The sequence below is a fragment of the Acidovorax sp. GW821-FHT10E04 genome (assembly GCF_059415185.1).
Genome location: NZ_JBWKMT010000007.1, coordinates 166,185 through 221,970, shown reverse-complemented (window position 1 = coordinate 221,970; position 55,786 = coordinate 166,185). Strand labels below are relative to the sequence as shown.

The 55,786-nt window shown below is 69.4% G+C and carries 51 protein-coding genes and 1 pseudogene (2 of these 52 only partly in view); 26 read left to right on the top strand and 26 right to left on the bottom strand.

The genetic code is table 11. The features are described from left to right. The 3 genes in view from AC07OC_RS21925 to AC07OC_RS21915 are tightly spaced (at most 17 nt apart) and all read right to left on the bottom strand, a layout consistent with a single transcriptional unit that may run on beyond the window. On the bottom strand, window positions 1-361 hold the 5' portion of the coding sequence (locus AC07OC_RS21925) for a nitroreductase (protein ID WP_218341402.1). 338 nt of this gene lie to the left of the window's left edge; the window shows 361 of its 699 coding nt (coding positions 1-361); the start codon lies at window positions 359-361; its stop codon lies beyond the left edge, outside the window. 17 nt (window positions 362-378) lie between these two features. Further along, window positions 379-786 carry a polyhydroxyalkanoic acid system family protein gene (locus AC07OC_RS21920; RefSeq protein ID WP_218341403.1) on the bottom strand — a complete coding sequence of 136 codons (408 nt, stop codon included), beginning with the start codon at window positions 784-786 and terminating at the stop codon, window positions 379-381. Between the two features lie 11 nt (window positions 787-797). Continuing rightward, window positions 798-1,952, bottom strand: coding sequence for an aminopeptidase (locus AC07OC_RS21915; RefSeq protein ID WP_218341404.1), 1,155 nt, complete (start codon window positions 1,950-1,952; stop codon window positions 798-800). 76 nt (window positions 1,953-2,028) lie between these two features. Here AC07OC_RS21915 and AC07OC_RS21910 point away from each other — a divergent pair, with 76 nt between their 5' ends. After that, complete coding sequence (locus tag AC07OC_RS21910; protein ID WP_370627866.1) at window positions 2,029-2,694, top strand: DNA-3-methyladenine glycosylase I; 666 nt, start codon at window positions 2,029-2,031, stop codon at window positions 2,692-2,694. Here AC07OC_RS21910 and AC07OC_RS21905 read toward each other — a convergent pair whose 3' ends face one another. From AC07OC_RS21905 to phnF, 5 genes are read right to left on the bottom strand one after another with little or no spacing between them, the layout of a single operon-like run. Next, window positions 2,695-3,888: an MFS transporter gene (locus AC07OC_RS21905; RefSeq protein ID WP_218341406.1), complete on the bottom strand. Its 1,194-nt coding sequence runs from the start codon at window positions 3,886-3,888 to the stop codon at window positions 2,695-2,697. Window positions 3,889-3,909: 21 nt separating this feature from the next. Next, window positions 3,910-4,332 (bottom strand): arsenate reductase (glutaredoxin), encoded by a 423-nt coding sequence (arsC, locus tag AC07OC_RS21900; RefSeq protein WP_218297262.1) that lies wholly within the window; start codon window positions 4,330-4,332, stop codon window positions 3,910-3,912. Continuing rightward, the gene (gene phnN, locus AC07OC_RS21895) at window positions 4,329-4,955 is read right to left on the bottom strand and encodes a phosphonate metabolism protein/1,5-bisphosphokinase (PRPP-forming) PhnN (RefSeq protein WP_218297261.1); all 627 of its coding nucleotides are present in this window, start codon (window positions 4,953-4,955) and stop codon (window positions 4,329-4,331) included. Before phnN ends, arsC begins: the two co-directional genes overlap by 4 nt. Then, window positions 4,952-5,686: a DUF1045 domain-containing protein gene (locus AC07OC_RS21890; protein ID WP_218341407.1), complete on the bottom strand. Its 735-nt coding sequence runs from the start codon at window positions 5,684-5,686 to the stop codon at window positions 4,952-4,954. Before AC07OC_RS21890 ends, phnN begins: the two co-directional genes overlap by 4 nt. After that, on the bottom strand, window positions 5,676-6,443 hold the full coding sequence (gene phnF / locus AC07OC_RS21885) for a phosphonate metabolism transcriptional regulator PhnF (protein WP_218341408.1): 768 nt from the start codon (window positions 6,441-6,443) through the stop codon (window positions 5,676-5,678). The genes AC07OC_RS21890 and phnF overlap by 11 nt, the downstream gene beginning before the upstream one ends. A gap of 75 nt (window positions 6,444-6,518) precedes the next feature. Between phnF and phnG the strand changes: the two genes are divergently transcribed. From phnG to AC07OC_RS21825, 12 genes and pseudogenes are all read left to right on the top strand, one after another. Beyond that, window positions 6,519-7,046: a phosphonate C-P lyase system protein PhnG gene (gene phnG / locus AC07OC_RS21880; RefSeq protein WP_218341409.1), complete on the top strand. Its 528-nt coding sequence runs from the start codon at window positions 6,519-6,521 to the stop codon at window positions 7,044-7,046. Next, window positions 7,043-7,684 (top strand): phosphonate C-P lyase system protein PhnH, encoded by a 642-nt coding sequence (gene phnH / locus AC07OC_RS21875; RefSeq protein WP_218341410.1) that lies wholly within the window; start codon window positions 7,043-7,045, stop codon window positions 7,682-7,684. The genes phnG and phnH overlap by 4 nt, the downstream gene beginning before the upstream one ends. A gap of 5 nt (window positions 7,685-7,689) precedes the next feature. Continuing rightward, a complete protein-coding gene (locus AC07OC_RS21870) occupies window positions 7,690-8,802 on the top strand; it encodes a carbon-phosphorus lyase complex subunit (protein WP_218341411.1) in 1,113 nt (370 codons plus the stop codon). After that, entirely contained in the window at window positions 8,799-9,719 is a 921-nt protein-coding gene (locus tag AC07OC_RS21865; RefSeq protein WP_304505102.1) for an alpha-D-ribose 1-methylphosphonate 5-phosphate C-P-lyase PhnJ, read from the top strand. The genes AC07OC_RS21870 and AC07OC_RS21865 overlap by 4 nt, the downstream gene beginning before the upstream one ends. Next, window positions 9,716-10,174 (top strand): GNAT family N-acetyltransferase, encoded by a 459-nt coding sequence (locus AC07OC_RS21860; RefSeq protein ID WP_218341412.1) that lies wholly within the window; start codon window positions 9,716-9,718, stop codon window positions 10,172-10,174. The genes AC07OC_RS21865 and AC07OC_RS21860 overlap by 4 nt, the downstream gene beginning before the upstream one ends. Before the next feature lie 5 nt (window positions 10,175-10,179). Beyond that, window positions 10,180-10,971 carry a phosphonate C-P lyase system protein PhnK gene (gene phnK, locus AC07OC_RS21855; protein WP_145694866.1) on the top strand — a complete coding sequence of 264 codons (792 nt, stop codon included), beginning with the start codon at window positions 10,180-10,182 and terminating at the stop codon, window positions 10,969-10,971. Then, window positions 10,968-11,699 (top strand): phosphonate C-P lyase system protein PhnL, encoded by a 732-nt coding sequence (phnL, locus tag AC07OC_RS21850; RefSeq protein WP_218341413.1) that lies wholly within the window; start codon window positions 10,968-10,970, stop codon window positions 11,697-11,699. Before phnK ends, phnL begins: the two co-directional genes overlap by 4 nt. Further along, window positions 11,696-12,853, top strand: coding sequence for an alpha-D-ribose 1-methylphosphonate 5-triphosphate diphosphatase (locus tag AC07OC_RS21845; protein WP_218341414.1), 1,158 nt, complete (start codon window positions 11,696-11,698; stop codon window positions 12,851-12,853). The genes phnL and AC07OC_RS21845 overlap by 4 nt, the downstream gene beginning before the upstream one ends. 92 nt (window positions 12,854-12,945) lie before the next feature. Then, the gene (gene phnC / locus AC07OC_RS21840; RefSeq protein WP_218341415.1) at window positions 12,946-13,809 is read left to right on the top strand and encodes a phosphonate ABC transporter ATP-binding protein; all 864 of its coding nucleotides are present in this window, start codon (window positions 12,946-12,948) and stop codon (window positions 13,807-13,809) included. Between the two features lie 79 nt (window positions 13,810-13,888). Next, entirely contained in the window at window positions 13,889-14,839 is a 951-nt protein-coding gene (gene phnD, locus AC07OC_RS21835) for a phosphonate ABC transporter substrate-binding protein (RefSeq protein WP_218341416.1), read from the top strand. 37 nt (window positions 14,840-14,876) lie between these two features. Then, window positions 14,877-15,683, top strand: a complete 807-nt coding sequence (gene phnE, locus AC07OC_RS21830) for a phosphonate ABC transporter, permease protein PhnE (protein WP_218341417.1) — start codon at window positions 14,877-14,879, stop codon at window positions 15,681-15,683. Window positions 15,684-15,697: 14 nt separating this feature from the next. Further along, window positions 15,698-16,295, top strand: a pseudogene (locus tag AC07OC_RS21825) (phosphonate degradation HD-domain oxygenase). 30 nt (window positions 16,296-16,325) lie between these two features. Here AC07OC_RS21825 and AC07OC_RS21820 read toward each other — a convergent pair. Further along, window positions 16,326-16,790 (bottom strand): Lrp/AsnC family transcriptional regulator, encoded by a 465-nt coding sequence (locus AC07OC_RS21820; RefSeq protein WP_218341419.1) that lies wholly within the window; start codon window positions 16,788-16,790, stop codon window positions 16,326-16,328. A 97-nt stretch (window positions 16,791-16,887) separates the two neighbouring features. Here AC07OC_RS21820 and AC07OC_RS21815 point away from each other — a divergent pair, with 97 nt between their 5' ends. Beyond that, window positions 16,888-17,835, top strand: coding sequence for an EamA family transporter (locus AC07OC_RS21815; RefSeq protein ID WP_218341420.1), 948 nt, complete (start codon window positions 16,888-16,890; stop codon window positions 17,833-17,835). An 852-nt stretch (window positions 17,836-18,687) separates the two neighbouring features. Here AC07OC_RS21815 and AC07OC_RS21810 read toward each other — a convergent pair. The 6 genes from AC07OC_RS21810 to AC07OC_RS21785 are packed head-to-tail and all read right to left on the bottom strand — an operon-like array spanning window position 18,688 to window position 25,685. Then, window positions 18,688-19,092, bottom strand: a complete 405-nt coding sequence (locus tag AC07OC_RS21810; protein WP_218341421.1) for a RidA family protein — start codon at window positions 19,090-19,092, stop codon at window positions 18,688-18,690. Next, window positions 19,089-20,753 carry an AMP-binding protein gene (locus tag AC07OC_RS21805; RefSeq protein ID WP_494602221.1) on the bottom strand — a complete coding sequence of 555 codons (1,665 nt, stop codon included), beginning with the start codon at window positions 20,751-20,753 and terminating at the stop codon, window positions 19,089-19,091. The genes AC07OC_RS21810 and AC07OC_RS21805 overlap by 4 nt, the downstream gene beginning before the upstream one ends. A 4-nt stretch (window positions 20,754-20,757) precedes the next feature. Beyond that, window positions 20,758-21,975: an acyl-CoA dehydrogenase family protein gene (locus AC07OC_RS21800; RefSeq protein WP_494602219.1), complete on the bottom strand. Its 1,218-nt coding sequence runs from the start codon at window positions 21,973-21,975 to the stop codon at window positions 20,758-20,760. A 4-nt stretch (window positions 21,976-21,979) separates the two neighbouring features. Then, a complete protein-coding gene (locus AC07OC_RS21795; protein WP_218341424.1) occupies window positions 21,980-22,834 on the bottom strand; it encodes an enoyl-CoA hydratase family protein in 855 nt (284 codons plus the stop codon). Beyond that, window positions 22,831-23,322 (bottom strand): MarR family winged helix-turn-helix transcriptional regulator, encoded by a 492-nt coding sequence (locus AC07OC_RS21790; protein WP_218297242.1) that lies wholly within the window; start codon window positions 23,320-23,322, stop codon window positions 22,831-22,833. The genes AC07OC_RS21795 and AC07OC_RS21790 overlap by 4 nt, the downstream gene beginning before the upstream one ends. Window positions 23,323-23,324: 2 nt before the next feature. Next, window positions 23,325-25,685 (bottom strand): bifunctional salicylyl-CoA 5-hydroxylase/oxidoreductase, encoded by a 2,361-nt coding sequence (locus AC07OC_RS21785; protein WP_494602217.1) that lies wholly within the window; start codon window positions 25,683-25,685, stop codon window positions 23,325-23,327. Between the two features lie 107 nt (window positions 25,686-25,792). On the opposite strand from AC07OC_RS21785, the gene AC07OC_RS21780 reads away from it, so the two are divergent. From AC07OC_RS21780 to AC07OC_RS21770, 3 genes are all read left to right on the top strand, one after another. Then, a complete protein-coding gene (locus tag AC07OC_RS21780; RefSeq protein WP_494602215.1) occupies window positions 25,793-27,061 on the top strand; it encodes a class I SAM-dependent methyltransferase in 1,269 nt (422 codons plus the stop codon). 86 nt (window positions 27,062-27,147) lie between these two features. After that, window positions 27,148-27,465, top strand: coding sequence for a DUF1840 domain-containing protein (locus AC07OC_RS21775; protein WP_218297239.1), 318 nt, complete (start codon window positions 27,148-27,150; stop codon window positions 27,463-27,465). Between the two features lie 111 nt (window positions 27,466-27,576). Then, window positions 27,577-27,966, top strand: coding sequence for a nuclear transport factor 2 family protein (locus AC07OC_RS21770; protein ID WP_369641275.1), 390 nt, complete (start codon window positions 27,577-27,579; stop codon window positions 27,964-27,966). A 48-nt stretch (window positions 27,967-28,014) separates the two neighbouring features. Here the strand turns inward: AC07OC_RS21770 and AC07OC_RS21765 are convergent, their stop codons facing one another. The 9 genes from AC07OC_RS21765 to AC07OC_RS21725 all read right to left on the bottom strand — a co-directional run bounded on the left by AC07OC_RS21765 (window position 28,015) and on the right by AC07OC_RS21725 (window position 39,595). Then, complete coding sequence (locus AC07OC_RS21765) at window positions 28,015-29,007, bottom strand: Bug family tripartite tricarboxylate transporter substrate binding protein (RefSeq protein ID WP_218297390.1); 993 nt, start codon at window positions 29,005-29,007, stop codon at window positions 28,015-28,017. Window positions 29,008-29,383: 376 nt separating this feature from the next. Further along, on the bottom strand, window positions 29,384-30,373 hold the full coding sequence (locus tag AC07OC_RS21760; RefSeq protein WP_218297238.1) for a tripartite tricarboxylate transporter substrate-binding protein: 990 nt from the start codon (window positions 30,371-30,373) through the stop codon (window positions 29,384-29,386). A gap of 389 nt (window positions 30,374-30,762) precedes the next feature. Beyond that, complete coding sequence (locus tag AC07OC_RS21755; protein ID WP_218297237.1) at window positions 30,763-32,010, bottom strand: phenylacetate--CoA ligase family protein; 1,248 nt, start codon at window positions 32,008-32,010, stop codon at window positions 30,763-30,765. Between the two features lie 207 nt (window positions 32,011-32,217). After that, entirely contained in the window at window positions 32,218-33,030 is an 813-nt protein-coding gene (locus tag AC07OC_RS21750) for an ABC transporter ATP-binding protein (protein ID WP_218297236.1), read from the bottom strand. A gap of 226 nt (window positions 33,031-33,256) precedes the next feature. Next, a complete protein-coding gene (locus AC07OC_RS21745) occupies window positions 33,257-34,585 on the bottom strand; it encodes an ABC transporter substrate-binding protein (RefSeq protein ID WP_494602213.1) in 1,329 nt (442 codons plus the stop codon). 187 nt (window positions 34,586-34,772) lie between these two features. Beyond that, the gene (locus AC07OC_RS21740; RefSeq protein WP_218297234.1) at window positions 34,773-35,849 is read right to left on the bottom strand and encodes a branched-chain amino acid ABC transporter permease; all 1,077 of its coding nucleotides are present in this window, start codon (window positions 35,847-35,849) and stop codon (window positions 34,773-34,775) included. Window positions 35,850-35,877: 28 nt separating this feature from the next. Further along, entirely contained in the window at window positions 35,878-36,807 is a 930-nt protein-coding gene (locus tag AC07OC_RS21735) for a branched-chain amino acid ABC transporter permease (protein ID WP_218297233.1), read from the bottom strand. Between the two features lie 18 nt (window positions 36,808-36,825). After that, window positions 36,826-37,611, bottom strand: coding sequence for an ABC transporter ATP-binding protein (locus AC07OC_RS21730; RefSeq protein ID WP_055400027.1), 786 nt, complete (start codon window positions 37,609-37,611; stop codon window positions 36,826-36,828). A 37-nt stretch (window positions 37,612-37,648) separates the two neighbouring features. Then, a complete protein-coding gene (locus tag AC07OC_RS21725; RefSeq protein ID WP_218341427.1) occupies window positions 37,649-39,595 on the bottom strand; it encodes an AMP-dependent synthetase/ligase in 1,947 nt (648 codons plus the stop codon). Window positions 39,596-39,832: 237 nt separating this feature from the next. On the opposite strand from AC07OC_RS21725, the gene AC07OC_RS21720 reads away from it, so the two are divergent. From AC07OC_RS21720 to AC07OC_RS21710, 3 genes are all read left to right on the top strand, one after another. Next, window positions 39,833-41,593, top strand: coding sequence for an ExeA family protein (locus AC07OC_RS21720; RefSeq protein ID WP_494602211.1), 1,761 nt, complete (start codon window positions 39,833-39,835; stop codon window positions 41,591-41,593). 2 nt (window positions 41,594-41,595) lie between these two features. Next, entirely contained in the window at window positions 41,596-42,450 is an 855-nt protein-coding gene (locus AC07OC_RS21715) for a general secretion pathway protein GspB (RefSeq protein ID WP_218340591.1), read from the top strand. A gap of 582 nt (window positions 42,451-43,032) precedes the next feature. Beyond that, window positions 43,033-45,438 carry a glycosyl hydrolase family 18 protein gene (locus AC07OC_RS21710; RefSeq protein WP_218340590.1) on the top strand — a complete coding sequence of 802 codons (2,406 nt, stop codon included), beginning with the start codon at window positions 43,033-43,035 and terminating at the stop codon, window positions 45,436-45,438. Window positions 45,439-45,520: 82 nt separating this feature from the next. Here AC07OC_RS21710 and AC07OC_RS21705 read toward each other — a convergent pair whose 3' ends face one another. Further along, a complete protein-coding gene (locus AC07OC_RS21705; protein ID WP_218340589.1) occupies window positions 45,521-46,708 on the bottom strand; it encodes an ABC transporter substrate-binding protein in 1,188 nt (395 codons plus the stop codon). A 172-nt stretch (window positions 46,709-46,880) separates the two neighbouring features. Here AC07OC_RS21705 and AC07OC_RS21700 point away from each other — a divergent pair, with 172 nt between their 5' ends. Then, the gene (locus AC07OC_RS21700) at window positions 46,881-47,606 is read left to right on the top strand and encodes a Crp/Fnr family transcriptional regulator (RefSeq protein WP_255591280.1); all 726 of its coding nucleotides are present in this window, start codon (window positions 46,881-46,883) and stop codon (window positions 47,604-47,606) included. 13 nt (window positions 47,607-47,619) lie between these two features. On the opposite strand, the gene AC07OC_RS21695 is transcribed toward AC07OC_RS21700, so the two are convergent. Continuing rightward, a complete protein-coding gene (locus tag AC07OC_RS21695) occupies window positions 47,620-49,323 on the bottom strand; it encodes a methyl-accepting chemotaxis protein (protein WP_218293062.1) in 1,704 nt (567 codons plus the stop codon). 394 nt (window positions 49,324-49,717) lie between these two features. On the opposite strand from AC07OC_RS21695, the gene AC07OC_RS21690 reads away from it, so the two are divergent. The 5 genes from AC07OC_RS21690 to AC07OC_RS21670 all read left to right on the top strand — a co-directional run. Beyond that, entirely contained in the window at window positions 49,718-50,608 is an 891-nt protein-coding gene (locus AC07OC_RS21690) for a DUF4394 domain-containing protein (RefSeq protein WP_218293063.1), read from the top strand. A 68-nt stretch (window positions 50,609-50,676) separates the two neighbouring features. Next, complete coding sequence (locus tag AC07OC_RS21685) at window positions 50,677-51,255, top strand: methylamine utilization protein (protein ID WP_218340615.1); 579 nt, start codon at window positions 50,677-50,679, stop codon at window positions 51,253-51,255. Beyond that, window positions 51,255-53,600: a putative bifunctional diguanylate cyclase/phosphodiesterase gene (locus tag AC07OC_RS21680; RefSeq protein ID WP_218293064.1), complete on the top strand. Its 2,346-nt coding sequence runs from the start codon at window positions 51,255-51,257 to the stop codon at window positions 53,598-53,600. Before AC07OC_RS21685 ends, AC07OC_RS21680 begins: the two co-directional genes overlap by 1 nt. Before the next feature lie 106 nt (window positions 53,601-53,706). Then, window positions 53,707-54,732, top strand: a complete 1,026-nt coding sequence (locus tag AC07OC_RS21675; RefSeq protein ID WP_494602207.1) for a pseudouridine synthase — start codon at window positions 53,707-53,709, stop codon at window positions 54,730-54,732. 64 nt (window positions 54,733-54,796) lie between these two features. After that, a protein-coding gene (locus tag AC07OC_RS21670) for an esterase/lipase family protein (protein WP_255594462.1) crosses the window boundary here: on the top strand, window positions 54,797-55,786 show its 5' portion. Its footprint extends 300 nt past the window's final position; 990 of the gene's 1,290 nt are visible here — the first part of the coding sequence; it begins with the start codon at window positions 54,797-54,799; its stop codon lies beyond the right edge, outside the window.

Sequence of the window (55,786 nt, the reverse complement as noted above, 5' to 3'; positions counted from 1 at the left end):
CGCGGTCGCCCTTGGCGATGCCCAGGGCCTCGTACAGTCCCCAGCCGCATTCACGCCGCCGCTCCTGGTACACGCCCCGGTATTCGCGGGGCCAGGGCAGGTCGGGCGCAGGGGCTGCCGCGGACATGTGCGACTGCAGTGCGCCGCGCAGGCGCTCGAGCGTGGCGCCGCTGGCAATGGTGAGCTGCCAGGGCTGCGCGTTGCACCACGAGGCCGTGCGTTGCGCGGTGGCCAGGATGGCTTGCATGGTGGTGCGCGGCAGGGGTTCGGGCAGAAAGGCGCGGCAGCTGTAGCGGGTGTGAAGCAGCGCGGACAGGGTGTCGAACGCCGGGCTGTGGGCGGCGGTGGCGGTGGATGTCATGGTCCGGGCCCTGGCGGCTACGCCTTCTTGGCCTTGGCCGCAGGTTTGGCCGCCGCCTTGGTACCCGGCTTGCCGGCGCCCGCCTCTGCCGCGTGTTTCTTCTTGTCGGTGGCGGGCTTCTTGGTGCCGGGGTGGGGCGCATTGAGCAGGGCATCGAGCTGTTCGCCAATTTCGGCCTCGATGCGGTCCTTGAACGCGCCGAACAGAAAACCCAGCTGGGCCTTCATCTCGAACTGCCGCGCGTCCACGAGCAGCGTGCCCTTGACGCCCGAGCGCGTGAAGGTGAGCGTGTCTTCGGTGTCGCCCTCTTCATAGACACATTCCATGTCGAATTTTTCCTCGGCCTTCTCGGCCCAGGAGAAGGCGATCTTGCGGGCCTCTTTCAGGCCCAGGTGGTGTTCGCGATGGATGTGGATGTCAGGCACAGGGTGTCTCCTTAAGAGGATTTTTGTGGGGGCTGCGCGGGCAGCAGGGCACGCAAGGCCTCGCGGCGCTGCGGCTGGGGCTGCTGCGCCAGCTGCCGTACGACATCATAAAACCGGGGCCAGTCGCGGCCCTGCTGTTCGAACAGGGCCTCGAACGCGGGCACGAGTTCGTCGTAGGCCGCCTGGGCGGCAAAGCTCGCGTTGTTGGCCTTGGCCACCCAGCGGTCGTAGCCTGCCACCTGGGCCGTGGTGACCGAAGGCTGGGTGCCCGAAGCCGTGCCCAGCCACTGCGCGCGCAGTTGGGCGTAGCGCCCGCGGAATGCCTGCATTGCTTCATTTTTAATAGCATTCAGCGCTTGATCGTCCAGCGCCAGGGCATCTTTTTGTGCATAGATGGCGGCCAGCTGCTCGCGCGTGGCGCGCGTGAGCGCGCGGAACGCGCCGCGCCGCGCCTCGCTGGTGGCGTAGGCCTCGCGCGCCTGGGGGGTGGAATGGGTGGCCAGCCACCGCGCCACGCCAATGCGTTCGACCGCCGTGGCAAAGGACTCGTTGAACAGCGTGTCCCCTTCGGCATACACCACCTGGTGCGCCAGTTCGTGGAACAGCAGGCGCACGAAGTCGCCCTCGGGCCAGGAGATGAAGGTGGAAAGCAGCGGGTCGCCCCCCGCCCAGTTCATGTAGCCCAGCGTGGAGTACGCGGGCACGCCGTACACCTCCACCTCCAGCCCCTGCGCGGCGAGCTGGTCGGCCTCGGCCTGGGCGTCGGCCTGGGCGAAGTAGCCGCGGTAGCCGATGCAGCCCGTGACCGGAAAGCACCAGGTGTGCAGCGTGAGCGCGTGCGGCGGCGCGGCCACCACGTTCCACACGGCGGCGGGGCGTTTCAGGTCGGCGTAGCGGCGGTAGCTTGCGTTGTCGGGCAGGCCCAGCTCGGCCACGGCGAAGGCCCGGGCGCGCTGCGCCAGCTGCAGGCGCTCGCGCAGCGCGGGCGCGATGTCGGTGCGTGCCACCCAGCGGTCGATGGGCTCGGCCGACTGCATGAGTTCCAGGTGCCCCACCATGGACTGCCAGTAGTAGCCCAGCGAACCGGTCGTGCTGGCACACCCGGACAGTGCAAGGCAAAGCAACGGGGCGGACACGGCCCGCAGGCGGGGGAGAAACTGGCGCATGGGGGCAGTTTATGGGCAGAAGATCGCGCCGGGCGTCCGAATGGTTGTCAGCAGCGTGGCCGGTGCAGTTTCTAGAATGCGGCGCATGACCGCCGAACCCACCCCCGACCTGCCTGCCGGCCTGTTCGCCGACGAGGCCGGTTGCCCGCGCTGCGCCTGGTGCCAGGCCACGCCCTTCTACCGCCACTACCACGACCACGAATGGGGCTTTCCCGTGGCGGACGACCGGCGGCTGTTCGAGAAGATCTGCCTGGAGGGTTTTCAGTCGGGCCTGAGCTGGCTCACCATCCTGAACAAGCGCGAGGGCTTTCGCGCGGCGTTTGCCCACTTCGACGCGGAGCAGGTCGCCGCCTTCGGCCCGGCCGACGTCGAGCGCCTGGTGCAGGACGCGGCCATCGTGCGCCACCGGGGCAAGATCGAGTCCACCATCAACAACGCGCGGCGCGTGCTGGAGCTGCGGCGCGAGTTCGGATCGCTGGCGCACTACGCCTGGCGCTATGAGCCTTCCTCCGCCGACCGGCCCGGGCGCCTCACGCGCGAGGTGGCGCGCACCCTGTCCACTTCGCCCGCGTCCATCGCCCTGTCCAAGGACCTGAAAAAACGCGGCTGGAGTTTCGTGGGCCCCACCACGGTGTACGCCTTCATGCAGGCCATGGGGCTCGTGAACGACCACCTGGAAGGCTGCCATTCGCGCGCCACGGCGCTGCGGGCGCGCGCGGAGTTTGTGCCGCCGCGCGGCTGATCAGGGCCGCGCCACCGGCCGCAGAACCCACAGCGCCGCCAGCGCCGCGAGGCCTAGCAGCGTGGTGGCCCACAGGGCGGCTGCGCCCACGCCATCGAGCAGCATGCCGAACAGCACCGGCGCGAAGGCCTGCGCCACGCGGGCGGGCACCATCATCAGGCCCTGGCGCGCGCCGTAGCCGGCGGGCCCGAACAACACCAGCGGCAGCGTGCCCTTGGCGATGGTCAGGATGCCGTTGCCGGCCCCGTGCAGCACGGTGAACACCAGCGCGGCCGGGCCGCCCACCACCATGAGCAAGGCCGCGCCCACCGGGTGGGCCGCGGCCGCCAGCTGCGCAGACAGCAAGGGGTGCAGGCGGCGCAGGAAGCCGAACTCCAGCAACCGCGCCGCCACCTGGGCCGGGCCGACCAGCGCGGCCAGGGCCACCGCCGCCTGCAGCGAGGTGCCGCTGGCCTGCAGCAGGCGCGGCAGGTGGGCGGCCATGGCCGTGCTGGTGAACCAGGTGACGGCGAAAACGAAGGACAGCAGCACGGTGGTGCGCACAGCGTGGCCTGGCGCAGGCACTGCGGGCGCCACCGGCGTGGCGGCGGGGGCGGCGCCCGCTGGTGCGGCCGGGGCATGCTCGCCGGGCGCGGTGCGGGGCAGCCAGCCATTCAGCGGCACGCCCACCAGCAGGTGCAGCGCGGCCCAGCCCGCGCACGCGCCGCGCCAGCCCCAGTGCACCTCCATCCAGGCCGACAGCGGCCAGCCCACCGTGCTGGCAAAGCCCGCGATCAGCGTGATGCCGGTGATGGCGCCGCGCGCGCCCTGCCCATACAGGCGCACCAGCGTGGCAAAGGCCGCTTCGTACAGGCCCGATCCCATGGCCACGCCCATCAGCACCCAGGCGGCAAACAGGCCCACCGGGCCCTGTGCCAGTGCCATGCCCGCCAGGCTGGTGGCAAACAGCAGGTTGGTGCCCACCAGCACCGGCCGGCCGCCATGGCGGTCGATGGTCCGGCCCGCCAGCGGCCCCAGCAGGGCGGACACGATGAGCGCCAGCGAGAACGCGGCGAACACGGTGGGCGTGGCCACGCCCAGGTCGCGCGCCATGGGCACGGCCAGCATGGCGGGCAGGTAGTAGGACGAGGCCCAGGCCAGGGTCTGGGCCGTGCCCAGGCGCGCCACGGTCCAGCGCTGTGGCGCGGCGCTCATGCCGTGCGAGGCGCCACGGTCTCAGACACGCTGGCCCTGGGCGTTGACGACGACCTCGCCATCTTCCTTGGTGAAGGCGCCTTGCTGGGGCGAGGGCAGGATGTCCAGCACCTTTTCCGAGGGACGGCACAGCCGCGTGCCCAGCGGCGTTGCGACGAGGGGGCGGTTGATGAGGATGGGGTGGGCCAGCATCGCGTCGATGAGCTGGTCATCGGTGACGCCGGGCGCATCCAGTTGCAGTTCGGTAAAAACCGCTTCCTTGGTGCGCACGGCGTTGATCACGGGCTCGCCCGTGGCGGCGATCAGCGCCAGCAGCGTGGCGCGGTCGGGCGGGGTCTTGAGGTATTCGATGACTTCCGGTTCGGCGCCGCTGTTGCGGATCATGGCTAGCGTGTTGCGGGACGTGCCGCATTTTGGGTTGTGATAGATGGTGATGGCGGTCATGGTGGGGCGTGGTGGTTTGCTGACGAAGGGGCGGTGTGAAGACCTGAAAGTTTGCCACCGTGCGCGGGCCAGCCCGGCAACCGCTTCAGCGCGTGCAGCAGTTGCTGGCCGGCGTCGTTCAGCGTTCCGTCGTTGCGCACTTCCAGGCTGGCCGCGCCCGGGGGCGGCATGAACGCCGCCGCACGCTGCACGCGGGCCTCCACCTCCCCGGGGGTCTCGCGGCCGCGCGAAAGCAGCCGCTCGCGCAGTACGTGCGGGCTGGCGGTGATGTGCACGGCCACCAGGTCGGGGAACCGCGCCAGTGCATCGGCCAGGTAGGCGCGCGAACCGTTGAGCAGCACCCATTGGCCGTGGGCCAGTGGCGCGAGCTGCGCGGCCCGGATGCCATAGCCCAGGCCGTTGGCCTCCCAGTGCAGGGCAAACGCCTGCTCACCGCGCAGCGCCGCGAAGGCCTCGGGCGGCACGCTCTCGTGCGCCTCGCCGCCGGGCGCGGCGGGGCGGCTGATGGTGCGCCGTGCCCAGTGCACGGGGCAGGGGGCTGGCAGGTGCGCGTGCAGCCAGCCGAGAAGGCTGTCCTTGCCCGCGCCGGAAGGGCCCATGAAGTACACCAGCCGGGCCGTCATGCGCCCAGCTCCAGGTGGTCCAGCAGCACGAAGTCGGCGCCCGGCGCGGGCTCGGCGAACAGTGCCAGGCTGTTGAAGCGCAGCGGGGGCAGGTCGGCGAAGAACTGCTCGGCCGCATCGAGCACCAGTTCCACGGTGTCTTCGCGCTCGCCCGCGAGGGAGCCGGTCAGTGACAGGTGGAAGCGGAACTCCTCCAGCACGAAGGGGTAGCCCCACTGCTGCAACAGCGCATCCTGCCGGGGCGTGAGCCCGGCCGCGCGGCGGCGCGCCAGGTCGCTGGCGGACAGGGGCGCCGCCAGCGGCTGCAGCTGCGTCACGCAGGTGGCGGCTGCGGCCTGGATCTCGGCGTTGGCCGGGTGCGAGGGCATGGGCACCAGCGCGAGGAAGTCGTCGATGCGCTGGACCTGCAGGGGCGGCATGCTGAAGGGGCGCAGGCTGTCGGCCAGCGTCTGCACGGCATGCTGCAGCGTGAGCCAGTCCACGCCCGGTGCCAGCGCAAACGGCGCCTTGAGCGTGGCATGCCAGCCGTAGCGGCGCGGGGCGGCGGTCAGGCGCTCCAGTTCTTCCTTGGCCACGCCGTGGATGTCCAGTTGTGGCAGGGGCCGCAGCAGCGCCGCGCAGCGGCCCAGCCAGTGGCTGCCGGCCAGCCAGGCCAGGGTGCCGGGGTGGGGAGCGAAGTACACCGCATAGCGGTGGGCCGCCGTGGGGGCCGTGGCGTGGTTATTCGTCATGGGTGATGGTGAGTTTGACGCGGTCGCCCGCGAACCAGGCGCGCGCCCATTCGATGGGCGTGCCGGCCAGGTCCACATTCAGGCTCTCGACCAGCAGCACCGGGCGCGCGGCGGGCTGGCGCAGCTCGGCGGCCACGGCGGCATCGGGCAGCTCGGCGGTGATGCGGCTCTCGCGCCGCGTGTAGTCGGCCACGCCATGCGCGGTGAAGCCGGCGGTGATGGAGCCGGTCTCGCGCACCACGGCCGCCAGGCCCGCGAAGCGGGGCAGGGGAAAGTAGCGCTCGCTCACGTGCAGCGGCTGGCCCTCGGCCTGGCCGATCACGCGCAATTGCAGCAGCGGGCTGCGCGTCGGCACCTGCAGGGCCTTGGCCAGCGCGGCCGTGGCGCGCACCGTCTGTTCCTGCAGCACCACCAGGCTGCCGCGCAGGCCGGCCTGCGCCAGGCCCTGCTGGTGGCGCACGCGCTTGCCCAGCGCCAGGTCCACCGCGAAGTCCTCCACGTAGGTGCCGCTGCCCTGGGTGATGCGCACCAGCCCCTGGCTGCACAGGCTGGCCAGCGAGCGGCGGATGGTGTGGCGGTTCACCCCGAACTGCTCGGCCAGTGCGTGCTCCGAGGGCAGGCGCTGGCCCGGGGGGTAGATGCCGCTGCCGATGGCCTCGGCCAGTTCGGCGGCGATGCGGGTCCAGAAGCTGTCGCGTGCCGGGCGTGCTGCAGGGGCGGGGTGGGCAAGAACTTGTGTGCTGGTGGTGGCTGTCATGAAACCTACATGCGCGCTGTCTAAGCTGGCGCCAGTTGTTCAATTTGTCTATACAACTTAAAGAGTACCACCTCCATGTTTCAAGCCTTTGACAACCCGGGCCCGGGCCGCCCGCTCTCGCGGGCGCACTGGATGGCGCTGCTGGCCCGCGCGCCCATCGACATCCTGGAGCCCGCGCTGCACGACCACGCCGCACTGCCTGCCCGCTGGCTGCGCGCCCCGGAAACGGGTCTGATGATGGTGCAGGGCCGCGCCGGCGGCACCGGCGAGCGCTTCAACCTGGGCGAGGTCACGGTCACCCGCTGCGCACTGCGCGTGGACGTGGACGGCGCCGATGGCGGCGAGCCCACCGTGGGCGTGGCCTACGTGCTCGGCCGCTCGCACCGCCAGGTGCAACTGGCGGCCCTGGCCGATGCGCTGCTGCAGGACCCCGCGCGCCAGGCCGGGCTCGACACCAGCCTGCTCGATCCCATCCGCCGCCACCTGGTGCAGGTGCAGTCCGAGCGCCAGGCCCGGGCGGCCAGCACGCGGGTGGACTTCTTCACCGTGGCGCGCGAGAGCGGCAGCATCAACGACGACGGCAGCGAAGAGGACCAGGAATGAGCACCACCCCTACCACCTCCCTGTCCGCACTGGGTGCGGGCTTTTCCAGCGAGGCCCTGGGCAGCCAGGGCGTGTTCCGCGCGGTGCTGCGGGCCCTGTCGCAGCCGGGCGCCCCGGTCGCCATCGTGCACGATGCCGAAGTGCCCACCACCGGGCACGCGGCCTCTGCGGCCGTGCTGCTGGCTTTGCTCGACAGCGAATGCACGCTGTGGCTGTCCCCCCAACTCGCGGCCAGCCAGGCCGGCGTGTGGCTGCGGTTTCATACCGGCTGCGTGCTGGTCGAGGCGCCCGAGCAGGCGCGCTTCGCCTGGGTGGCTGCGGGCGATGCCATGCCCGCCCTGGCCCGCCTGCAGCGCGGCAGCGACGAATACCCGGACCAGTCCGCCACCTGCGTGATCGACGTGGCGGTGCTGGCACCGGCTGGGGAGGGCGCAGGCGCCTGGCGCCTTGCGGGCCCCGGCATCCGCAGTGCGCAGCACCTGCATGTCGCGGGGTTGCCAGAGGACTTCTGCACGCAGTGGGCCGACAACCACGGTGCCTTCCCGCGCGGGGTGGACGTGGTGCTGGCCACGGCCACGCACATCGCCGGCCTGCCGCGCACCACCCGCATCGAATCACCATCCACCGTGGAGGCCTGAGCCGCATGTACGTTGCCGTCAAGGGCGGGGAAACCGCCATCCTCAACAGCTACCGCCTGCTGGCCGAGCAGCGCCGGGGCGACACGGCCGAGCCGGAACTCTCGGTGGCGCAGATCCGTGCGCAGCTCAAGCTGGCCGTGGACCGCGTGATGACCGAAGGCTCGGTCTACGACCCCGAGCTCGCGGCCCTGGCCATCAAGCAGGCCGCGGGCGACCTGGTGGAAGCCATCTTTTTGCTGCGTGCCTACCGTGCCACGCTGCCGCGCCTGGGCACCACGGTGCCGCTGGACACGGCGCGCATGGCGCTCACCCGGCGCATCTCCGCCACCTTCAAGGACCTGCCTGGCGGCCAGGTGCTCGGCCCCACCTACGACTACACCCAGCGCCTGCTTGACTTCACGCTGCTCGCGCGGGGCGATGCGCCCGCCGCCGCAGTGCCCGCACTGCTGACCGATGCGCCCGCCACCACGCCGCGCGTGGTGGACCTGCTCAACCAGGAAGGGCTGATCGAGACCCGCCCCATCCCTGAAGGCGATCCGGCCCCCGCCGACCTGACGCGCGAGCCGCTGCGCTTTCCGGCCAATCGAGCGACACGCCTGCAGAACCTGGCGCGCGGCGACGAGGGCTTTCTGCTGGCCATGGCGTATTCCACGCAGCGCGGCTACGCGCATTCGCACCCCTTCGTCGGGGAGCTGCGCCTGGGCACGGTGGCGGTGGAAGTCGTGCCCGAGGAACTGGGCTTTGCCATCTCCATCGGCGACATTGAGCTCACCGAGTGCGAGATGGTCAACCAGTTCGCGGGCAGCAAGCAGCAGCCGCCGCAGTTCACGCGCGGCTACGGCCTTGCCTTCGGCCACAGCGAGCGCAAGGCCATGGCCATGAGCCTGGTGGACCGCGCCCTGCGCGCCGACGAGCTGGGCGAGCCGGTGGAGTCGCCCGCGCAGATGCAGGAGTTCGTGCTCTCGCACAGCGACAGCCTGGAAGCCTCGGGCTTCGTGCAGCACCTGAAGCTGCCGCACTACGTGGACTTCCAGTCCGAGCTGGAGCTGGTGCGCCGCATGCGTGCCACCGCGGCCACAGCCCCTGCCGACGACACCCCCGAAGGAGACGACGCATGAACGCGCCCCACGAGCCCGCACTGATGGGCCTGCCGGCCGATGCCGCAGCCACGGACGGCCACTTCAACTTCGCTTACCTGGATGAGCGCACCAAGCGCATGATCCGCCGGGCCATCCTCAAGGCCGTGGCCATTCCGGGCTACCAGGTGCCCTTCGGTTCGCGCGAGATGCCGCTGCCCTATGGCTGGGGCACGGGCGGCATCCAGGTCACGGCGGCCATCATCGGGCCTGACGACTGCCTCAAGGTCATCGACCAGGGCTCGGACGACACGGTCAACGCCGTCAACATCCGCCGCTTCTTCGAGCGCACCACGGGCGTGGCCACCACCACGCGCACCACCGAGGCCACGCTGATCCAGACGCGCCACCGCATCCCCGAGACGCCGCTGACCGAGGGCCAGGTGCTGGTCTACCAGGTGCCGGTGCCCGAACCCATGCAGCGCCTGGAGCCGCGCGAGACCGAGACACGCACCCTGCACGGCCTGGCCGAGTACGGGCTCATGCACGTCAAGCTCTACGAGGACATCGCGCGCTACGGCCACATCGCCACCACCTACGACTACCCGGTGCTGGTCAATGGCCGCTATGTGATGGCGCCGTCGCCCATCCCCAAGTTCGACAACCCCAAGATGCACATGAACCCGGCGCTGCAGCTCTTCGGCGCGGGCCGCGAAAAGCGCATCTACGCCGTGCCGCCCTACACGCCGGTGGAAAGCCTGGGCTTCGAGGACCACCCCTTCGAGGTGCAGCGCTGGGACTGCGGCTGCGCCCTGTGCGGCGCCACGGACAGCTTCCTCGACGAGGTCATCACCGACGACCAGGGCACGCGCATGCATGTCTGTTCCGACTCGGACTACTGCCAGGAGCGCCAGGCTGCCGCGGCGGCGGCAACTGTGTCCGAAGGGGCGCCCGCATGAGCACCGTGATCCTGCGCGAAGCCACCGAGGCCGATCTCGACGAGGTGCTGGCCCTGTACCAGGGCATCGAGGACAGCCCCGAGCACGTGCTCACGCTGGAGGAGGCCCGGGCCATGCTGGTGCAGTTCAGCACCTACCCGAGCTACCGGCTGTGGGTGGCCTGCGAGAGCACCGGGTCGGGCGCCGACGTGGTCGGCACCTACACCCTGCTGGTCATGCACAACCTGGCCCACCGGGGCGCGCCTTCGGCCGTCGTCGAGGACGTGGTGGTGGCCGCCGACCGCAAGGGCCAGGGCATCGGTCGCCAGATGATGGCCCACGCCGTGCAGCTGGCGCGCGAGGTCGGTTGCTACAAGCTGGCCCTGTCGTCCCACCGCAAGCGCACCGATGCGCATGCCTTCTATGAATCCCTGGGCTTTGCGCAGCATGGCCTGAGCTTCTCCATCGAACCCTGATCGCCATGGACGCCACCCTTTCATCCCCCACCCCCCTGCTCAGCGTGCGCGGCATCGGCAAGCGCTATGGCCAGCGCGTCGCGCTGCAGGATGCCTCGTTCGACCTGTGGCCCGGCGAGGTGCTGGCCGTGGTCGGCGAGTCCGGCTCGGGCAAGTCCACCCTGCTCAACGCCGTGGCCGCACGCAGCCGGCCCGATGCGGGCAGCGTGCACTTCCAGGACCGCAGCGGCACGCTGCAGGACGTGCTGGCCATGGGCGAGGCACAGCAGCGCCTGCTGGCGCGCACCGACTGGGGCTTCGTGCACCAGAACGCGGCCGACGGCCTGCGCATGGACGTTTCGGCCGGCGCCAATGTGGGCGAGCGCCTCATGGGCCTGGGCGAGCGCCACTACGGCCGGCTGCGCGCCACCGCCACCGAATGGCTGCAGCGCGTGGAGATCGATGCCAGCCGCATCGACGACGCGCCGCGCGCCTTCTCGGGCGGCATGCGCCAGCGCCTGCAGATCGCGCGCAACCTGGTCACCCAGCCGCGCCTGGTGTTCATGGACGAACCCACCTCGGGCCTGGACGTGTCGGTGCAGGCGCGCCTGCTGGACCTGTTGCGCCAGCTCACGCGGCAGATGCAGCTGGCCGCCATCGTGGTCACGCATGACCTGGCCGTGGCCCGCCTGCTGGCGCACCGCATGGTGGTGATGCAGCGCGGCCGCGTGGTCGAGTCGGGCCTGACCGACCAGGTGCTCGACGACCCGCAGCACCCCTACACCCAGCTCCTCGTTTCCTCGGTACTGCAACCATGATGATGAACACCCACCCACCCATCCTGGAGCTCAAGGGCGTGGCCAAGCGCTTCACCCTGCACCACCAGAACGGCATCGAGCTGCCCGTGCTCGGCAACGTGGACCTTACCGTCGGCGCGGGCGAATGCGTGGTGCTCGACGGCCCCTCGGGCATGGGCAAGAGCACGCTGCTGAAAATGATCTACGCCAACTACCGCGCCAACGCGGGCAGCATCACCGTGCAGCCCGCCAGCGGCCCGGCGGTGGACGTGACCCAGGCCAGCCCGCGCGCGCTGGTGCAACTGCGCCGCGACACCGTGGGCTACGTGAGCCAGTTCCTGCGCGTGATCCCTCGCGTGAGCGCGCTCGACGTGGTGGCCGAACCCCTGGCCGAAGACGCGGGCGACGACGTCCACGCACTGGAAGCCGCGCGCGAGACCGCGCGCCAGTGGCTCACCCGCCTGCGCATCCCCGAGCGCCTGTGGCACCTGCCGCCCGCCACCTTCTCGGGCGGCGAGCAGCAGCGCATCAACATCGCGCGCAACATGATCAAGCCCAAGCCCCTCTTGCTGCTCGACGAGCCCACGGCATCGCTCGACGCCGCCAACACCGACACGGTGATCGCCCTGATCGGCGAGGCGGTGGCGCGCGGCGCCGCCCTGGTCGGCATCTTCCACGACGCGCACGTGGGTGCCGCCGTCGCCACGCGCCGCGTGAACGTGGCTGACTTCCGCGGGGTGGCCGCATGAGCGCTGCTGCGGTCTTTCACAACGCTCGCATGGTGCTGCCCGGCGAGGTGGTGCAGGGCTCGCTCTCGGTGCAGGGCGGGCGCATAGCCGCCCTGGCCTCGGGCGGCACCGCCGCGCTGCAGGGCATCGACCTCGGGGGCGACTACCTGCTGCCCGGTCTGGTGGAGGTGCACACCGACAACTTCGAGCGCCACCTGATGCCGCGCCCGAAGGTGCAGTGGGCCGAGATGCCTGCGTTGCTCGCGCACGATGCCGAGATCGCCGCCGCCGGCATCACCACCGTGCTCGACGCCCTGGGCGTGGGCGAGGCCGACGTGGACAGCCTGCGCGGCAGCGCCTGGAACCGCGTGCTCGACACCATCGACACCTGCACCGAGCGCAACCTGCTGCGCGCCGACCACCACCTGCACGTGCGCTGCGAGCTGCCCGCGCCCAACACCATCGCCCTGTTCGGCCCCTTCCAGGGCCACCCGCGGCTGTCGCTGATCTCGCTGATGGACCACACCCCCGGCCAGCGCCAGTGGGAGAACATCGAGCAGGCGCGCACCTACTACACCGGCAAGAAGGGCTGGAGCAGCGAGAAGTTCGAGCGCCAGGTGCAGCATGCCGCCACCCTGCAGGCGCAGTACGCCGAGCCGCACCGTGCCTACTTCGTGGACTACTGCCGCACCCATGGCATCGCCTTGGCCAGTCACGACGACACCACGGTGGCGCACGTCGAGCAGGCCCATGCCGAAGGCGCGGGCATGTCCGAGTTCCCGACCACGCTGGCGGCGGCAAGGGCCGCGCGCGAGCGCGGCCTGCTCACCGTGATGGGCGGGCCCAACGTGGTGCGCGGCGGCTCGCATTCGGGCAACGTGGCGGCGGCCGACCTGGCACGCCAGGGCCTGCTGGACATCCTCTCGTCGGACTACGTGCCCGGCAGCCTGCTGAGCGCGGTGATGCGCCTCGTCCACGACGGCATCCTCACGCTGCCCGAGGCCGTGGCCACCGTCACGCGCAACCCGGCACGCGCGTCGGGCATGCAGGACCGAGGCGAGCTGGCTGCGGGCCTGCGCGCCGACCTGGTCCAGGTGCACATGGCCGAGCTGCCCGATGGCTCACAGCAGGCCGTGGTGCGCGGTGTCTGGCGCGAAGGGCAGCGCGTGCTCTGAACGTAGCCTGACATGCAAATTTCCCGCAACTGTCAAGGCACTGTCACAGCCGCCTTCCACACTGCATTTGTATAGACGACTTGGAATCCGCCATGCCCATTGCCCTGCGCATCGAACAACTGAACAAGCATTTCGCCAACGGCAAGCACGCGCTGCGCGACATCGACCTCACGGTGCATGCCGGCGAGATGGTGGCGCTGATCGGCGCCTCGGGCTCGGGCAAGTCCACGCTGCTGCGCCATGTGGCCGGCCTGGTGGTGGCCGATGGCGACAGCCGCTCGCTGATCGAGGTCGATGGCCGCTGCGTGCAGCAGGGCGGGCGCATCCACCGCGATATCCGCAAGGTGCGCTCGCAGGTGGGCTTCGTGTTCCAGCAGTTCAACCTGGTGGACCGCCTGCCGGTGATGATGAACGTGCTGGTGGGCCTGCTGCACCGCACGCCCCCATGGCGCGGCTGGTTGCGCGTATTCCGCCCGCATGAGCGCGCCCTGGCTCTCGAGGCCCTGGCCCGCGTGGGGATCGCCGACTGCCATGCGCAGCGTGCGTCCACTCTCTCGGGTGGGCAGCAGCAGCGTGCGGCCATTGCGCGCACCCTGGTGCAGGGCGCAAGGGTGGTGCTGGCCGACGAGCCCATCGCTTCGCTGGACCCCGAATCCTCGCGCAAGGTCATGGACATCCTGGCGCGCATCAACCGCGAGGACGGCAGCACCGTCATCGTCTCGCTGCACCAGGTGGACGTGGCCATCAAGTACTGCTCCCGCGTGGTCGCGCTGCACCAGGGCCGTGTGGTCTACGACGGCCCCTCGGCCGCCCTCACACCCGCCCTGCTGCGCGAGCTGTATGGCGTGCAGGCCGACGAGATCCTGGGCGCCACCTTGCCCCTGGCCGTGGTGCCCGCACCGGCGCAGGCGCCGACCCCCGGCTGGGCCGCACAGCCGCTGGCGCAGGCTGCCTGAGGCCTGCCCGCCGTCCCCTGTCTCTTCGCCCTTCGTTTTTGCCTTTCTCCCCTCCCGCTTTCACCTTCCGGAGCCTTCCATGATCAAGAAATTCTGCGCAACCCTGGCCCTTGGCCTGGGCCTGGCCACGGGCGTCCTCGCCCAGGACGCCATCAACTTCGGCATGATCTCGACCGAAGCCTCGCAGAACCTCAAGGCCGACTGGCAGCCCCTGCTGGACGACATGGCCAAGCAGACGGGCCTGAAGATCAACGCCTTCTTCGCGTCTGACTATGCGGGCCTCATCGAAGCCATGCGTTTCAACAAGATGCAGGTGGCATGGCTGGGCAACAAGTCGGCCATGGAGGCGGTGGACCGCGCCAATGGTGAAGTGTTCGCGCAGATGGTCAACGCCGATGGCACGCAGGGCTACTACTCGCACCTCATCGTGCACAAGGACAGCCCCCTGGATTCGCTGGACGACGTGCTCAAGAACGGCAAGTCGCTGAGCTTCGGCAACGGCGACCCCAACTCCACCTCGGGTTTCCTGGTGCCCGGCTACTACGCCTTCGCGCAGAACAAGGTCGACGCCAAGACGCACTTCAAGATCGCGCGCAGCGCCAACCATGAGACCAACGCCCTGGCCGTGGCCAACAAGCAGGTCGACGTGGCCACCAACAACAGCGAAAACCTTGAGAAGCTCAAGGAGCGCCAGCCCGAGAAGTTCAAGGACATCAAGGTCATCTGGACATCGCCCCTGATCCCGCTCGATCCCATGGTGATCCGCAAGGACCTGCCCGAGCCGCTCAAGGCCAAGATCAAGGACTTCTTCTACAACTACGCCAAGACCGATGCGCGCGAGAAGGAGATCGTCATGAAGATCTCCAAGCTCTCGGGCTTCAAGCCATCCACCAATGCGCAGCTCACGCCCATTCGCCAGCTCGACCTGTTCGGCAAGCGCAACAAGATCGAGGCCGATGCCACGCTGGCCGACGCCGACAAGAAGACCCGCCTGGCCGAGATCGACCAGCAGCTGGCGTCCCTGAAGTAAACACGCAAGCACGCAACGCATCCGGCCAGCCCCCACCATGTCTTCCGCATTGACCCCTTCGCTCGCGACCCTGGCGAGCACCGCCGCGCCCAAGCGCAGCCTCGCCTGGTACCTCTCCTGGGGCATCCTGCTGGTGGTGCTGGCCGCCTCCTGGAAGGGCGCCGACATGCGCCCGCTCGACCTCGTCAAGGATTCGGGCAACATGGCCCAGTACGCGGCCGAGTTCTTTCCGCCCAATTTCTCGCAGTGGCAGATCTACGTGCAGGAGATGCTGGTCACGTTGCAGATCGCGCTGTGGGGCACGGCGCTCGCGGTGGTCACGGCCGTGCCGCTGGCGCTGCTGGCCTCGTCCAACATCGCGCCGTGGTGGGTGAACCAGCCGGTGCGCCGCGTGCTCGACGCCTTCCGTGCCATCAACGAGATGGTGTTCGCCATGCTCTTCGTGGTGGCCGTGGGCCTGGGCCCGTTCGCGGGGGTGCTGGCGCTGTGGATCCACACCACCGGCACGCTGGCCAAGCTGTTCTCCGAGGCGGTCGAGGCCATCGACCCGCAGCCCGTGGAGGGCATCCGCTCCACCGGCGCGAGCGCGCTGCACGAGATCATCTACGGCGTGATCCCCCAGGTGACCCCGCTGTGGATTTCCTACACGCTCTACCGTTTCGAGGCCAACGTGCGTTCTGCCTCGGTGGTGGGCATGGTGGGGGCCGGCGGCATCGGCGTGGTGCTGTGGGAGATCATCCGCGGCTTCCAGTACGCCGAGACCTGCGCGGTGATGCTCATCATCGTGGTCACCGTGAGCGCGATCGACGTGGTGTCGGCGCGCATCCGCAAGGCCCTGGTCTGACACAGGGGCGCACCGTGGCATTGAGCCTTGAAGACATCGCCCACCTGCTGGCCACCCGGGGCATCCATCAGTACGGCTGCGAGGCCGTCAGCCAGCTGGAGCACGCGCTGCAGTGCGCGCAATGGGCAGAGAAATCCGGCGAGACCCCCGCCACGGTGGTGGCCGCCCTGCTGCATGACCTGGGGCACCTGCTGGCGCCCCGGTGGCGATGCGGCCGCACAGGACGACCTGCACCAGTATATGGCCCTCCCGTTCCTGCGCGGCCTGCTGCCCGATGCGGTGCTGGAGCCCATCCGCCTGCACGTGGACGCCAAGCGCTACCTGTGCACCCTGGAGCCGGGCTACCGGGAGACGCTCTCGCCCGCGTCGCGGCACAGCCTGGCCCTGCAGGGGGGGCCTTTCACGGCGCAGGAGGCGATGCGCTTCGAAGCCCTGCCTTTTGCCCAGGAGGCCATTCGCCTGCGCCGCTACGACGACCATGCCAAGGTGCCTGGCCTGCCGACGCCGGCCCTGGAGCACTATGTGGCGCTGATGGGCCGTGTGGCCCATGCGCCTGCCCAGGCAAAGTCTGTGGCCTACCCGTACCGCTGCTCGGCCGCGTGGGTGCGCTGACCTGGCGGGTGGGCCGGGCAGTGTCCCGCGTCAGGGCGGGGCCTTGCCGCTGCCCATCCACCCCAGGTCCAGCGGCCGGTCCTCGAACTCGGTGTTGAGCACCACGGTGCTGGTGGTGCGCGCCACCCCCGCGATGGCCTTGATTTCGTAGATCACGTCTTCCAGCGCGCGCGCGTGGGTGGTGCGCACCTTGGCCAGAAAGTCGTACTCGCCCGCCACGCTGTGCAGTTCTTCCACCTGCGGCATCGCGCGCAGGCGCGGCGCCACGTCGCGGCAGTGGATGCCGCCATCGTTGCGGATGGCCACGAACGCCGTGAAGTTCAGGCCCACGCGCTCGGGGTCCACGCTGATCGAAAAACGGCGGATCACGCCCTTGTCCAGCAGCTTCTTCACCCGTTCGTGCACCGCGGCGGTGGACAGCCCCACCTCGGCGCCCACATCGGCATAGGAACGTCGGCCATCCGCACCCAATGCCGAAATAATTCTGGCGTCCATGTCATCTGTCTGAATATTTGCTTGCATAGCCGCCTGATTTTGGTAAAAATTCCGAAAACCTCGCGGTTTCCATAAATTATTCGGTAAGGTGAAGAATATGCCGGCGATTTTCAATGCGCAAGCCCGCCCACAGCGCACCTGGGCGGTGGCCGTGGCCCTGCTGCTGGTCTATGTGGTGTGGGGCACCACCTATTTCGCCATCGGCATCGCGCTGCAGACCATGCCGCCGCTGTTCATGAGCGCCATCCGTTTTCTGTGCGCGGGCGGCGTGATGCTGCTGGTGGCCCTGTGGCAAGGGCATGCGCTGCCCACGGCCGCGCAGTGGCGCAATTCGGCCATCGTCGGCGCCCTCATGGTCTTCCTCGCGATGAACCTCGTGGGCTTTGCGCAGAAGCTGGGCATCGGCTCCGGCCTCATGGCCACCGTGGTCACCACCATGCCCATGTGGCTGGCGCTGTGGACGCACTGGGGCGGCGAACGCGTGCCGGCCACCAGCTGGATCGGCCTGGCGCTGGGCGTGGTGGGCGCATTGCTGCTGGCGATGGAGGGCGACTTTTCCGCCACCTGGCTGGGGGCCGTGCTGGCCTTTGGCGCGCCGCTGTGCTGGAGCGTGGGCTCGTACGCATCGCGCAAGCTGTCGCTGCCCGCGCCGGCCATGGCGGCTGCGGCGCAGTGGCTGGTGGGCGGCGCGATGGGACTGGTGGCCGCGTTGTGCTTCGAGCCCGTGAGCGCGCTGGGGCAGGTGAGCGCCCGGTCGTGGGCGGCGTGGGTGTACCTGCTGGTCTTTGGCACGCTGGTGGCGCTCAATGCATACCTGTGGCTGCTGCAGAACACGTCGGCCGCGCTGGCGGGGAGCTATTCGTTCGTGAATCCGGCGGTGGCGTTGCTGGTGGGGGTGGCGCTGGGGGGTGAGTTGCTGACGGGGTGGGTGTTTGCGGCGTTGCCTTTGATTGGGGCGGCGCTGGTGTTGATTTTGTATGGCAAGGCGTTGCAGGGGTGGTGGGTGGCGCGGAGGGCGTCGTGGGTGGGGTATCGGGCTGGATAGCTGGCTGGGTAATAAGGGTTGGTTGTTGCCTGTTGGTTTGTAGTTGGTGGTGTGCCTCGGTTGAGCGCGGAGGCCGGGGTGTGCGCCCGGCGGCGCAGTGACTTTCTTTTGCTTCGCCAAAAGAAAGTCACCAAAGAAAAGGCGACCCTGCTGTCTGCGACCCCTTCGCTTCGCTGCGGGGCAACCTGGGGTGCTCGGTCACGGGGTGCACCGCAGAACTCGCTGCGCGCCGTTGGCGCTCCGCTCGGACAACTGCGGTGAGTCAGTTCACGAAGCATGTGTGTCCTTCGGCACACATGCCACCCCGCGCCCTGTGCGCCCCAGGCGCATCCAGAAGGGAACCCACAAATCGGACATCCCTTCGGGCCATCGCTGCGCTCGGCCCCATCTCGCGGGCGCAAGCGCCACGCGCTGCGCAGGCGTGGCCAAGCGCAGCGATGGCCCGTATGGCTGTTTGGCTGTTCGCTCCCCACCCCCATCTGGCTGCGCCTGCGGCGGGGCGGTTGCGGGGTGAGCATGGGCACCGCAGTGCCCATGCCTCGTGCTCTGACTCGCCGTGGTTGTCCGAGCGGCGCGCGCCAGCGCACAGCGAGTTCCACGGCGCACCCCGCAACCGCACCGACGCAGGTTTGCCCCGCAGCGAAGCGCAGGGGTCGCAGACTGTGGGTCGCCTTTCTTTTGGGTACTTTTCTTTGGCGAAGCAAAGAACAAGTACCTCGCCCGCCGGGGCGACATCCCGGCCTCCGCCCTTCACTCAGGCATGGCGTGAACTATAAGAACAATAGCTAACAGCGATTGAAGGACAGGCGCAAACCGATGATTTGCCTTCCAATCCCGTTGCAAAGATATCGCTCACCCGGCATCCGGCACCACCGCCGTCGCCTCGATCTCCACCTTCGCCCGCTCCTCCATCAACCCCGCCACCTGCACACACGCCATCGCCGGAAAATTTTTCCCCAGCACCTCGCGGTACACCGCGCCCAGCTCCTTCAACCGTGCGTTGTATTCCTTGCGGTCCACCACGTACCAGGTCAGCCGCACCAGGTGCTCGGGCCCCGCGCCGCCGGCCTCCAGCACCGCACGCACGTTCAGCAGCGTCTGCCGGGTCTGGTCGATGAAATCATCGCTCTCGAACTGCTGCTGCGCATTCCAGCCGATCTGGCCGCCGGTGAAGACCATCGTGCCGCGCGCGGCCACGCCGTTGGCGTAGCCCTTGGGGGTCACCCAGCCTTCGGGTTGCAAAAGGGTGTTCTTCATGGTGTCTTGGTCGAGGAGGGTGTGGTGGTCGTGGCGGCGACGGCGCCCTGGCGCAGCTTGAAGCGCTGCAGCTTGCCGGTCTCGGTGCGGGGCAGGGCCGTGACGAACTCCACCACGCGCGGGTACTTGAACGGGGCGATGGTCGCTTTCACATGGTCCTGCAGCGTCTTGACCATGGCCGCGTCGCCCGTGTGGCCGGGTTTGAGCACGCAGATGGCCTTGACCACCATGCCGCGCTCCTCGTCGGGCACGCCGATCACGCCGCACTCGGCCACGGCGGGGTGGCGCAGCAGGGCGTCTTCCACCTCGGGGCCGCCCACGTTGTAGCCGGCGGTGATGATCATGTCGTCGTCGCGCGCCTGGTAGAAGAAGTACCCGTCGGCGTCCTGCGTGAACGCGTCGCCGGGATAGTTCCAGCCGTCCTTCACGTACTTGGCCTGGCGCGGGTCGTCGAGGTACTTGCAGCCCGTGGGGCCGATGACGGCGAGCTTGCCCACGGTGCCCCGTGGCACCTCATGGCCATCGTCGTCCACCACCTTGGCGGTGTAGCCGGGCACGACCTTGCCGATGGCGCCGGGGCGCGTTTCGCCGCCCGCCGACGATACAAAGATGTGGAACATCTCGGTGGCGCCGATGCCGTCCGTCATGTCGATGCCGGTGGCGCCCTTCCACAGCTGGCGCGTGGCGTCGGGCAGGCCCTCGCCGGCGCTCACGCAGATGCGCAGCTGGGGCAGGCCGATCTGTTGGGCGAACGGCGCCATCTGCCGGTAGAAGGTGGGCGCGGTGTAGCAGATGGTGACGCCCGCGTCGCGCATCAGCGTCACCATGGTCTGGGGCGTGTAGGGCTGGTCCGGGAAGTACACGCTGGCCCCGGCCCACATCGGAAACACGAGCAGGCCGCCCAGGCCGAAGGTGAAGGCCAGCGGCGGCGATCCGGCCACGATGTCGTCGGGCGTGGCGCGCAGCACGTGGCGCGGCCAGGCCTCGCAGGCGGCCAGCACATCGCGGTGGGTGTGCACGGCGGCCTTGGGCGCGCCCGTGGTGCCGGAGGTGAAGGCCATGAGAGCGATGTCGTCCGCCGCCGTGGGGCAGTGCGGTGTGGTGCCGGGTTTGTCCTGGGCGCGCTGGATGAGGTCGGCCGCGTCGGGCGCGGTGTGGAAGGGCACGATGGCGGCGAGCACCGGGTGCTGCGCCTGCGCCGCCTGCAGCTCGGCCAGCAGGCGGCCATCGCACAGCGCCAGCGTGGGCTGGGCGCGCTCGATGATGCTGGCCAGTTCGCCCGTGCGCAGCAGCGGCATGGTGGCCACCGCCACCAGCCCGGCGTAGACGGTGCCCAGCCAGGCCAGCGCCATCTCCACCGTGTTGCCGCCGCGCAGCAGCACGCGGTTGCCGGGCACGAGGCCGTGGTCCTGCGTGAGCACCTCGGCGATGCGCGCGGCCTCGGTCCAGGCGTCGCGGTAGGTATATGTGCGGTGCGGGCCGCGCAGCAGGGGCCGGTCGATGTTGCCCGCGCGCTCGGCCTGATCGAACAGGGCGTGCACGAGATTGACCTGCTCGGGGATCTGCTGCTCCGGCAGGTCGTAGCGCAGTGTGGGCCAGGCCCCGGGCGGGGGCAGGCGGTCGTGCACGAAATGGTCGGGCTGGGCGGATGCGGCTTTCATGGGATCACTCCTGCAGGACGGCCTTGCCGATGATGAGTTGCTGCACTTCGGTGGCGCCTTCGTAGATGCGCAGCGAGCGGATGTCGCGGTACAGCGACTCGACCTTGCTGCCCACTTCCACGCCGCGCCCGCCGTGCAGTTGCAGCGCCATGTCGATCACGCGCTGGGCGTTTTCGGTGGCGGTCATTTTTGCCATCGCGGCTTCGGCAGTGACGCGGGTGCCTCCGCGTTTTTCGCCCTCGTCGCGCAGCCAGGCCGCGCGGTAGGTGAGCAGCGCGGCGCTGTCCACCAGCGCGGCCATCTCGCCGATCCTGGCCTGCGTGAGCTGGAAGTCCGCCAGCGTCTGGCCGAACATGCGGCGCTGGCGCGCGTGGTGCACGGCCTCGGCCAATGCGCGGCGGGCCATGCCCAGGGCCGCAGCCGCCACCGATGCGCGGAAGATATCGAGCGTGCGCATGGCCAGCTTGAAGCCGCCGTGCAGTTCGCCGAGCAGGGCAGTGGCGGGCACGGTGCAGTTGCTGAACTGCAGCGTGGCCAGCGGGTGCGGCGCCATCACGTGGATGTGGCGCGAGGCGTCGAGGCCCGGCGTGTCCGCATCGACGATGAAGGCGCTGATGCCGCGCGTGCCGCCGGCGGGGTCGGTCTTGGCGAACACGCAGTAGAAGTCTGCAATGCCGCCGTTGCTGATCCAGGTCTTGGTGCCGGTGAGGGAATATGAGTCTTTTTGGCCGCTAGCACTTGATGGATAAGCGCTGGTAGCTACTGTTTGCATAGCGCCCACGTCGGACCCTGCCTCGGGCTCGCTGAGCGCGAACGCCGCGATCAGCTCGCCGCGCGCCACGCCCTGCAGGTAGTGCGCCTGCTGCGCCGGGCTGCCGGCCAGGGTGATGGCGCCGCTGCCCAGGCCCTGCATGGCGAACGCAAAGTCCGCCAGCGGCGAGTGGTAGGCCAGTGTCTCGCGCAGCAGCACCAGTGCGCGCGAGTCGAGCGCGGGCAGCGCGCCGCCCTGTGCGGCGGGCACGCAGTAGCGCAGCCAGCCGTCCGCGCCCAGGCGCCGCACCCAGTCGCGGCAGGCGGCGCGGTCGTCGGTCTCATCGACCTGCTGGGCGGCGGCCCAGGGCACCAGGCCCTCGGCCAGCGCGCGGTGGGCGTCGTCGAAGAAGGGCAGGGCCAGGTGCGCCGTGGAGGGCGGGCAGGGGGCGGGTGGAGTGGCGACGTGCATGCTCTTAATCCCCCTGGAACACGGGCTTTTGCTTGGCGGCAAACGCCTCGTACGCGCGTCGGAAGTCTTCGGTCTGCATGCAGATCGCCTGGGCCTGCGCCTCGGCCTCGATGGCCTGCTCGATGGTCATGCTCCACTCCTGGCTGAGCATGGTCTTGGTCATGCCATGGGCGAAGGTGGGGCCGCCCGCCAGCGTGCGCGCCGTGGCCTGCACGTTGGCCAGCAGGTCGGCGCTTTCATACAGGTCGTTGAAGAAGCCCCAGGCCAGGCCCTCGTGCGCCGTCATCGCGCGGCCGGTGAACAGCAGCTCGCTCGCGCGGCCCTGGCCGATCATGCGGGGCAGCAGCGCGCAGGCTCCCATGTCGGCACCGGCCAGGCCCACGCGGGTGAACAAAAAAGCGGTCTTCGTGGCCTCGGTGCCGTAGCGCATGTCGCAGGCCAGCGCCATCATGGCGCCCGCACCGGCGCAGATGCCGTCGATGGCGCCCAGCACGGGCTGCGGGCAGGCGCGCAGGGCCTTGACCAGGTCACCCGTCATGCGCGTGAATTCGAGCAGCTCGGGCATGGTCATGGTGGTCAGCGGGCCGATGATCTCGTGCACGTCGCCGCCCGAGCAGAAGTTGCCGCCCGCGCCGGTGACGACGATGGCCTTCACGTCGGTGGCAAACCGCAGCGCGTAGAAAAAATCGCGCAGCTCCGAATAGCTCTGGAAGGTGAGCGGGTTCTTGCGGTCCGGCCGGTTGAGCGTGACAGTGCCCACGCCAGCATCGAAGCTCCACGCGAAATGCTCGGCCACGTAGCTGGCCTGGGGGTTGAACTGCTCGCGCATGGGGTTGCTCGCGCCGATGAAATGCTTCATTCCGTGGTCTCCAAAGAGTTGTTCTGGGTGTGTTCCTTGACCTTGCCCAGCAGGCGGTGCAGGGTGCTGATGTCGCGCTCGCCCAGCGTGGCGAAGGCCTCCACGATCCATTGCTCGTGCTGGCGCGCCATGTCGATGAACTGCTGGCGGCCCTGCGGCGTGAGGCGCACGAGGTACGCGCGGCGGTCGCCTTCCACGTCCATGCGCTCCACCAGCCCTTCGGCCACGAGCTGGTCGGTGATGCCGGTGATGTTGCCGCTGGTCACCATCATGCGGCGCGAGAGGTCCTTCATCTTCATGCCCTCGGGCGCGCGTTCCAACTGCGCCATCAGGTCAAAGCGCGGCAGCGTGGTGTCGAACTGCGCGCGCAGGTGGCTGCGCACCTGTTTTTCGATGAGCTGGGTGCAGGTGAGCATGCGCAGCCACAGGCGCAGGGCCTCGGGGTGCTCGCTGGGGGCGGCGTCGTGCAGGCGGGCTTCAAGGTCCATGGCTAGCCTTCTTCCTCGGGTGCTCTGCTTTTGGTAGCTGCCTGCGCTTGATTGGCAAGCGCTGCAAGCTGTTTTTGCTTGGAAATCTCGCGCAGCATCTGGTCGCGGCCGCTGGCGTACTGCACGGGCCAGTCGGTGTGCGCGGCGGCCACGGGGCTCAGCTGCGCGGCCGCGTGCAGCGTCCAGGCCGGGTCGGCCAGGTGCGGGCGGGCAATGGCGCACAGGTCCGCACGGCCTGCGGCAATGATGCTGTTGGCGTGGTCGGCCTCGGTGATCGCGCCCACGGCCATGGTGGCGATGCCCACCTCGTTGCGGATGCGGTCGGCGAACGGGGTCTGGTACATGCGGCCGTACACCGGCCTGGCGGCGCGCGTGGTCTGGCCGGACGACACGTCGATCAGGTCGGCGCCGGCCGCCTGGAACAGGCGCGCGATCTCCACCGCGTCGTCCGGCGTGGTGCCGCCCGGCGCCCAGTCGTGGGCCGAGATGCGCACGCTCATGGGTTTGTCGGCCGGCCACACGGCGCGCACGGCAGCGAACACTTCGAGCGGGTAGCGGCAGCGGCCCTGCAGGCTGCCGCCGTACTCATCCGTGCGCTGGTTGGTGATGGGGCTGATGAAGCTGGCCAGCAGGTAGCCGTGCGCGCAGTGCAGCTCCAGCCAGTCGAAGCCGCAGGCCACGGCGCGGCGGGCGCTGTCCACGAAGGCGGCGGTCATCCGGTCCATGTCGGCGCGGGTCATGGCGGCGGGCGCCTGGTTCTGCTCGCCGTAGGCCAGCGCGCTGGCCGCCAGCAGCGGCCAGTTGCCGTGGGGCAGCGGCTCGTCCGTGCCCTCCCAGCCCACGCGCGTGGAGCCCTTGGGGCCGCTGTGGCCCAGCTGCAGGCCGATCTTGGCGGTGCTGCTGCCGTGCACGAAGTGCACGATGCGCGTGAACGCGGCCTGCTGCGCGTCGTTCCACAGCCCGGTGCAGGCGGGGGTGATGCGGCCCTCGGGCGTGGGGCTGGTCATCTCCACCATCACCAGCGCCGCGCCGCCGAGTGCGCGCGCGCCCAGGTGCACCAGGTGGAAGTCCTGCGGCACGCCATCGACCGCGCTGTAGGTGGCCATGGGCGAGACGACGATGCGGTTCTTGAGCGTGAGGCCGTTGAGCGTGAACGGTGTGAGCATGGGGGGAATAGCAGCTTTGCCGCCTGCCAACCACGCCTCGTAGCCCTCCAGCCATGCTGCATCGCGCAGCCGCAGGTTCTCGTGGCTGATGCGCTGGCTGCGCGTGAGCAGCGAATACGCGAACTGCTCCACCTCCATGCCGGTGTAGCGGCCCACGTTCTCGAACCACTCGGTGGAGTTGCGCGCGGCGTTCTGGATCTTGAGCACCTCGACGCTGCGGCGCGCCTCGTAGTGGGTGAGCACCTCATCGATAGGCAGGCCCGTCGAAAATTCGTTCGCCAGGTCAATCGCGTCTTCCAGCGCGAGCTTGGTGCCGCTGCCGATGGAGAAATGCGCGGTGTGCGCCGCGTCGCCCATCAGCACGATGGGCACGCGCTTGCCGCCGATGGTCTCGCGGTGCACCCAGGTGTTGCAGATCACGCGCGGAAAGCGGATCCAGTTGGCCGAGCCGCGCAGGTGCGTGGCATTGCTGATGAGCGCGTTGCCGTCCAGGTATTTGGCAAACAGCTTCTCGCAGAACGCAATCGCCTCGGGCTGCTCCATCTGGTCCAGGCCGTGGGCCTTCCACACGGCCTCGGGCGTCTCGATGATGAAGGTGGAGGTGTCGGCGTCGAACTGGTAGGCGTGCGCCTGGAACCAGCCGTGCTCGGTCTGCTCGAAAGCAAACGTAAAAGCATCGAGTTTTTTGTGAGTGCCCAGCCAGACGAAACGGCATTCGCGCAGGTCGATGTCGGGCTGGTAGGTGGTGGCGTAGCGCGTGCGGATGCGGCTGTTGAGGCCGTCGCTGGCGATCACCAGGTCGGCCTGGTACTGGGCGGCCAGCGCCTGGTCGTCGGCCACGTCGGTCTCGAACACCAGCTCCACGCCGACCGCGAGGCAGCGGTCCTGCAGGATGTTGAGCAGCCGCTTGCGCCCGATGCCGCAAAAGCCGTGGCCCGAGGAGCGCACGCTGCGGCCCTTGAAGAACACCTCGATGTCGTCCCAGTGGTTGAACGCATCGCCGATCAGCGCGGCCGTCGGTCCGTCGGCCGCGCGCAGGTTCTCGAGCGTCTGGTCCGACAGCACCACGCCCCAGCCAAAGGTGTCGAACGGCCGGTTGCGCTCGACCACCGTGACCCGGTGGGCAGGGTTTTGCTGCTTCATGAGCAGTGCGAAATAGAGGCCTGCGGGCCCGCCGCCAATGCAGAGGATGTTCATGTGAAAATAGTTTAGACCTAAACAAAATACTGTCAATGGGGCCTTCCCGGCGGGGGCGTGCGGGGGAGGTGTTGACGCAGTGCAGCACCCATTCAAAAATAGGCGGCATGAAGCACTTGCTGCACACCCTGGAGGGGCGGCTGGCTGCGTTGCCAGTGCCCATGGCCGTCCAGCTGCCCGCCGGGCAGCAGCTGGGCGCGTCCGAGCCCGCCGTCACGCTGCGGTTTCGCGACCGCATGGCGCTGGTGGCCCTGGCGATGGGCGAGATCGGCAACGTGGGCGCGGCCATCGTCGAGGGCCGCGTGGCGCTGGAGGGCGGCATGCGCGACCTGATGGCCGCCGCGGCGGGCCTGCTCACCCGCGACCCGGCCCGCGAGCAGCACAGCGGCTGGTGGCGCCGGGTGCTGGCGCGGGCACGGTCCATGGCGGCGCACACGGTGGCCCGCGATGCCCGCCAGGTGCAGTTCCACTATGACCTCTCGGACGACTTCTACGCGCTCTGGCTCGACCCGCGGCGCGTCTATTCGTGCGCCTATTTCCGGGATGCGGGCATGTCGCTGGCCCGGGCCCAGGAGGCCAAGCTGGACCACATCTGCCGCAAGCTGCGCCTGGCGCCCGGCGAGCGGTTCCTGGACATCGGCGCCGGCTGGGGCGGCCTGCTGCTGTGGGCCGCGGAGCACTACGGCGTGGATGCCACGGGCATCACGCTGTCGCGCAACCAGCACGCGCATGTGCAGCAGCTCATCGAGGCGCGGGGGCTGCAGGGCCGTGTGCGGATGCAGCTGTGCGACTACCGCGAGCTGCAGGCGGACCGGCCCTTCGACAAGGTGGCGTCCGTGGGCATGTTCGAGCATGTGGGCCGCGCGCAGATGGAGCGCTACTTCGCCACCGTGGCCCGGCTGCTGCGCCCGGGGGGCCTGCTGATGAACCACGGCATCACGGCGGGCGCGGTGGACAACGCGCAGCTCGGCGCGGGCATGGGCGACTTCATCGAGCAGTACATCTTCCCCGGGGGGGAGCTGATCCACGTGAGCGCCGTGCTGCACGACATGGCCCGGGCGGGCCTGGAAATGGTGGACACCGAGAACCTGCGCCCCCACTACGCGCGCACCCTGTGGGCGTGGTCCGACGGGCTGGAGGCCCGCCTGCCCGCGGCACGCGAGGTGCTGGCCGCGCAGTCCGGCGCCGAGCAGGGCGACAAGGTGCTGCGTGCCTACCGCCTGTACCTGGCGGGCAGCGCGCTGGGGTTCGAGCGCGGCTGGATGGCGCTGCACCAGATGCTGGCCACCAAGCCCGACGGCCAGATGGCGGCCGGGGCCCTGGCCGGCGCACAATCGGACTATCCGTTCACGCGCGACTACATGTACAACCGCTGAACCGGAGCGGCCCGCAAACGCCTGTCCACCATCGCCGTGCCGGGTTTGCCGGCCGCTTCAAGCCCTACCGAGGAATACGTTTCACCATGCTCTACAAATTCAAGTCCCGAGCTGCCGCCGATCTGATCATGCTGGAGCCGCAAGGGCGGCAGATCGTGACCATCATGGGCAAGACACCCGGTGCGAGCGGCATCGTGACGGCGGCGCAGATCCCGGGCGCCATCGCGGCGCTCGAGGCCGCCGTGGCGGCGGAGGAAACGCTGCCCCCGCCCGAGGACGCCAGCGACGACGCCGTGGCCGAGGAGCGCGCCGACACGGTGCGCCTGCGCCAGCGGGTGGCGCCGTTCATCGAGATGCTCAAGCGCAGCGCGGCGGCGGACGTGGACGTGGTCTGGGGCGTGTAGCACCGCATGAATGGCGGCGCGCCAGCGCGGGCTCCCGCTGTCCGCCCTGCCGGGCCCCTGTGCGGGCCGGGTGCCATGCCCTCCTGCGCTTTCCTTGTTTCACCATCCATCATGATCCACGACCCTTCGCCGCTGGCCGTCGTGCAGGCGCAACTCGATGCCTACAACGCCAGGGACATCGAGGCCCTGCTGGCCACCTACGCCGCCGATGCGCAGCAGCATGTGCTCCATGGAGAACGGCTCGCGCACGGGCATGCTGAAATGCGGCCGCGCTTTCTGGCGCGTTTTGCCGAGCCCGACCTGCATGCGCGGCTGCTGTCGCGCACGGTGATGGGCGGCGTGGTGGTGGACCTCGAACTGATCACGCGCAATTTCCCGGAGGGGCTGGGCACCCTGGAGATGCTCTGCGTCTACGAGGTGGCCCAGGGGCGGATCCAGCGGGCCTCGTTCGCCCAGGGCGAGAAGCGCTTGCTGGCCGCGCCCCCCTCGGCGCCACCGTGACTTGACCGACAGGCGGCTGCGCCGGGGGCCTGCCGCCGGCGTGGTGGGTCAGTCGACCTTCGCTCCCGAGGTCTTCACCACCTGCGCCCACTTCTTGTGCTCGCTGTCGATGTGCCTGGCGAAGTCCGCCGGCGTGTTGCCGCCCGGGATCGCGCCCTGCGCCACGAGCCGTTCCTTCATCGCGGGCGTGGCCAGCGACCTGGCGACTTCCTGCTGGATGCGGTGGACGATGTCGGGGGGCGTGCCCGCGGGAGCCAGCAGGCCGAACCAGGAACTGGCCTCGTAGCCCTTGAGCGCGGGGCCGCCCGCCTGCTCCACCGTGGGCACGTCGGGCAGCGCGCTGGAGCGCTCCGAGCTTGTCACGGCCAGCGCGGTGAGCTTGCCCGCCTTGATCTGCGCCATGGACGAGGGCAGGTTGTCGAACATCACGTCCGCATTGCCCGCCACCATGTCCATGAGGGCCGGGCCCGAGCCGCGGTAGGGCAGGTGCAGCATGAAGGTGCCCGTCATGCTCTTGAACAGCTCGCCCGCCAGGTGGATGGACGTGCCGTTGCCGCTGGAGGCCATGTTCATCTTGCCGGGGCTGGCCTTGGCCACGCGGATGAAGTCCTGCACGTTGTGGATGCCCTGGGCCTTGGCCTTGTCGGCATTCATCACCATCACGTTGGGCACGGCGGCCACCAGGGTGATGGGCACGAAGTCCTTGATGGGGTCGTACGGCAGCTTGGCATACAGCGCGCGGTTGATGCCGTGCGTGCCCACGGTGCCCATGAGCAGGGTGTAGCCGTCGCCGGGGGATTTCGCCACGATCTCGGCGCCCACGTTGCCGCCCGCGCCCGCGCGGTTGTCCACGATGAACTGCTGGCCGAACGCGCGCGAGAGTTCGGGGGCCATCGCGCGGGCCAGGATGTCGGTGGTGCCGCCGGGCGCGAAGGGCACGACGATGCGCACGGGCTTGGTGGGCCAGCCCCCCGCGGCGGGCGTGGCCTGGGCGTGGGCGGAGCCCGGCGCGAGCAGGGTGGCGGCCGCCGCGATGGCCATGGCGCCCAGCGCGCTCAGGGTGAATGCGAACGCCAGGGCCTCGCGGCGGCTGCGCGCCGGGGCGCGGGGCTGGGAGGTGCTGCGCGCAAGGTGGTGGTGGTGGGCTTGTCGATGTTGCGCCATGGGCGGGCTTTCGTTGTGAGGGAGGATCTGCCGGCAAGAGAATGCCACGATGGTCCCCTTTTTACGCGGGCCGGCATGCCGGGGTTCACATGGATTACCCGGAGCGCGGCGGCGTGCGGCGGCCCGTGGCGGCGCGGGCAGGAAAAAGCCACCAGGCCCGGGGGGCGTGGTGGCTTGCCGGCTTCCTTCAATCCTTCAAGCAATCCTGAGCACCGCAGCCCGCAGGGTCGCGGGCTGGGGGCGCAGGTGCCGATCAGTCCGCGTAGGAGCCCGCGGCCTTGATGGCGGCGCCGAATTTCTCGGTTTCGGACAGCACGAACTTCTTGTGCTCGGCGGGTTCGACGCGCTTGTCGGTGGCCACCACGGCGCCCAGGCCTTCCTGCTTCTTGATGAACTCAGGGTCCTTCAGGGCCACCTTGAGGGCTTCGTTGATCTTGGTCAGCACCGGTGCGGGCGTGCCCTTGGGCGCGTACAGGCCGTGCCAGATGGTCACGTTGAAGTCCTTCACGCCGGATTCGGCCAGCGTGGGCAGGTCCTTGAGGGCGGGCGTCGTCAGGCGCTTGGAGGTGGTCACGGCGTAGGCCTTGACCTTCTTGGCCTCGATCTGCGAGGTGGTGTTGGTCGTCTGGTCGCACAGCAGGTCGATCTGGCCGCCGATCAGGTCGGTGATGGCGGGCGCGGTGCCCTTGTAGGGCACAGCCGTCATGTCGACCTGCACGGCGCTCTGGAAGATCAGGCCGCATAGGTGCGAGGCCGAGCCCTGGCCTGCATTGCCCAGGTTGATCTTGCCCTTGTTCTGCTGCAGCCAGCCAGCCAGTTCCTTGTAGTTGTTCGCGGGCATCGAGGGACGCGCGATGAGCGTCATGGGCACGTCGTTGATGATGCCCAGGTACTCGAAGTCATTGGCCACGTTGAAGGCCAGCTTGCGGTACATGGTGGGCATGGTGGCCATGCTCACGTGGTTCAGCAGCAGGGTGTAGCCATCGGGTGCGGCCCGCGCCACCTTGGCGGAGCCGATGGTGCTGCCCGCGCCGGCGGAGTTGTCCACCACCACGCTGATGCCGCCCAGGGGCTTGCGGATGGCTTCGGCCAGGTCGCGCGCCACGCGGTCGGTGGGGCCGCCCGCGGCGTAGGGGACCACGATCGTGATCGTCTTGTCCTTGGCGGGGAACTCCTGGGCGCTGGCGCCGAAAGCGGTGGCTGCGGCGGCAGCGATCAGTGCGAGTTTCAGCATCTTTTTCATGGTCTCTCCTGTGAATGACGGGCCATGATAGCGAGGGGGGTTTACGGGAACATTGCGGATATTACGTAGCCCGCCCGGGGCAGGGGCTTTAAGTGAAAAAGGCCTGCAGCGCCCGTCAATAAAGCGCTAAATGCTATAAAAAAAGGAGTATTGATTAGGGTAAACACTGCGGTGACCCGCCGTGCCAAGTGGGCATTTCTTGCGTTGCCGCAAACTGCAGGTGGTCCAGTGACCGGGTGCCTGTCTGTCTGCCTGCACGCTTGCACCGCACCGCTTCAGTCCTCTGCGCTCGATACCGGCGCAGGCCAGGCGGGAGGCGCCGAGCAAGGGCCGCCCCGCAGCGAACGGGCCGTCCCCTCGGGGGAAGGCGCCGAAGGCGACGCAGGCGGCTACTTGTAACTCCGCGCGTCCTCGATCACCTTGCCGTCGTTGGGCAGGGTGCCCGGGGCCACCATCTGCACATCGCCGCGCAGCTTGGTCACCTCGCGGATGGCGTCGCCCAGCTGGCGCGCCAGGCCCTCGGCGGTTTCGCTGGTCTCCACCTGCAGCACCATCTGGTCGTTGGCCATCTCGCCGCTGACCACCAGCCGCGCGCGCAGCACCTGCGGAAAGCGCCGCGCGATGGTGGCCACCTGGCCGGGGTGCACGAACATGCCGCGCACCTTGGTGGTCTGGTCGGCGCGGCCCATCCAGCCCTTGATGCGGGTGTTGGTCCGGCCCGTGGGGCAGTCGCCGGGCAGCACGGCCGACAGGTCGCCGGTGCCAAAGCGGATCAGCGGGTAGTCGGGGTTGAGCGTGGTGACGACCAGCTCGCCCACCTCGCCCTCGGGCACGGGGTCGCCGGTGCCGGGGCGCACGATCTCCACGATCACGCCTTCATCGAGCACCAGGCCCTCGCGCGCGCTGGTCTCGTAGGCGATCAGCCCCAGGTCGGCCGTGGCGTAGCACTGGTAGCCGCTGATGCCGCGCTCGGCGAACCAGTCGCGCAGCGAGGGGGGGAACGCCTCGCCCGAGACCAGCGCCTTGGTCACGCTGGGCAGCGCGATGCCCATTTCCGCGGCCTTCTCGACAATGATCTTGAGGAAGCTGGGGGTGCCGATGTAGCCCGCTGGCCGCAGTTCGGCCATGGCCTGCACCTGCTGCTCGGTCTGCCCCGTGCCGCCCGGAAACACGGTGCAGCCCAGCGCGTGGGCGCCGGTTTCCATCATCGAGCCCGCGGGCACGAAGTGGTAGCTGAAGCTGTTGTGGATCAGCTCGCCGCTGCGAAAACCCACGGCATGGATGGCCCGCGCCATGCGCCAGTAGTCGCGGCGCGTGCCCTCGGGCTCGTAGATGGTGCCGGGGCTGGCGAATACGCGGGTCATGCCGGGGCCAAAGCCCAGCGCGCTGAACCCGCCGAACACGTTGGCGGCGCGGCCCGCCTGCTGGCGCTCCAGCAGCTCGTACTTGCGCGTGACGGGCAGCTGCGCCAGCGCAGCGCGGCTGGTGACGGCGGCGGCATCCACGCCCGCCAGGATGCCGGCAAACGCGGGCGATGCCTGCTGGGCATGGGCGATCTGCCGCGGCAGCGCGGCCATCAGGGCCGCTTCGCGCTCTGCGGGGCTGCGGGTTTCCAGGGCGTCATAGAACGTGCTCATGCCTGGTGTTCCTTGTGAAGTGGTTTGAAGTGAAATTGGCCTCTAGCGCTTGTCCATCAATCGCAATCAGCTATGAATTTGGGAGTGGATTCATCCGTGGTCTCAGAAAGTGCGCTGCTCCCGCCAGCGCACCCGTGGAACTGGCTTCGCCAGGCCACCGGGTGCGTCCCCCTGAGGGGGAAGGCGCGCAGCGCCTCAGGGGGCACGTCAAGCCAGCCAGCGCTTGCGCCGCTTGTAGCTCTTCACATCCTTGAAGCTCTTGCGCTCGCCACCGCCCACGCCCAGGTAGAACTCCTTGACGTCCTCGTTGCTGGCCAGGTCGCTGGCGGCGCCGTCCATCACCACGCGGCCGCTTTCCATGATGTAACCGTAGTCCGAGTACTTGAGCGCCATGTTGGTGTTCTGCTCGGCCAGCAGGAAGGTGACCTTTTCCTTGGTGTTCAGGTCCTTGACGATGTTGAACACCTCTTCCACGATCTGCGGTGCCAGGCCCATGGAGGGCTCGTCGAGCAGCACCATGCTGGGGTTGGCCATGAGCGCGCGGCCGATGGCGCACATCTGCTGCTCGCCGCCCGACGTGTACGCCGCCTGCGAGGTGCGGCGCGTCTTCAGGCGCGGAAAGTAGTTGTAGACCTTCTCCAGGTTGGCCGCGATCTCGGCCTTGCTGGTACGGGTGTAGCTGCCCGTCATCAGGTTCTCTTCGATCGTCAGGTGGGCGAAGCAGTGCCGCCCCTCCATCACCTGCACCACGCCGCGCTGCACCAGGTCGGCGGGCGAGAGGTTCTCGATGCGCTCGCCACGCAGCTCGATGCTGCCCTTGGTGACCTCGCCGCGTTCGCCCTTGAGCAAATTGGAGATGGCGCGCAGCGTGGTTGTCTTGCCCGCCCCGTTGCCCCCCAGGATGGCCACGATGCTGCCTTCGCGCACCTGCAGCGAGACGCCCTTGAGCACGAGGATCACGTGGTTGTAGATGACCTCGATGCCGTTGACGTTGAGAACGATGTTGCTGTTGGAGTCCATGGTCTTGCCTTCCTGTGCCAATCCAAAAAGCTGCTGCACAACCCTTTGGATTGGCGGCTGCCAAAGAGGCAACCGCTGTTCACTGGCCCTTGAAACGGTCGCTGCCCAGGCCAGGGCCACCGCGCAAGGGCCGCCCCGCCGCGCTGGTGGCGTCCCCCTTCCCGCAGCGCGAAGCGCCAAGAGAGAAGGGGGAAGGCGCGTCAGCGCCTCAGGGGGATGGTCCGAATCAAGACTGGCAGTCCGCCGCATCCCGGCGCGTCATCTTCTTGTCGGCCAGGTACTTGTCGGCGCCCGCCTTGATCATGGGCTTGAGGATCTGCTCATCGGCCTGGTACCAGTCGGACGAGAAGTTCCACTTGGCGCCATCCCAGGTGTGCACGCGGGCCCAGGTGGAGCCCATGTGGTCGGCGCAGCTCGTGGACAGGGGGCGCATCACGCCGCCAAAGCCCATGGCGTCGAGCTTCTTCTGGTCCAGGGCCAGGTTTTCCATGCCCCAGCGCACTTGTTCGCCAGTCATGACCTTGCCCTTGCCAAAACGCTCCTGCGCGCGGCGCACCGATTCCACGGCCAGCATCTGGATGATCACGCCACGGGTGTACAGCACCGAGCCCACTTCGTCCTTGGGTCCCGTGCCCTGGCCCTTGTCGTGCACGTTCTTCAGGATGTCCTGGATCACCTTGGGCTGCTGGCCCGAGGTGTTCAAGGCCAGCGCGTTGTAGCCCTTGGCGCCTTCGCCCACGTCACGCACGTCCGGCTCGGCGCCAGCCCACCACACGCCATACATCTTGTCGCGCGGATAGCCGGTGGCCTGGGCTTCCTTGAGGGCGGTGGAGTTCATCACGCCCCAGCCCCACAGCAGCACGTAGTCGGGGCGGCTCTGGCGCACCTGCAGCCAGGTGGCTTTCTGCTCCACGCCGGGCGCGGTCACGGGCAGCATCTGCAGCTCGAAGCCATGCATCTTGGAGCGTTCCTGCAGCAGCGGGATCGGCTCCTTGCCGAACGGGCTGTCGTGGTACACCAGGGCGATCTTCTTGCCCTTGAGCTTGTCCATGCCGCCCGCGGCCTTGCCGATGTGCTGGATCAGGATGTCGGCGCCGGTCCAGTAGCTGCCCATGAAGGGGAAGTTCCACTTGAACGCCTGGCCGTCCTGCGCCACCGACAGGCCGTAGCCCAGCGTCATCAGCGGGATCTTGTCCACGGGGGCCTTCTCGGTCAGCGCGAAAGTGATGCCGGTGGCCTGCGGGTCGAACAGCGACACGCCGGGACGCCCCTTCAGGCGCTCGTAGCACTCCACGCCACGGTCGGTGGCGTAGCCGGTTTCGCATTCTTCAAAGGTGAGCTTCACGCCGTTGATGCCGCCGTCGCGGGCGTTGATCATCTTGATGTAGTCCTGCTTGCCGTTGGCCCATGGCACGCCGTTGGGCGCGTAGGGGCCGGTGCGGTACGACAGCAGCGGGAAGAACTGCTCCTTGGCTTGTGCGAAGACACTGGTGGTGATGGTCGACGCACCGGCGGCGACCACGGCAGCGGCGATCACGAGTTTCGAAAGCTTCATGGATGTCTCCTTTGGATGAATGTGTTGAAGCACGGGGAAGAAACCGACGGATTCAAGGGCTGCGAGCTTTGCACTGGCATGCACGAGGCCAGCGCCACTGTGGAACTGGCTTTGCCAGGCCGCCGGTGGCGTCCCCCTCCCGAAGGAGAGGGGGAAGGCGCGAAGCGACTCAGGGGGTGCATATCAATCAATGCGGGAAGGGCCACAGGCGCAGCTTCTGCTTGGCGGTGGACCACAGCTTGGCCAGGCCATGCGGCTCCACGATCAGGAACCACACGATCAGCGCGCCGAAGATCATCAGCTCGGCGTGCGAGACACCGGCGGTGGACACCTCGATGCCGAACAGGCCCATGAAGGCTGGCAGGAACTGGTTGAGCACGATGGGCAGCACCACGATGAAGGCGGCGCCAAAGAACCCCCCGGAGATGGAGCCCAGGCCGCCGATGATCACCATGAACAGGAGGCGGAACGAGATTTCCACCGAGAAGGCCGCGGGCTCCCACGCGCCCAGGTGCACGAAGGCCCACAGCGCGCCGGCCATGCCCACGATGAAGGAACTCACGGCGAAGGCGCTGAGCTTGGCGTACATGGGGCGGATGCCGATCACGGCCGCCGCCACGTCCATGTCGCGGATGGCCATCCATTCGCGGCCGATGGCGCCACGCACCAGGTTCTTGGCCAGCAGGGCCACGACGACCAGCAGGGCCAGGCAGAACAGGTACTTGCTGGTGGCGCTCTCGATGGGCAGGCCGAAGACCTGCAGGTTGTTCACCGACACCGAGCCCGAGTCCGAGTTGTTGGTGAACCACTTGATGCGCAGGAACATCCAGTCGGAGAAGAACTGCGCGGCCAGGGTGGCCACCGCCAGGTACAGGCCCTTGACGCGCAGGCTGGGCAGCCCGAACAGGATGCCGAAGAACGTGGCGCAGAGGCCGCCCAGGATCAGCGCCGGAATCAGCGGCATGCCCGGAAAGCGCACGAAGAAGTTGTAGGCGCCATAGGCCCCCACCGCCATGAACGCGCCCGAGCCCAGCGAGATCTGGCCGCAGTAGCCCACGAGGATGTTCACCCCCAGGGCCGCCAGCGCCATGATGACGAAGGGAATCAGGATGGCGCGGAAGATGTAGTCGCTGGCCAGCATGGGCACGACCAGGAAGGCGACGGCCAGCAGCAGCGCGATGGCGATGCGGTCCTGCGCGATGGGGAAGATCTGCTGGTCGGCGCGGTAGCTGGTCTTGAACTGGCCGTTTTCGCGGTAGAGCATGGAAGTCTCCTGTTCTTGTTGTTATGGGTTACACGCGGTCGATGATCTTCTCCCCGAACAAACCTTGCGGTCTGAACAGAAGGAACACCAGCGCCAGCACATACGCGAACCAGATCTCGATGCCCCCGCCCACGAACGGGCCCAGGTACACCTCGGACAGCTTCTCGCCCACGCCGATGATCAGCCCGCCGATGATGGCGCCGGGCACGGACGTGAGGCCCCCCAGGATCACCACCGGCAGCGCGCGCAGCGCCACCGTGGTCAGCGAGAACTGCACCCCGAGCTTGCTGCCCCAGATCATCCCGGCCACCAGGGCCACGACGCCGGCCACGCACCATACGATCACCCAGATGCGGTTGAGCGGAATGCCGATGGATTGCGCGGCCTGGTGGTCGTCCGCCACGGCGCGCAGGGCGCGGCCGGTGGACGTCTTCTGGAAGAACACCGACAGCAGCGCCACCAGGGCGGCGGCGATGGCGGCGGCGATCACGTCTTCCTTGTTCACCAGGATGCCGCCCTGGAAGAGGCTGTCCAGCATGAAGATCGGGTCCTTGGGCATGCCCACGTCGATCTTGTAGATGTCGCTGCCAAACAGCGTCTGGCCCAGGCCTTCCATGAAGTAGGTGATGCCCAGCGTGGCCATGAGCAGCGTGGCGCCTTCCTGGTTCACCAGGTGGCGCAGCACCAGCTTCTCGATCAGCCAGGCCACCACGAACATGATGGCGCCCGCGATCACGAAGGCCGCGAGGTTGGCCACGATGGGGCTGCTGATGCCCGTCCACTTGGGAATCCACTCGGCAAAGCGGGCCATGGCCAGCGCGGCGAACAGCACCATCGCGCCCTGCGCGAAGTTGAAGACGCCCGATGCCTTGTAGATCAGCACGAAGCCCAGCGCCACCAGCGAATACAGCATGCCGGCCATGAGGCCGCCGATCAGTGTTTCGAGAAAGAATGCCATTGTTTTTTTCTCCCGCCCTTAGTGGCTCGTGCCCAGATAGGCACTGATCACGTCTTCGTTGTTGCGCACTTCGTCGGGGCTGCCGTCGCCGATCTTCTTGCCGTAGTCGAGCACCACCACCCGGTCGCTGATGTCCATCACCACGCCCATGTCGTGCTCGATGAGCACGATGGTGGTGCCGAACTCGTCGTTCACGTCGAGGATGAAGCGGCACATGTCCTGCTTCTCTTCCACGTTCATGCCGGCCATGGGCTCGTCGAGCAGCAGCACCTGGGGCTCCATGGCCAGGGCCCGGCCCAGGTCCACGCGCTTTTGCAGGCCGTAGGGCAGCTGGCCCACGGGGGTCTTGCGGAAGGCCTGGATTTCCAGGAAGTCGATGATGTGCTCGACGTATTCGCGGTGGCGGATCTCCTCGCGCTCGGCCGGGCCGATGCGCAGCGCCTGCATCAGCAGGTTGCTTTTGATCTTGAGGTTGCGCCCGGTCATGATGTTGTCGATCACGCTCATGCCCTTGAACAGCGCCAGGTTCTGGAACGTGCGCGCCACGCCCATCTCGGCCACCTGGCGCGAGTTCATGTGCGAGAAGGTCTTGCCGCGGAAGGTGATGGAGCCGTCCTGCGGCGTGTACACGCCGTTGATGCAGTTGAGCATGGAGCTCTTGCCCGCGCCGTTGGGGCCGATGATGGCGCGGATCTCGTGCTCCTTGACGTTGAACGAGATGTCCGTCAGCGCCTTCACACCGCCAAACCGCAGGCTGATGTTCTTGACGTCGAGGATGACGTCACCGATCTTCTTTTTGGTCATGGATTGAATGCCTGGACTCAATGGGTGGGGTGCGGGGTCATGCGGCCTTTTTCACCGGCGCGAAGGTCTTGGTGTCCGACAGCTTCAGGGTGGCGCTCACGCTGCCCGTGCGGCCGTCCTCGAACTTGACCTGGGTCTCGATGTACTGCTCGGTGCGGCCCGCGTAGAGAGCGTCCACGAGCACGCCGTATTTCTCGGCGATGAAGCCGCGGCGGACCTTGTTGGTGCGCGTGAGCTCGCCGTCGTCGGCATCGAGTTCCTTGTGCAGCACCAGGAAGCGGCTGACCTGGCTGCCCGCCAGCATGGAATCGGTGGCGAGGTCGGCGTTGACCTTCTCGATGCACTCGCGGATCAGTTCGTACACGTCGGGCTTTTGCGCCAGGTCGGTGTAGCCCGCGTAGGGCAGGTTGCGGCGCTCGGCCCAGTTGCCCACGGCGTCGAAGTCGATGTTGACCATTACACACACCTTCTCGCGGCCGTCGCCCAGGGCGACGACTTCCTTGATGTGCGGGAAGAACTTGAGCTTGTTCTCCACATACTTGGGCGCAAACATGGCGCCATCGTTGGCGCCGCCCTTGATGCGGCCCACGTCCTTCACGCGGTCAATGATCTTGAGGTGGCCGTGCGCGTCGAGGAAGCCCGCGTCGCTCGTGTGGTACCAGCCGTCGGCCGTGAGCACCTCGGCCGTGGCCTTGGGGTTCTTGTAGTACTCCTTGAGCAGGCCGGCGGACTTGACCAGGATCTCGCCATTGTCGGCGACCTTGATCTCCACGCCCCGGATGGGCACGCCCACGGTGTCGGCGCGCGCCTGGTTGTCGGGCTGCAGGCACACGAACACGGCGGTCTCGGTGGAGCCGTACAGCTGCTTGAGGTTGATGCCGATGGAGCGGTAGAAGGTGAACAGGTCGGGCCCGATGGCCTCGCCCGCCGTGTAGGCCACGCGCACGCGGCTGAAACCCAGGTTGTTGCGCAGCGGGCCGTACACCAGCAGGTTGCCCAGGGCGTACTTGATGCGGTCGAGCGTGCCCACCGGCAGGCCGTCCATGAGCGCGGGGCCCACGCGCTGGGCCACGGCCATGCAGGCCTGGAACATCTTGCGCTTGAGGGTGCCCGCGTCTTCCATGCGGATCATCACGCTGGTGAGCAGGCCTTCGAAGATGCGTGGTGGCGCGAAGTAGTAGGTGGGGCCCACTTCCTTCAGGTCGATGGTCACGGTGCTGGCCGACTCGGGGCAGTTCACCACGTAGCCGCAGGCCAGCCACTGCGCATAGCTGAAGATGTTCTGGCCGATCCAGGCCGGGGGCAGGTAGGCCAGCACCTCTTCGCTGCTGGTGAGCTTGTCGAACTCGGCGCCCGCGGATGCGCGGTCCAGCAGCGTGCTGTGGGTGTGCACCACGCCCTTGGGGTTGCCCGTGGTGCCCGAGGTGAAGAACATCGCCGCCACATCGTCGGGCTGGGCCTTGGCCACCTCGGCGCGGAACCACTGGGGGTTCCTGGCGGCATGCGCCTTGCCCGCCTCGATCAGCGAGTCCAGCGACGCGAGTCCTTCTTCCTCGTAGTTGCGCAGGCCGCGCGGATCGTCAAAGAAGATGTTCGAGATCTGCGGGCACTGCGCGCGGATCTCGAGCAGCTTGTCGACCTGTTCCTGGTCTTCCACCAGGCAAAAGCGCACCTCGGCGTTGTTCAGGGGGAAGATGCATTCGGCGCCCACGGCGTCCTGGTACAGGGGCACCGGAATGGCGCCCAGCGATTGCGCCGCGAGCATGGTGGCATACAGGCGGGGGCGGTTGGCGCCGATCACCACCATGTGCTCGTGGCGCTGCAGGCCCGCCAGGTGCAGGCCGGCCGCCACCTGTTCCACCAGGCGCACCAGGTCGGCCCAGCTGTGGGTCTGCCAGATGCCGTATTCTTTTTCGCGCAGCGCCGGCGCGTCGGGGCGCTCGGCGGCATGCTTGAGCAGCAATTGCGGGAACGTGGTCTTCATTCCGGTTCCTAAAAGTAAGAGGTGTCGGCCCGGGGGCTGCCGGGGCGCGGCTGGGTGCCTTGTGGCAGCGCGTTGGGTCCAATGCTAGGACCCACTTTGACGCCATCTTGTCTTGCCGACGACAATTTACGGGAAACTACTCGGTGGGTGAAACCCTGCCTCCCTGTCCGGGCAGGCCCCGCGCTGTGCCCGGGTACGGCCGGGGGTCGTTTCATGGCGGGGCGGTATCCTCACGGCATGTACGCCCCGTTTTTCGGTCTTCAGCATCCCCCGTTTTCCATAGCACCGGACCCGCGCTACCTGTTCATGAGCGAGCGGCATCGCGAGGCGCTGGCGCACCTCCTGTATGGGCTGGATGCGGGCGGCGGCTTCGTGCTGCTCACCGGCGAGGTGGGCACGGGCAAGACCACGGTGTGCCGCTGTTTCCTGGAGCAGATTCCGGCGAACTGCAACGTGGCCTACATCTTCAATCCCAAGCTCACCGTGGGCGAGCTGCTGCGTTCCATCTGCGACGAGTTCGGCGTGCCGCACAAGCCGGCCGTGCCGGGGGTGGAGACGGTCAAGGACTGCATCGACCCGCTCAACGCGTCGCTGCTGGCCGCGCACGCCTCGGGGCGCAACAACGTGCTCATCATCGACGAGGCACAGAACCTCGCGGCCGACGTGCTGGAGCAGTTGCGCCTGCTCACCAACCTGGAGACCAGCGAGCGCAAGCTGCTGCAGATCATTCTCATCGGCCAGCCCGAGCTGCGCGCCATGGTGGCGCGGCCTTCGATGGAGCAGCTGGCCCAGCGCGTGATCGCGCGCTTTCACCTGGACGCCCTGACCCCGCAGGAGACGCAGCAGTACATCGCGCACCGCCTCGCCGTGGCCGGGCTCAACGGGCCGATCCCGTTCGAGCGGCGCGCCATCCAGCGCGTGCATGCGCTCTCCCACGGCGTGCCCCGGCGCATCAACCTGCTGTGCGACCGGGCGCTGCTCGGCGCCTACGCGGCGGGGGCGCGCCAGGTCACCAGGGCCATCGTCAACCGCGCCGCGCGCGAAGTGTTCGACGCACCGGCATCGGCCGCCGCGGCGCGCAGCGCGCGGCCACCGCTGCCGCGCTGGGCGTCCACGGGCCTGGGCGCCGTGGCGGGTGCCGTGGCCGTGGCGGCGGCGGGCTGGGCGCTGGGCCTGTGGCCCGCGCCGCAGCCGGGGCCGCAGGCGGCCACGGGCGCCGGAGCCGCCGCTCCATCGCGCGCGGCCTCCCGTCCCGCCGCCACGCCCCCGCCGCCCATAGCCGCGCCCCTGGTGGCGCCCGCGGTGCTGGCGGCGGCGTCCACCGCGTCCGCCGCGCAGGGGGCGGCCGCGGCCGCCATCCCGCCGGGGGCGCAACCTTCCGCGCTGGAGCAATTCGTGCTGGCGCAGCCCGCCAGCGACGCGCCGGCCTGGCAGGCGCTGGCCTCGGCCTGGGGCGTGAAGCTGCCCGCGGGGGCGGACGCTTGCGCCACCTTGCCGCGCGAGGGGCTGCGCTGCTACCGCAACCGCCGCGCGGGCCTGAACCTGGTGCGGCAGATCGACCGGCCCGTGCTGCTCGCGCTGTATCCGTCGGATGAAGCCGAGGCCCCGGTCTCCGTGCTGCTGCGCGGCCTGGACGGCGAGACCGCCACGCTGGAAGGCGGCGGCCGCACGCTGCGGGTGCCGGTGGCCGAACTGGCGCAGGCGTGGCGCGGCGACATCGCCACGCTGTGGCGCGCCCCGGCCGGCATGCCCGATCGCGGCGAGATCAGCGACACCCCGGCCGGCGCGGCCTGGCTGGACCAGCAACTGGCCAGCAAGGCGGCCGGCGGCACGGGCTCCGGCAGCCGGCCGGTGACACCCGCGCTGCGCCAGTCGCGCATCCACCGCTTCCAGCTGGCCCAGGGCGTGACGCCCGATGGCCGTGCCGGCCCCCTGACACTCATGCTGCTCAACCGCGCCACGGGCGTGAACGAGCCGCGCCTGCGCAACGGAGACTGACCATGTCCTACATCCTTGATGCGCTGCGGCGTGCCGACGCCGAACGCGGCCGGGGGGCCGTGCCGGGCCTGCACTCCCAGGCCGCGCCCGCGGCCGGGGAATTGCCCGCCGTCCACCGGGCGGCGCCGGCCCCGCTCTGGGCCGTGGCGGTGGTGGTGTTGGGCGTGGCCGGGCTGGCGGCCGGTGGTACCTGGTGGGCCCTGCGGCCGCAGGCCCCGGTGGCGACGGCGGCGGCCCCGGCCGCGCCCGCCGTGGTGGCGCCTGCCCCTCCCGCGCCCGCCACACCCACAGCACCTGTCACAACGGCAGCTCCAGTGGCGCCGCCGCCCCCCTTGGCTTCTTCCGTGCCGGCGCCGCCGCCAGAGCCCGCGCTCGCCCGGGCGGCCCCGCCGGCGCCCGCACCCGAGCCGCGCCCGGCGGACAGCAAGCGCGCGGCGGACAAGCGCGGCGGCACCGCGCGTGAGCGCGAGCGGCCTGTGGCCGCGGTGGTGGTGGCACCACCCGCCGCACGGGCGCCGGCGGCCGATCCGGCGCGCCCGCGTGAGTCGCTTGGCGCGCCGCTCCCAGCCAACGGGTCTGCCCCGCGCGCCACGCAGGACCCCGGCGCCGCGCCGCCGCCCGCGAGCCCGGTGTTCGCCCAGACCGACCTGCCGGACACCCTGCGCGCGCAGTTGCCCGCGCTCAAGGTCACGGGGGCCACGCATTCCAGCAACCCGGTGTACCGCATGGCCATCGTCAACGGGCAGGTGCTGCACGAGGGCGACCAGGCCGCGCCGGGCCTGGTGCTGGAGAAGATCGAGCCGGGGCGCACGGTCTGGACCTTCCGCGGCTACCGGTACGCGGTGGCCGCGCAATAGGGCGTCCCCGGGGCGCCGGCACCCCCTGGGATGCCGGCCGGTGCGTCTGCATGATGCCTGCCGCTCCACCAGGGCCGCCCGTGGCGCGGCCGTGGACTCTTTTGCTCTCCTGGCGCGGGCCGCGCTGAGCGCGCTTTTGCGGGGCTGGCCGCCGCCGCAGGGCGGCGAGCGCCTGGGCTCCGTGCGGGCCGGGCTTGGCGTGGGCCGGTGGACCGCGGTGCGCCACCGGGGGGAGCCTGCGCCGGTGCACGGGGCGGCCACGCCTTTCTGCCGCGCGCCGCGTTCGGGGTGGGGGGAGCGGGTCTTACGACCCGGCGCACAAGGTCGTAGGACATCAGTCGGATGGATTTGCCGCCCACCCCTTCGGACAATGGGCCCGGTGGCGGAGCGCTGCCTGCAAGGCCTGCGTTCCTGCCTGCCGCCGCCAAAGCGCCGTGCCTGCTGCCGGTATGAATCCAATAGCAAAGAATCAATATGGGACAAGCGTCAAAGCCACATTTGATTCGGGAATCACACCGTTCTGCCGCGCGGCGTTTTTGTTTTCCTTTGCCCTTTGCCTTGTCTTCCAGGAGAAATTTCACCATGCCCCATCTACCAGCGGCGAGGGAGCGCGCAGCGCGCTCCTGGCGCATCCGGTCCCGCCATGCCGGGACCCTGCTGCGGCTATTGGCCGCCTCCTGGATGCTGGCCGGCGGCAGCGCGATGGCGCAGGCCAGTTGCGCGCCGGGCCAGTGGCTGGCGGAGTACTTTCCCAATACCGGACTGTCCGGCGCACCGGTGCTGACCCGCTGCGAGGAGGGGCCGATCGACCGCTACTGGATGACCGACAGCCCCGACCCCCGGCTGCCGGTGGACGGTTTCTCGGCGCGCTGGACGGCCTCGGTGCCCTTTGCGGCCGGCACCGCCCGGTTCGTGACGTTCACCGACGATGGCGTGCGCGTGTTCGTCAACGGCCAGCGGGTGATCGACAACTGGACCCCGCACGGCATCACGATGGACGTGGCCGAACTGCCCCTGGCGGCCGGCAACCATACGGTGCGCATGGAGTATTTCGAGGCCGGCGGAGAAGGCCTGGCCCAGCTCGTCATCGAAGGCGGGGCCGAGCCGCCGCCGCCCGCGCCGCCACGCATCCTGTCGTTCGGGGCGGACCCGGGCACCATTGACGCTGGCGCCACGAGCACCCTGGCGTGGAGCACCGAGAACGCCGCCACGTGCACGGCATCCGGCGGCTGGAGCGGCGACCGCCCCGTCAGCGGCACCGCCCCCGCCAGCCCGGTGGTGACGACCACCTACAGCCTGAGCTGCAGCAACGCGCAGGGAGACGCCACCGGGGCCTCCACGGTGATCCTCGTGCGCAACAGTCCGCCGCCGGTGCCCCCCACCATCGCCAGCTTCGCCGCGACGCCCAGCCGCATCCGGCCGGGAGAAAGCGCGCGCCTGGACTGGCAGTCGCAGAACGCCTCCGGCTGCACCGCCTCGGGTGGCTGGAGCGGTGCGCGCCCGGTGCAGGGCAGCGAGCAGGTCAGTCCTGCCGCCAGCGCCGCCTACACGCTGGAGTGCGTCAACAGCGCGGGCCAGGCCACCAGCGCGCTCGTCAACGTGACGGTGGACGCAGGCAACCCGCTGCCCCCGGTGGGCGGCGTCACCGCCACGGCCACCCAGCAGGGCGTGCGTGTTGGCTGGACCCCCGTGACCAAGAGCGGCAAGTGGGTCAATGGCTACTACGCGGGCTGGTTCTGGAACCTGTTCCCGCCGGACGCCGTGGACATGACCACCATGACCCATTTCGTGTTCGGCCGCTATGCGCCCGCGCTGGGCTCGCTGCCCGGCGGACAGGCGGGCGATCTGCTGGAGGGCGCCGGAACGGGCCATCTGGCCAACGTGGAGGACGCGCTGATCGCCAAGGCCCATGCGGCGGGCGTCAAGGCGGTGATGATGGTGGGCGGGGACAGCGATGGCGCGGGGTTCATCGCCGCCACGGCGAACCCCACGGTGCGCGCACGCTTCATCAAGAACATCCTCGACAAGGCGGTGCAGAAAAACTACGACGGCGTGGACATCGACTGGGAAGAAAAGCTGGACACCGAGGTCGGCCGCGCCCAGGCCCTGGCGCTGCTGCGCGAGCTGCGCGCCGCCTCGGCGCTGCGTGCCCGCTACCAGGCGCCGAACGCGCCGCTGGAACTGAGCTGGCCCGGCTTCTGGGTGAACAAGAACCAGCCGGACATCACGCCCTGGCACGCCCAGGTGGCCGAGCTGGTGGACCAGTACAACCTGATGACCTACAGCATGGCGGGCGACTGGGGCTGGAAGTCGTGGCACCACTCCCCCCTGTTCGGCGAGGGGGACCTGCACCCCACGTCCATCGCCTCCACGGTGCAGGCCTACCTGAGCGCGGGCGTGCCGCGCACCAAGCTGGGCATTGGCATCGGGCTCTACGGCGTGTACTACCCCCGTCCGGTGACGGGGCCGCGCCAGGACCTCACGGGCATGCAGGGCTGGGTGGACAACGGCGACTGGATGAACAACTACCAGCGCCTGGTGGAGGAAAACGCCTTCGGGCAGCCCGGCGCCGCGTATCGCTGGGACGACGTGGCCAAACAGGGGTACATCACGTACTCGCAGCCCTGGTACCGGGGCTCCACGCCGGTCACCTACCTGAGCTTCGAGGATGAGCGCTCCATCGCCGAGAAGGGCAAATGGGTGCGCGAGCAGGGCCTGGGCGGCACGCTGGTGTGGACCATCAACTACGGCTATCTGCCGCAGTCTGGCACCAACCCGCAGATGCAGGCGGTCAAGAAGTCCTTCATTGCAAGCAGTGCCGCCAGCTACCGGGTGTACCGCGACGGCGTGGCGATCGCCACGGTCACCGATCCGGCCTACACCGACACCACCGCGCTCAGCGGCAGCCACAGCTACCAGGTCAGCATGCTGGACGCATCCGGCAACGAAGGCCCCCTGTCCGCCGCGGTGGTGGTTCAGGTGCCCTGATTCCGCCCGCGCCACGGGGCGGGCGGCGCCCGTCCGGTGGCCGGGGGAGGGCAGAACGGCCGAAGGCCGCCGAGGCCCGGGCTCAGCGCAGGAAGCGCCCGTCGCGCCCGACCAGCGTCAGCTCGACAAAACGCGAGGCGTTGCGGTCCGGGGTGGTGGCATGGATCTCGAAGCCGCCCAGGTCCCACTTCTTGAGGTTCCAGGTGGCATCGATGAAGGCGGCGCGCGTGGGGTTGCGCCCCGCGCGCTGCAGTGCCTCGGCGAACACGCGGGCGTTGATGTAGCCCTCCAGCGCCAGGTGCGAAGGTTCTGCGGTGGCGCCCGCCGCCTTCCAGGCCGCCTGAAAGTCCCGCACCACCGGCATGACCGCATTGGAGGGCAGCGGCACGACCTGCGAGATCGCCATGCCCGTGGCGTCTGCGCCCAGGGCCTTCACGGTGGCGGGCGTGCCCATCACCGACAGCGCATACAGCGTCACGCCGCGCTTGATGGCGCGGAACGCCTTCACGAACTCCAGCGTGGGCTTGCCCGCCAGGCCGATCACGATGGCCTCGAGGTTGCCGCCCGCCAGCTTGGCCGCCGCCGTGCCCGCGTCCGAGGCATTGTTCTCCACCGTCACGGTCAGCGCCTCGGGCAGCTTGAGGCGGTCCATCGACTGCTTGGCGGCGGTGAACACCTCTTTGCCGAACGAGTTGTTCTGGTAGACGATGCCGATGCGCTGGATGCCGATGGTGGACAGGTGCTGCACCAGCTTTTCGGCCTCGTCGGCGTAGCTCGCGCGGATGTTGAACACGTTGCGGGCACTTTTGGTGCGGCTCAGCTGCGCGCCCGTGAACGGCGCGAAGAACGGGATCCCGCTGTCGACCACCTTGGGCAGCATGGCGTCGATCATGGGCGTGCCCATGCAGTTGAACAGCGCGAAGGTGCCCGGATCGGCCAGGAACTGCGTCATGTTGGCCAGCGCCTTGGGCACGTCGTAGGTGTCGTCCTGGGTGACCAGCTCGATGGTCTTGCCGTGGATGCCGCCCCGTGCATTGATGCCCGCAAACGCCGCCTTGGCGCCCTGGTGCATGGCCGAGCCGAGATCGCCCAGCGGGCCGGTGAGGGCGGTGGACTGTGCAATCCGGATGGCCCCTTCCTGCGCGCGGGCGCTGCCCAGTCCCAGCCAGGGCAGGCTGACGGCCGCGGCCAGCAGCTGGCGCCGGGCAAGGCGTGGCGAAGGGCGGATGGCTGGCCGTGCCAGGCCTGCGGGCGGGTGGTTGTCGGGCATGCGTGTCTCCTCGGGTGGCCCAGGCGGGCGCATCGGCTGCTGGGGAGGCGACATCATCCCGTCACAATTGACATTTTTTTGTCGTTCTGACGACAATCCGGGTCGTGGTATTCCCGCATCGCATGCCCCCTTTGTTGCTCTCCCCCGGACCCGCACCGCCATGGACTCACGCATGAACCAGGATCTTTCGCTCCACCAGCGGCGCCGGCCGCCCACGGTGGACGAGCTCGGCGGCATACCCTGGCTGAGCCTGCTGCTGCCCGCCGAGCGCGAGCGGGCCGTGGCGTCGCTGCTGGTGGGGGACGCCAACGCGGGCGACTACGTCTGCCGGGTGGGGCGGCCGGTGACCTACTGGTTTGGCGTGGTGGAGGGCCTGCTCAAGATGAGCAGCGACAACGCGCAGGGGCAGACCATGACCTACGCCGGCCTGCCGCCCGGGGGCTGGTTTGGCGAGGGCACGGCCTTGAAGCGCGAACCCTACCGCTACAACATCCAGGCGCTGCGCAAGAGCGTGGTGGCCGGGTTGCCGATCGACAGCTTCCACTGGCTGCTGGACCACTCCATCGGCTTCAACCGCTTCGTGATGAACCAGCTCAACGAGCGGCTGGGCCAGTTCATCGCCGCGCGCGAGATCGACCGCCTGAACAACCCCGACGTGCGCGTGGCCCGCAGCCTGGCATCGCTGTTCAACCCGGTGCTGTACCCCGGCGTGGGGGAGGTGCTGCGCATCACGCAGCAGGAGCTGGCCTATCTGGTGGGCCTGTCGCGCCAGCGCGTGAACGAGGCGCTGGCGGCGCTGGAGGCGCAGGGCGCGATCCGGGTGGAATACGGCGGCCTGCGCGTGCTGGATCTGCTGGCGCTGCGCTCGAGCATCTTCCCGCTGCAGCAGGGCGTTTGAGCGGCGGCGGGCCTCAGCCCGGCAGCGAGGGTTGCTGGCCGCGCGAAGGGGGCTGCAGGCTGGCGCGCTGCGGGGGCGCCGGTACGGGCACCGGCGCGGGCGAGGCAGCGCCGCCGCTCCAGTGGTTCTCGCCGCCGCCATCGCGCGTGAGGCGGAAGGTGCCCACCATCTGGGTGAGGCGGCCCGCCTGGTCCTTGAGGCTGTCGGCCGCCGCGGCCCCTTCCTCCACGAGGGCGGCGTTCTGCTGCGTCATTTCCTCGAGTTCGCCCACCGAATGGCTCACGTGGCCGATGCGCTGGCTCTGTTCCTGCGTGGCGGCGGTGATCTCGCCCATGATGTCGGACACGCGGCGCACCGACAGCACCAGCTCCTCGATGGTCTTGCCCGCGTGGTTCACCAGGGTGCTGCCCTCCTGCACCTGATCGACGCTGGCGCCGATCAGGGCCTTGATCTCGCGCGCGGCATTGGCCGAGCGGCCGGCCAGGCTGCGCACTTCGCCCGCCACGACGGCGAAGCCCCGGCCCTGTTCGCCGGCGCGGGCGGCTTCCACCGCGGCGTTGAGGGCCAGGATGTTGGTCTGGAAGGCGATGCCGTCGATCACGCTGATGATGTCGGCGATCTTGCGCGAACTGGCGCTGATGGTGTCCATGGTGCGCACGACCTGTGACACCACCTCGCCCCCGCGCGTGGCCGCGTCGGACGCGGTGGAGGCGAGCTGGTTGGCCTGGCGGGCCGAGTCGGCGCTTTGCGACACGGTGCCGGTCAGGTCCACCAGCGCGGTGGCCGCGCCCTGCAGATTGTGCGAGGTCTGCTCGGTGCGCTGGCTCAGGTCCAGGTTGCCCGAGGCGACTTCCGAACTGGCCACGAGGATGGAGTCGGCGGTCTGGCCGATCTCGCCCACCAGCGTGCGCAGGCGCTCCTGCATGGCGGCGATGGCTTCCAGCAGACGGCCGGTTTCGTCCTGGATGCGCACTTCCACCTGCGAGGTGAGGTCGCCGCGCGCGATGCGTTCCGCCACCACCACGGCGCGGCCGATGGGGGCGGTGATGCTGGCGGTGATGCGCCACGCGATCAGCGCGCCGAGCCCGATGGCCAGCAGCACCAGCAGGCCGCCCACCATGCGGGCGTTGCTCTGGGTCTGCTCGGCCGAGGCCGTGGCGTCGGCGTTGAGGCTGTTCTGCAGCTCGATGAGTTCGCGCAGCTTGGCGCGCCACGCGGTTTCCACGGGCGCCACGCGGGTCATCAGTGCCAGGGTCGCGCTCACCGTGTCGCCGTCGTCGGCCGATTTGATCGCGTTGTCGAGTTCGGGGCGCGCCTTGCGGCCCAGCGCCTGCACCTCGCCCAGCAGCTTGATCTCGGCGGGCGTGGCGCCGGCGGGGGTGAGGAGTTCGCCCAGGGCGGTTTCCTGGCGGCCATATTCCTTGAGCGTCGCGGAAATTGCAGCGATCTGTTCGTGTGCCTGCTTGGGGTCGATATCGTTGAGCATGGCCGCCGAGCGGCTCTGGATGCCGATGGCGCTCACGCTCTCCAGCATGCCGTTGACGAGCTTGGACTTGCTGGCGCCGGCACCGGTGACCTGGCGCATCTGCTCATGCACCTTGCCCACGGAAAGCTGGCCCACGGCAGCGACGGCCACCACCAGCACCAGCATGCAGCCGAAGCCCAGGCCGAGCCGGCTGGAGATCGACAGGGATTTAAGTGATGAAGCGGCCGGCATGGTGTTCCTTGAGGTCTCTGGGTGCAATGGATCGGGATGCACAAGGCAAAGCAATAACGGGGCCCGCATCAGCCGGGCCGGCGGCCGCGCCCCGCACGCCGGCCCAGGGCAGTGTAGGCAGAATTGACAAGAAGTGTCATGAGGCTTGCGGATGGCGCCATGCCCGTTGTGCATGGGTGTTTGTTACAAATGGCCTTCCAGGGCGTGCACCACTCCCGCACGGCAGAAGGCGGGGTGGAGGCTGTGGAAAATGAGGGAAAATGCGGAAAATCGGTGTGCTGCATTGGGTTTTTTGCTATTTGATTGGTAGCACTTGGCGGGTGCTTCGTTGGCCGGTGGCTCCCGGTGGCGCACCCCATCATGTATAAACCCGTTACAGATGTGAGGCCTCAGGATGAACCCGCTTTCCCTCCCCCTGGCGTGCCGCGCCGCTGCCGCCGCGCTGGTGGTCGCCGCGCTCGCCAGCTGCGCCACGGCACCCGCGCCGGACCAGCGCGAACTGGTCGTCGCGGTCACGGCGTCGCACGAGCTCATCACCTTCCATGCCGGCCAGCCGGAGCGCATCCTGGAGCGCCGCTCCGTGACGGGCCTGGCCCCGGGCGAGCGACTGGTGGGCCTGGACTTTCGCGTGGCGCGCGGCGTGCTGTATGCGCTCTCGCAGGCGGGGCGGCTGTACACGCTCGACATCCCCACCGGCGCCCTGCGCCCCGTGGGCCCAACGCCGGCCGTCCTGGCCCTGCGGGGGACGGCCTTCGGCTTTGATTTCAACCCCGTGGCCGACCGCATCCGCGTCGTCTCGAACGCGGGCCAGAACCTGCGGCTGCACCCGGACACCGGCGCCGTGGTGGACGGCGACCCGGCCGTCGAGGGCGTGCAGCCCGACCCGGCCCTGCGCTATGCCTGGAGCGACACGAACGCCGGCCGCGCGCCCGATATCGCGGGCGCCGCCTATACCTACAACGCGCAGGACGGCAAGCTCACCACCAACTACGCCATCGACCGTGCGCTCGGCGTGCTGGTGACGCAGGGCTCGCGGGAAGGCGCCACGCCCGTGGTGTCGCCCAACACCGGCCAGCTGCGCACCGTGGGGCCGCTGGGCCTGGGGCCCCTGACCGATGTGTCGTTCGACATCTCGGATGTCGGCAACACCGCGCTGATCGCCGTGCGCACGCCGGCCGACGGCCAGACGCGGCTGCACCTGGTGAACCTGGACACTGGCGCCACCCGTGCGCTGGGCAGGGTGGGCGAGGGCGCGCCCTTGCTGGGCATGGCCATCGAACCATGACGCATGCCTGCTTTCCCGCGCGCCGCACCGGGCGCCCGGTGGCCGCGTTCCTGCTGGCCGGTGCGTGCATGGCGGGCCTGGCCACGGCGGCGCGGGGTGCCACGGTGCAGGTGGACGTGCTGGACACCGCGGGCAAGCCGCTGGCCGACGCCGTGGTGTTCCTCGACTCGGCCGACGCGGCCCGGCAGGCCCGGCCGCTGGCCGGTGTGGAGATGGCGCAGGAGAAGCGAAGGTTCGTGCCCGGCGTGCTCGTGGTGCCGGTGGGCACCGAGGTGCGCTTTCCCAACCATGACTCGGTGCGCCACCACGTCTATTCGTTCTCGCCCGCCAAGAAATTCGAGCTCAAGCTCTACACCGGTACGCCCTCCAATCCCGTGCTGTTCGACCGGCCGGGCGTGGTGGTGCTCGGCTGCAACATCCACGACCAGATGGTGGGCTGGATCCTGGTGGTGGACACCCCGCACTACGCGCGCAGCTCCGCCGCCACGGGCAGGGCGCAGCTCGACAATGTGCCGCCCGGCACCTACACGCTGCGCGCCTGGCACACGCGGCTGCCGGTGGGCGCCCCCGCGCAGGAGCAGGCGCTGACGGTGCCCGCCGCCGGCGGCGTCGCCGCGTCGGTGCGTTTGGCGGGGTTGCAGCCTTGATGCAGCTGCGCCTGCTGCGGCGCAGCCTGATCCTGCGGCTGGTGGGACTCTCGCTGCTGCTGCTGCTCATCGTGCAGGCGGCGGGTTTTGCGGTGGTGCGCGCCACCATCGAGCGCAATGCGCGCGCCCAGATCGCCCAGGCCCTGGACCTGGACGAGAACGTCTGGCGCCGGCTCCTCGAACAGAACGCCGACAAGCTGCGCCAGGGCTCGGCCCTGCTCGCGGCCGACTACGGCTTTCGCTCCGCCGTGAATTCGGGCGACGAGGAAACCATCCAGTCCGTGCTGGAGAACCACGGCAGCCGCATCGGCGCCGCCGTGACGGCGCTGCTGGGCACCGACCTCACGCTGCGCGCGGTCAGCCTGTCGGGCAGCATGGAGGCGTTTCCGGCCACCCTGCGCGAACTGGTGCCGCCGCTGGCCGCGCAGGCCCAGGGCAGCCAGATCGCGGTGATGGACGGCGTGCCCTACCAGTTCGTGATGGTGCCGCTGCGCGCACCGGTGGTCATCGGCTGGGTGCTGATGGGCTTTCCCATCCACCAGCCGCTGGCCGACGAGATGCGGCAATTGCTGTCGGTGCATGTGGCGCTGGTCGTCCAGGGCGCGGACGGCTCGGTCCAGGTGCCCGTGAGCACGCTGCCGCCCGGCCCGCTGGCGCTGCTGCAGCGCCAGGGCATTGCTTCGGGTGAACTGCAGACGCCGGAAGGCACCTTGCTGGCGCGCACCATCCGCCTGCACAGCGTGGGCGGCGAGGTGCAGGCGCTGCTGCTGCGCTCGGTGGACGAGGTGCTCGCGCCCTACCGCCAGCTGCAGGTGCTGCTGGCCATCATCACCGTCGCCGGCGTGCTGCTGTTCGCGGTGGGCACGGGGCTGGTGGCGCAGCGCCTGACCACGCCGCTGCGCTCGCTGCTGGCCGCCACGCAGCGCCTCTCGCGCGGCGAGTACGACGTGCCGCTGGCGCACACCGCCCGCAGCGACGAGATCGGCAACCTCGCGCGCTCGTTCGACCATATGCGCGTGGACATCGGCGCGCAGCAAACGGAAATCCGCCGCCTGGCCTACTGGGACCGGCTCACCGGACTGCCCAACCGGGAGCGCTTTCGCGAAGCGGTGGTGCAGGCGATCGCGGGCGCGGGCGGCGTGGCGGCAGGGCCACCGCAGCCGCTGGCCGTGCTCACGCTCGACCTGGACCGCTTCAAGCATGTGAACGACGTGCTCGGCTATGCCTTCGGCGACCGCCTGCTGCAGGCCGTGGCCGAGCGCCTGCGCCAGCAGGTGCCGTTGCCCGGCCACATGGTGGCACGCCTGGGCGGCAACGAATTCGCCGTGCTGCTGCAGGGCGCCGATGCGGCCGCCGCCCACGACACCGCGCTGCGCATCACGCGCTCGTTCGAGGAGCCGCTGGCCTTCGAGGACCAGACGGTGGACCTGAGCGCCGGCATCGGCATTGCCTGCTGGCCAGGCGACGCGGACGATGCCGACACGCTGCTCAGCCGTTCCGAGATCGCCATGTACGCCGCCAAGCGCAAGCTCAGCGGGGCGCTGCAGTACGACGCGTCGTTCGATTCGGCCAGCACGCAGACCCTGTCCCTGCTGACCGAACTGCGCCGCGCCGTCGAACACCGCGAACTGCGCCTGTACCTGCAGCCCAAGGTGGCGCTGCGCGGCCAGCCCGGCCTGGCCGCCGAGGCCCTGGTGCGCTGGCAGCATCCGCAGCGCGGCCTGGTGCCGCCCATGCAGTTCATCCCGTTCGCCGAGCAGACGGGCTTTGTGCGCCAGCTCACGCTGTGGATGTTCGAGGAGGTCGCGCGCCTGCTGGCCGACCCGCGCACCCGGGGCCTGCCGCTCAGGGTCTCGGTCAACCTGTCCACGCGCGACCTGCTGGACCCGGAGCTCAGCGCGCGGCTGGCCGACATCCTGGTGCGCCATGGCGTGTCCGCCAGCGCCTTCTGCCTGGAGATCACCGAAAGCGCCATCATGGACGACCCCCAGCGCGCCGAGGCCATGCTCAACCGCCTGTCCCAGCAGGGCTTCAAGCTCTCCATCGACGATTTCGGCACGGGGTACTCCTCGCTGGCCTACCTCAAGCGCCTGCCGGTGGACGAGCTCAAGATCGACAAATCGTTCGTGATGGGCATGGCGGCGGGCGAGGACGACGCGATGATCGTGCGCTCGACCATCGACCTGGCACACAACCTGGGGCTCAGCGTGGTGGCCGAGGGCGTGGAAACCGCGGACATCCTGGAGCGGCTGCGCTCACTGGCGTGCGACGAGGCGCAGGGCTACCACATTGCACGGCCCCTGCCCGTCGATGATTTCCTGGCCTGGCAGGCGCGCCAGGGGTAAGCTGTCCGGTTTTTCACCGGTGGCGGATGCCGCAGAGGCACCGCCGGCCGGCCTTTCCGCGCCGGGCCCGCAAGGCCCGTGCGGCCCACAGGCGAAAATACGCGCAATGTCCTCTTCCAGTTCCCGTCCGCCCGCCGGCCCCGCGGCGGCTCCCGCCCCGGATGCCGGCGGCCCGTCCGCACCCGCGCCGCGCCCCGTGCTTCGCCGTCCCGTCATCGAAGCCAAGGCGGCCAAGGCAGCGCCCGACCGTCCCGCGCCGCCGCCCCGGCCCTCCCGCGCGCCCGCACCGCCCACCTACCGCACGGCGTCGGGCGGCTTTGTCGCGCCGGTGCGGCAGGCACCCCCGCCTGCCGCACGCACCGTGGCACCCAACGGCCTGGTCAGCTCCCGCCTGAACAAGCGCATGGCCGAGCTGGGCATGTGCTCCCGGCGCGAGGCGGATGACTGGATCGCCCAGGGCTGGGTCAAGGTCAATGGCGAGGTCGCGGAGATGGGCGTGCAGGTGCTGCCCACCGACCGCATCGAGGTCGACAAGGTCGCCCAGGGGTTCCAGGAGCAGCGCGTCACCATCCTGCTGCACAAGCCCATGGGCTATGTGAGCGGGCAGGCCGAGGACGGCCACACGCCCGCCGTGGCGTTGATCAACCCCCGCACGCACTGGCGCGACGACCCCAGCCGCAACCGGTTCTCGCCGCCGCAGCTGCGTGGCCTGGCGCCGGCCGGGCGGCTGGACATCGATTCGGTGGGCCTGCTCGTTCTCACCCAGGACGGCCGTGTGGCGCGCCAGCTCATCGGCGAGGACTCCACGGTGGACAAGGAGTACCTCGTGCGCGTGCAGTACGGCGATGTCGCCACCGACGTGCAGTCGGCCTTCCCGCGCGAACAGCTCGCGCGGCTGTGCCACGGCCTGGCGCTCGACGGCCAGCCGCTCAAGCACGCCCAGGTCGACTGGCAGAACCCCGAGCAGCTGCGCTTCGTGCTCACCGAAGGCAAGAAGCGCCAGATCCGCCGCATGTGCGAGCTGGTGGGGCTCAAGGTGGTGGGGCTCAAGCGCATTCGCATCGGCCGTGTCACCCTGGGCAACCTGCCGGTCGGGCAGTGGCGCTACCTTTCTCCCGGCGAACGGTTCTGACAGGCCGCGCGCCCCGGCTTCTTCCTGTGTCGCTTGACCATTCCTGAACGGAGCCTTTCCACCCATGTCCCCATCACCGCGCCGCGGCGCCAATGCAGCCGGCCCCGGGGCAAGGCGCCCCGCCGAACCTTCCACGCCTGGCCCCCTGCGGCAGTTGCGCGTTTCCGACCTGCGCGGCGTGGCACGGCTGGCCACGCAGGCCACCACGGGCATCAGCCGCGTGGCCGAGGGCGTGCACCAGTCGGTGCTGGGCACCCTCGGTTTGCATGGCGGGGCGCAGCCCGGGCAGGCGCGGGGCCTCACGGGGCTGGTCTACCAGAGCATTCGGGGCGTGACATGGCTCGTGGATGCGGGGCTGCAGGCGGGCCTGGCGCGGCTGGAGCCGTTTTTCGAGCCTGCCGTGCCGCACACCGGCGTGCAGTGGGAGCGCGAGGCCGTGCTGGCCGCCCTCAACGGCGTGATGGGGGACCGCCTCCAGCGCGACGGCAACCCGCTGTGCACCCGCATGGGGTTCCACCGGGAGGGGCTGCCGCTCGACCTGCCCGCCCTGGCCGCCAGCGGCGCGGCCACCGGCAAGGTGCTGGTGCTGGTCCACGGCCTGTGCATGAACGATCTGCAGTGGCGGCACGGCGGCCATGACCATGGCGCCTACCTCGCGCAGGCGCTGGGCTGCACGCCGGTCTACCTGCGCTACAACACGGGCCTGCACACCTGCGCCAATGGCGCGGAGCTCGCGGCGCAGCTGGAATCCCTCGTGAGGGACTGGCCGGTGCCCGTGACGGAGGTGGCGGTGCTGGCCCACAGCATGGGCGGGCTGGTCGCGCGCAGTGCGTGCCACCAGGCGGTGGCGCAGGGGCTGGGCTGGCCGGCGCTGCTGCGCCACCTGGTGTGCCTGGGCACGCCCCACCATGGCGCGCCGCTGGAAAAAGCCGGCCACTGGGTGGACATCCTGCTGGGCAGCACGCCGTATTCGCGCCCCTTCGCACGGCTGGCGCAGCTGCGCAGCGCGGGCATCACCGACCTGCGCCACGGCCACGTGCTGGAATCCGACGGG

Coding starts and splice junctions, on each gene's coding strand:
- AC07OC_RS21695 (WP_218293062.1), bottom strand. CDS start 49,323: ATGCCGGCCGCTTCATCACTTAAATCCCTGTCGATCTCCAGCCGGCTC.
- AC07OC_RS21915 (WP_218341404.1), bottom strand. CDS start 1,952: ATGCGCCAGTTTCTCCCCCGCCTGCGGGCCGTGTCCGCCCCGTTGCTT.
- arsC (WP_218297262.1), bottom strand. CDS start 4,332: ATGACCGCCATCACCATCTATCACAACCCAAAATGCGGCACGTCCCGC.
- AC07OC_RS21675 (WP_494602207.1), top strand. CDS start 53,707: ATGTCCTCTTCCAGTTCCCGTCCGCCCGCCGGCCCCGCGGCGGCTCCC.
- AC07OC_RS21710 (WP_218340590.1), top strand. CDS start 43,033: ATGCCCCATCTACCAGCGGCGAGGGAGCGCGCAGCGCGCTCCTGGCGC.
- AC07OC_RS21700 (WP_255591280.1), top strand. CDS start 46,881: ATGAACCAGGATCTTTCGCTCCACCAGCGGCGCCGGCCGCCCACGGTG.
- AC07OC_RS21780 (WP_494602215.1), top strand. CDS start 25,793: ATGAAGCACTTGCTGCACACCCTGGAGGGGCGGCTGGCTGCGTTGCCA.
- phnK (WP_145694866.1), top strand. CDS start 10,180: ATGGACGCCACCCTTTCATCCCCCACCCCCCTGCTCAGCGTGCGCGGC.
- AC07OC_RS21905 (WP_218341406.1), bottom strand. CDS start 3,888: ATGAGCGCCGCGCCACAGCGCTGGACCGTGGCGCGCCTGGGCACGGCC.
- AC07OC_RS21890 (WP_218341407.1), bottom strand. CDS start 5,686: ATGACGAATAACCACGCCACGGCCCCCACGGCGGCCCACCGCTATGCG.
- AC07OC_RS21775 (WP_218297239.1), top strand. CDS start 27,148: ATGCTCTACAAATTCAAGTCCCGAGCTGCCGCCGATCTGATCATGCTG.
- AC07OC_RS21705 (WP_218340589.1), bottom strand. CDS start 46,708: ATGCCCGACAACCACCCGCCCGCAGGCCTGGCACGGCCAGCCATCCGC.
- AC07OC_RS21790 (WP_218297242.1), bottom strand. CDS start 23,322: ATGGACCTTGAAGCCCGCCTGCACGACGCCGCCCCCAGCGAGCACCCC.
- AC07OC_RS21760 (WP_218297238.1), bottom strand. CDS start 30,373: ATGAAAAAGATGCTGAAACTCGCACTGATCGCTGCCGCCGCAGCCACC.
- AC07OC_RS21750 (WP_218297236.1), bottom strand. CDS start 33,030: ATGGACTCCAACAGCAACATCGTTCTCAACGTCAACGGCATCGAGGTC.
- phnD (WP_218341416.1), top strand. CDS start 13,889: ATGATCAAGAAATTCTGCGCAACCCTGGCCCTTGGCCTGGGCCTGGCC.
- AC07OC_RS21690 (WP_218293063.1), top strand. CDS start 49,718: ATGAACCCGCTTTCCCTCCCCCTGGCGTGCCGCGCCGCTGCCGCCGCG.
- AC07OC_RS21860 (WP_218341412.1), top strand. CDS start 9,716: ATGAGCACCGTGATCCTGCGCGAAGCCACCGAGGCCGATCTCGACGAG.
- AC07OC_RS21745 (WP_494602213.1), bottom strand. CDS start 34,585: ATGAAGCTTTCGAAACTCGTGATCGCCGCTGCCGTGGTCGCCGCCGGT.
- phnC (WP_218341415.1), top strand. CDS start 12,946: ATGCCCATTGCCCTGCGCATCGAACAACTGAACAAGCATTTCGCCAAC.
- AC07OC_RS21785 (WP_494602217.1), bottom strand. CDS start 25,685: ATGAACATCCTCTGCATTGGCGGCGGGCCCGCAGGCCTCTATTTCGCA.
- AC07OC_RS21805 (WP_494602221.1), bottom strand. CDS start 20,753: ATGAAAGCCGCATCCGCCCAGCCCGACCATTTCGTGCACGACCGCCTG.
- AC07OC_RS21685 (WP_218340615.1), top strand. CDS start 50,677: ATGGCGGGCCTGGCCACGGCGGCGCGGGGTGCCACGGTGCAGGTGGAC.
- AC07OC_RS21725 (WP_218341427.1), bottom strand. CDS start 39,595: ATGAAGACCACGTTCCCGCAATTGCTGCTCAAGCATGCCGCCGAGCGC.
- AC07OC_RS21810 (WP_218341421.1), bottom strand. CDS start 19,092: ATGAAGAACACCCTTTTGCAACCCGAAGGCTGGGTGACCCCCAAGGGC.
- AC07OC_RS21730 (WP_055400027.1), bottom strand. CDS start 37,611: ATGACCAAAAAGAAGATCGGTGACGTCATCCTCGACGTCAAGAACATC.
- AC07OC_RS21800 (WP_494602219.1), bottom strand. CDS start 21,975: ATGCACGTCGCCACTCCACCCGCCCCCTGCCCGCCCTCCACGGCGCAC.
- AC07OC_RS21795 (WP_218341424.1), bottom strand. CDS start 22,834: ATGAAGCATTTCATCGGCGCGAGCAACCCCATGCGCGAGCAGTTCAAC.
- AC07OC_RS21680 (WP_218293064.1), top strand. CDS start 51,255: ATGCAGCTGCGCCTGCTGCGGCGCAGCCTGATCCTGCGGCTGGTGGGA.
- AC07OC_RS21770 (WP_369641275.1), top strand. CDS start 27,577: ATGATCCACGACCCTTCGCCGCTGGCCGTCGTGCAGGCGCAACTCGAT.
- AC07OC_RS21715 (WP_218340591.1), top strand. CDS start 41,596: ATGTCCTACATCCTTGATGCGCTGCGGCGTGCCGACGCCGAACGCGGC.
- phnN (WP_218297261.1), bottom strand. CDS start 4,955: ATGACGGCCCGGCTGGTGTACTTCATGGGCCCTTCCGGCGCGGGCAAG.
- AC07OC_RS21755 (WP_218297237.1), bottom strand. CDS start 32,010: ATGAGCACGTTCTATGACGCCCTGGAAACCCGCAGCCCCGCAGAGCGC.
- AC07OC_RS21815 (WP_218341420.1), top strand. CDS start 16,888: ATGCCGGCGATTTTCAATGCGCAAGCCCGCCCACAGCGCACCTGGGCG.
- AC07OC_RS21845 (WP_218341414.1), top strand. CDS start 11,696: ATGAGCGCTGCTGCGGTCTTTCACAACGCTCGCATGGTGCTGCCCGGC.
- phnG (WP_218341409.1), top strand. CDS start 6,519: ATGTTTCAAGCCTTTGACAACCCGGGCCCGGGCCGCCCGCTCTCGCGG.
- AC07OC_RS21735 (WP_218297233.1), bottom strand. CDS start 36,807: ATGGCATTCTTTCTCGAAACACTGATCGGCGGCCTCATGGCCGGCATG.
- phnE (WP_218341417.1), top strand. CDS start 14,877: ATGTCTTCCGCATTGACCCCTTCGCTCGCGACCCTGGCGAGCACCGCC.
- AC07OC_RS21870 (WP_218341411.1), top strand. CDS start 7,690: ATGTACGTTGCCGTCAAGGGCGGGGAAACCGCCATCCTCAACAGCTAC.
- phnF (WP_218341408.1), bottom strand. CDS start 6,443: ATGACAGCCACCACCAGCACACAAGTTCTTGCCCACCCCGCCCCTGCA.
- AC07OC_RS21865 (WP_304505102.1), top strand. CDS start 8,799: ATGAACGCGCCCCACGAGCCCGCACTGATGGGCCTGCCGGCCGATGCC.
- AC07OC_RS21910 (WP_370627866.1), top strand. CDS start 2,029: ATGCGGCGCATGACCGCCGAACCCACCCCCGACCTGCCTGCCGGCCTG.
- AC07OC_RS21820 (WP_218341419.1), bottom strand. CDS start 16,790: ATGGACGCCAGAATTATTTCGGCATTGGGTGCGGATGGCCGACGTTCC.
- AC07OC_RS21740 (WP_218297234.1), bottom strand. CDS start 35,849: ATGCTCTACCGCGAAAACGGCCAGTTCAAGACCAGCTACCGCGCCGAC.
- phnH (WP_218341410.1), top strand. CDS start 7,043: ATGAGCACCACCCCTACCACCTCCCTGTCCGCACTGGGTGCGGGCTTT.
- AC07OC_RS21720 (WP_494602211.1), top strand. CDS start 39,833: ATGTACGCCCCGTTTTTCGGTCTTCAGCATCCCCCGTTTTCCATAGCA.
- AC07OC_RS21765 (WP_218297390.1), bottom strand. CDS start 29,007: ATGGCCATCGCGGCGGCCGCCACCCTGCTCGCGCCGGGCTCCGCCCAC.
- phnL (WP_218341413.1), top strand. CDS start 10,968: ATGATGATGAACACCCACCCACCCATCCTGGAGCTCAAGGGCGTGGCC.